The sequence below is a fragment of the Sphingomonas adhaesiva genome, assembly GCF_036946305.1.
GTDB classification, from domain to species: domain Bacteria; phylum Pseudomonadota; class Alphaproteobacteria; order Sphingomonadales; family Sphingomonadaceae; genus Sphingomonas; species Sphingomonas adhaesiva_B.
Map to the genome: position 1 here is coordinate 396872 of NZ_JAQIJJ010000003.1, position 55392 is coordinate 452263.

The 55392-nt window shown below is 68.8% G+C and carries 55 protein-coding genes and 2 tRNA genes (1 of these 57 running past the window's edge); 29 read left to right on the forward strand and 28 right to left on the reverse strand.

What is annotated here, in order from left to right; all coding sequences use genetic code 11:
- From PGN14_RS05390 to PGN14_RS05410, 5 genes are all read left to right on the forward strand, one after another.
- On the forward strand, positions 1-38 hold the 3' end of the coding sequence (locus tag PGN14_RS05390) for a hypothetical protein (protein WP_335298401.1). Its footprint begins 409 nt before the window's first position; the window shows 38 of its 447 coding nt (coding positions 410-447); the start codon falls outside the window, past its left edge; it ends in the stop codon at positions 36-38.
- A 90-nt stretch (positions 39-128) separates the two neighbouring features.
- The gene (locus PGN14_RS05395) at positions 129-326 is read left to right on the forward strand and encodes a hypothetical protein (protein WP_335298402.1); all 198 of its coding nucleotides are present in this window, start codon (positions 129-131) and stop codon (positions 324-326) included.
- 142 nt (positions 327-468) lie between these two features.
- Entirely contained in the window at positions 469-2700 is a 2232-nt protein-coding gene (locus PGN14_RS05400) for a hypothetical protein (RefSeq protein ID WP_335298403.1), read from the forward strand.
- 5 nt (positions 2701-2705) lie between these two features.
- Positions 2706-3590 carry a hypothetical protein gene (locus tag PGN14_RS05405; RefSeq protein WP_335298404.1) on the forward strand — a complete coding sequence of 295 codons (885 nt, stop codon included), beginning with the start codon at positions 2706-2708 and terminating at the stop codon, positions 3588-3590.
- A 12-nt stretch (positions 3591-3602) separates the two neighbouring features.
- Positions 3603-4814, forward strand: a complete 1212-nt coding sequence (locus tag PGN14_RS05410; protein ID WP_335298405.1) for a family 16 glycosylhydrolase — start codon at positions 3603-3605, stop codon at positions 4812-4814.
- Here PGN14_RS05410 and PGN14_RS05415 read toward each other — a convergent pair.
- A complete protein-coding gene (locus PGN14_RS05415; RefSeq protein ID WP_335298406.1) occupies positions 4793-5032 on the reverse strand; it encodes a hypothetical protein in 240 nt (79 codons plus the stop codon). The genes PGN14_RS05410 and PGN14_RS05415 overlap by 22 nt on opposite strands.
- 2 nt (positions 5033-5034) lie before the next feature.
- Positions 5035-5256, reverse strand: coding sequence for a hypothetical protein (locus tag PGN14_RS05420; RefSeq protein ID WP_335298407.1), 222 nt, complete (start codon positions 5254-5256; stop codon positions 5035-5037).
- A gap of 73 nt (positions 5257-5329) precedes the next feature.
- Here PGN14_RS05420 and PGN14_RS05425 point away from each other — a divergent pair, with 73 nt between their 5' ends.
- The 5 genes from PGN14_RS05425 (at position 5330) to dapF (ending at position 7829) form a co-directional block, all read left to right on the forward strand.
- Positions 5330-5848: a hypothetical protein gene (locus PGN14_RS05425; RefSeq protein WP_335298408.1), complete on the forward strand. Its 519-nt coding sequence runs from the start codon at positions 5330-5332 to the stop codon at positions 5846-5848.
- Between the two features lie 7 nt (positions 5849-5855).
- Entirely contained in the window at positions 5856-6089 is a 234-nt protein-coding gene (locus PGN14_RS05430; RefSeq protein WP_335298409.1) for a DUF1488 family protein, read from the forward strand.
- Positions 6090-6208: 119 nt separating this feature from the next.
- Positions 6209-6284 (forward strand) — tRNA-Val (locus PGN14_RS05435).
- Between the two features lie 94 nt (positions 6285-6378).
- Positions 6379-6840, forward strand: coding sequence for a DUF6456 domain-containing protein (locus PGN14_RS05440; protein ID WP_335298585.1), 462 nt, complete (start codon positions 6379-6381; stop codon positions 6838-6840).
- Between the two features lie 41 nt (positions 6841-6881).
- On the forward strand, positions 6882-7829 hold the full coding sequence (gene dapF / locus PGN14_RS05445) for a diaminopimelate epimerase (RefSeq protein WP_335298410.1): 948 nt from the start codon (positions 6882-6884) through the stop codon (positions 7827-7829).
- A gap of 6 nt (positions 7830-7835) precedes the next feature.
- On the opposite strand, the gene PGN14_RS05450 is transcribed toward dapF, so the two are convergent.
- The 3 genes from PGN14_RS05450 to PGN14_RS05460 form a co-directional block, all read right to left on the reverse strand.
- A complete protein-coding gene (locus PGN14_RS05450) occupies positions 7836-8942 on the reverse strand; it encodes a GGDEF domain-containing protein (protein ID WP_335298411.1) in 1107 nt (368 codons plus the stop codon).
- A 3-nt stretch (positions 8943-8945) separates the two neighbouring features.
- The gene (locus PGN14_RS05455; protein WP_335298412.1) at positions 8946-10241 is read right to left on the reverse strand and encodes an HD-GYP domain-containing protein; all 1296 of its coding nucleotides are present in this window, start codon (positions 10239-10241) and stop codon (positions 8946-8948) included.
- Positions 10242-10451: 210 nt separating this feature from the next.
- A tRNA-Tyr gene (locus PGN14_RS05460) sits at positions 10452-10537 on the reverse strand.
- A 159-nt stretch (positions 10538-10696) separates the two neighbouring features.
- On the opposite strand from PGN14_RS05460, the gene PGN14_RS05465 reads away from it, so the two are divergent.
- Complete coding sequence (locus PGN14_RS05465) at positions 10697-12313, forward strand: M20/M25/M40 family metallo-hydrolase (protein ID WP_335298413.1); 1617 nt, start codon at positions 10697-10699, stop codon at positions 12311-12313.
- Positions 12313-13059: a 23S rRNA (guanosine(2251)-2'-O)-methyltransferase RlmB gene (rlmB, locus tag PGN14_RS05470; protein WP_335298414.1), complete on the forward strand. Its 747-nt coding sequence runs from the start codon at positions 12313-12315 to the stop codon at positions 13057-13059. Before PGN14_RS05465 ends, rlmB begins: the two co-directional genes overlap by 1 nt.
- A gap of 240 nt (positions 13060-13299) precedes the next feature.
- Here the strand turns inward: rlmB and PGN14_RS05475 are convergent, their stop codons facing one another.
- Entirely contained in the window at positions 13300-13617 is a 318-nt protein-coding gene (locus PGN14_RS05475) for a 2Fe-2S iron-sulfur cluster-binding protein (protein WP_335298415.1), read from the reverse strand.
- Positions 13618-13671: 54 nt separating this feature from the next.
- On the opposite strand from PGN14_RS05475, the gene PGN14_RS05480 reads away from it, so the two are divergent.
- From PGN14_RS05480 to PGN14_RS05490, 3 genes are all read left to right on the forward strand, one after another.
- The gene (locus PGN14_RS05480) at positions 13672-14298 is read left to right on the forward strand and encodes a DNA-3-methyladenine glycosylase family protein (protein ID WP_335298416.1); all 627 of its coding nucleotides are present in this window, start codon (positions 13672-13674) and stop codon (positions 14296-14298) included.
- 248 nt (positions 14299-14546) lie between these two features.
- Entirely contained in the window at positions 14547-14912 is a 366-nt protein-coding gene (locus PGN14_RS05485; RefSeq protein WP_335298417.1) for a hypothetical protein, read from the forward strand.
- A gap of 81 nt (positions 14913-14993) precedes the next feature.
- Positions 14994-15260 (forward strand): DUF3297 family protein, encoded by a 267-nt coding sequence (locus tag PGN14_RS05490; protein WP_335298418.1) that lies wholly within the window; start codon positions 14994-14996, stop codon positions 15258-15260.
- A 234-nt stretch (positions 15261-15494) separates the two neighbouring features.
- Here PGN14_RS05490 and PGN14_RS05495 read toward each other — a convergent pair whose 3' ends face one another.
- Entirely contained in the window at positions 15495-17375 is a 1881-nt protein-coding gene (locus PGN14_RS05495; protein ID WP_335298586.1) for an ABC-F family ATP-binding cassette domain-containing protein, read from the reverse strand.
- A gap of 170 nt (positions 17376-17545) precedes the next feature.
- On the opposite strand from PGN14_RS05495, the gene PGN14_RS05500 reads away from it, so the two are divergent.
- Positions 17546-19894: a TonB-dependent receptor gene (locus tag PGN14_RS05500; RefSeq protein ID WP_335298419.1), complete on the forward strand. Its 2349-nt coding sequence runs from the start codon at positions 17546-17548 to the stop codon at positions 19892-19894.
- A gap of 135 nt (positions 19895-20029) precedes the next feature.
- Here the strand turns inward: PGN14_RS05500 and trhO are convergent, their stop codons facing one another.
- The 9 genes from trhO to PGN14_RS05545 all read right to left on the reverse strand — a co-directional run bounded on the left by trhO (position 20030) and on the right by PGN14_RS05545 (position 31433).
- The gene (gene trhO, locus PGN14_RS05505) at positions 20030-20968 is read right to left on the reverse strand and encodes an oxygen-dependent tRNA uridine(34) hydroxylase TrhO (protein ID WP_335298420.1); all 939 of its coding nucleotides are present in this window, start codon (positions 20966-20968) and stop codon (positions 20030-20032) included.
- A complete protein-coding gene (locus tag PGN14_RS05510; protein ID WP_335298421.1) occupies positions 20965-21771 on the reverse strand; it encodes a LytR/AlgR family response regulator transcription factor in 807 nt (268 codons plus the stop codon). The genes trhO and PGN14_RS05510 overlap by 4 nt, the downstream gene beginning before the upstream one ends.
- Positions 21771-22916, reverse strand: a complete 1146-nt coding sequence (locus PGN14_RS05515; protein ID WP_335298422.1) for a sensor histidine kinase — start codon at positions 22914-22916, stop codon at positions 21771-21773. Before PGN14_RS05515 ends, PGN14_RS05510 begins: the two co-directional genes overlap by 1 nt.
- A 100-nt stretch (positions 22917-23016) precedes the next feature.
- Positions 23017-26361 carry a TonB-dependent receptor gene (locus tag PGN14_RS05520; protein WP_335298423.1) on the reverse strand — a complete coding sequence of 1115 codons (3345 nt, stop codon included), beginning with the start codon at positions 26359-26361 and terminating at the stop codon, positions 23017-23019.
- A 199-nt stretch (positions 26362-26560) separates the two neighbouring features.
- Positions 26561-27805 carry a cytochrome P450 gene (locus PGN14_RS05525; protein ID WP_335298587.1) on the reverse strand — a complete coding sequence of 415 codons (1245 nt, stop codon included), beginning with the start codon at positions 27803-27805 and terminating at the stop codon, positions 26561-26563.
- A gap of 35 nt (positions 27806-27840) precedes the next feature.
- Positions 27841-29106 (reverse strand): ABC transporter permease, encoded by a 1266-nt coding sequence (locus PGN14_RS05530; RefSeq protein ID WP_335298424.1) that lies wholly within the window; start codon positions 29104-29106, stop codon positions 27841-27843.
- 289 nt (positions 29107-29395) lie between these two features.
- Entirely contained in the window at positions 29396-30406 is a 1011-nt protein-coding gene (locus PGN14_RS05535) for an ABC transporter ATP-binding protein (RefSeq protein WP_335298425.1), read from the reverse strand.
- Positions 30403-30768, reverse strand: a complete 366-nt coding sequence (locus PGN14_RS05540) for a hypothetical protein (protein WP_335298426.1) — start codon at positions 30766-30768, stop codon at positions 30403-30405. Before PGN14_RS05540 ends, PGN14_RS05535 begins: the two co-directional genes overlap by 4 nt.
- Positions 30765-31433: an EI24 domain-containing protein gene (locus PGN14_RS05545; RefSeq protein ID WP_335298589.1), complete on the reverse strand. Its 669-nt coding sequence runs from the start codon at positions 31431-31433 to the stop codon at positions 30765-30767. The genes PGN14_RS05540 and PGN14_RS05545 overlap by 4 nt, the downstream gene beginning before the upstream one ends.
- Positions 31434-31651: 218 nt before the next feature.
- Here PGN14_RS05545 and PGN14_RS05550 point away from each other — a divergent pair, with 218 nt between their 5' ends.
- The 5 genes from PGN14_RS05550 to PGN14_RS05570 all read left to right on the forward strand — a co-directional run bounded on the left by PGN14_RS05550 (position 31652) and on the right by PGN14_RS05570 (position 36848).
- On the forward strand, positions 31652-32644 hold the full coding sequence (locus PGN14_RS05550; protein WP_335298427.1) for an adenosine kinase: 993 nt from the start codon (positions 31652-31654) through the stop codon (positions 32642-32644).
- 292 nt (positions 32645-32936) lie between these two features.
- Positions 32937-35357 (forward strand): ATP-dependent helicase HrpB, encoded by a 2421-nt coding sequence (gene hrpB, locus PGN14_RS05555; RefSeq protein WP_335298428.1) that lies wholly within the window; start codon positions 32937-32939, stop codon positions 35355-35357.
- Positions 35358-35506: 149 nt separating this feature from the next.
- On the forward strand, positions 35507-35944 hold the full coding sequence (locus tag PGN14_RS05560) for a copper chaperone PCu(A)C (protein ID WP_335298429.1): 438 nt from the start codon (positions 35507-35509) through the stop codon (positions 35942-35944).
- Positions 35941-36402, forward strand: a complete 462-nt coding sequence (locus tag PGN14_RS05565; RefSeq protein WP_335298430.1) for a vgr related protein — start codon at positions 35941-35943, stop codon at positions 36400-36402. Before PGN14_RS05560 ends, PGN14_RS05565 begins: the two co-directional genes overlap by 4 nt.
- The gene (locus PGN14_RS05570) at positions 36399-36848 is read left to right on the forward strand and encodes a hotdog fold thioesterase (RefSeq protein WP_335298431.1); all 450 of its coding nucleotides are present in this window, start codon (positions 36399-36401) and stop codon (positions 36846-36848) included. Before PGN14_RS05565 ends, PGN14_RS05570 begins: the two co-directional genes overlap by 4 nt.
- Before the next feature lie 217 nt (positions 36849-37065).
- Here the strand turns inward: PGN14_RS05570 and gorA are convergent, their stop codons facing one another.
- From gorA to pgi, 4 genes are read right to left on the reverse strand one after another with little or no spacing between them, the layout of a single operon-like run.
- Positions 37066-38415, reverse strand: a complete 1350-nt coding sequence (gorA, locus tag PGN14_RS05575; RefSeq protein ID WP_335298432.1) for a glutathione-disulfide reductase — start codon at positions 38413-38415, stop codon at positions 37066-37068.
- Positions 38416-38829: a type II toxin-antitoxin system VapC family toxin gene (vapC, locus tag PGN14_RS05580; RefSeq protein ID WP_335298433.1), complete on the reverse strand. Its 414-nt coding sequence runs from the start codon at positions 38827-38829 to the stop codon at positions 38416-38418. It abuts the gene before it with no gap.
- The gene (locus PGN14_RS05585; protein ID WP_335298434.1) at positions 38826-39026 is read right to left on the reverse strand and encodes a type II toxin-antitoxin system VapB family antitoxin; all 201 of its coding nucleotides are present in this window, start codon (positions 39024-39026) and stop codon (positions 38826-38828) included. Before PGN14_RS05585 ends, vapC begins: the two co-directional genes overlap by 4 nt.
- Positions 39027-39076: 50 nt before the next feature.
- Positions 39077-40567, reverse strand: a complete 1491-nt coding sequence (gene pgi, locus PGN14_RS05590) for a glucose-6-phosphate isomerase (RefSeq protein ID WP_335298435.1) — start codon at positions 40565-40567, stop codon at positions 39077-39079.
- A 78-nt stretch (positions 40568-40645) separates the two neighbouring features.
- Between pgi and lepB the strand changes: the two genes are divergently transcribed.
- Positions 40646-41461 (forward strand): signal peptidase I, encoded by an 816-nt coding sequence (lepB, locus tag PGN14_RS05595; RefSeq protein ID WP_335298436.1) that lies wholly within the window; start codon positions 40646-40648, stop codon positions 41459-41461.
- Complete coding sequence (gene rnc / locus PGN14_RS05600; RefSeq protein ID WP_335298591.1) at positions 41458-42156, forward strand: ribonuclease III; 699 nt, start codon at positions 41458-41460, stop codon at positions 42154-42156. Before lepB ends, rnc begins: the two co-directional genes overlap by 4 nt.
- Before the next feature lie 269 nt (positions 42157-42425).
- Here rnc and PGN14_RS05605 read toward each other — a convergent pair whose 3' ends face one another.
- The 5 genes from PGN14_RS05605 to PGN14_RS05625 form a co-directional block, all read right to left on the reverse strand.
- On the reverse strand, positions 42426-42824 hold the full coding sequence (locus PGN14_RS05605; RefSeq protein WP_335298437.1) for a hypothetical protein: 399 nt from the start codon (positions 42822-42824) through the stop codon (positions 42426-42428).
- A 36-nt stretch (positions 42825-42860) separates the two neighbouring features.
- The gene (locus PGN14_RS05610) at positions 42861-43637 is read right to left on the reverse strand and encodes an SDR family oxidoreductase (protein WP_335298438.1); all 777 of its coding nucleotides are present in this window, start codon (positions 43635-43637) and stop codon (positions 42861-42863) included.
- Positions 43638-43745: 108 nt separating this feature from the next.
- The gene (locus PGN14_RS05615; RefSeq protein WP_335298439.1) at positions 43746-44933 is read right to left on the reverse strand and encodes an acyl-CoA dehydrogenase family protein; all 1188 of its coding nucleotides are present in this window, start codon (positions 44931-44933) and stop codon (positions 43746-43748) included.
- The gene (locus PGN14_RS05620) at positions 44930-45979 is read right to left on the reverse strand and encodes an acyl-CoA dehydrogenase family protein (protein WP_335298440.1); all 1050 of its coding nucleotides are present in this window, start codon (positions 45977-45979) and stop codon (positions 44930-44932) included. The genes PGN14_RS05615 and PGN14_RS05620 overlap by 4 nt, the downstream gene beginning before the upstream one ends.
- A 124-nt stretch (positions 45980-46103) precedes the next feature.
- Positions 46104-47438 (reverse strand): flavin-containing monooxygenase, encoded by a 1335-nt coding sequence (locus tag PGN14_RS05625; protein WP_335298441.1) that lies wholly within the window; start codon positions 47436-47438, stop codon positions 46104-46106.
- Positions 47439-47558: 120 nt separating this feature from the next.
- On the opposite strand from PGN14_RS05625, the gene PGN14_RS05630 reads away from it, so the two are divergent.
- The gene (locus PGN14_RS05630) at positions 47559-47867 is read left to right on the forward strand and encodes an EthD family reductase (protein ID WP_335298442.1); all 309 of its coding nucleotides are present in this window, start codon (positions 47559-47561) and stop codon (positions 47865-47867) included.
- A complete protein-coding gene (locus PGN14_RS05635) occupies positions 47864-48757 on the forward strand; it encodes an alpha/beta fold hydrolase (RefSeq protein ID WP_335298443.1) in 894 nt (297 codons plus the stop codon). The genes PGN14_RS05630 and PGN14_RS05635 overlap by 4 nt, the downstream gene beginning before the upstream one ends.
- A 224-nt stretch (positions 48758-48981) precedes the next feature.
- Here the strand turns inward: PGN14_RS05635 and PGN14_RS05640 are convergent, their stop codons facing one another.
- Positions 48982-49980 (reverse strand): LLM class flavin-dependent oxidoreductase, encoded by a 999-nt coding sequence (locus PGN14_RS05640; RefSeq protein ID WP_335298444.1) that lies wholly within the window; start codon positions 49978-49980, stop codon positions 48982-48984.
- A 182-nt stretch (positions 49981-50162) separates the two neighbouring features.
- Here PGN14_RS05640 and PGN14_RS05645 point away from each other — a divergent pair, with 182 nt between their 5' ends.
- The 4 genes from PGN14_RS05645 to PGN14_RS05660 all read left to right on the forward strand — a co-directional run bounded on the left by PGN14_RS05645 (position 50163) and on the right by PGN14_RS05660 (position 53827).
- Positions 50163-50825 (forward strand): pyrimidine 5'-nucleotidase, encoded by a 663-nt coding sequence (locus PGN14_RS05645; protein ID WP_335298445.1) that lies wholly within the window; start codon positions 50163-50165, stop codon positions 50823-50825.
- Positions 50825-51643: a 2,3,4,5-tetrahydropyridine-2,6-dicarboxylate N-succinyltransferase gene (dapD, locus tag PGN14_RS05650; RefSeq protein WP_335298592.1), complete on the forward strand. Its 819-nt coding sequence runs from the start codon at positions 50825-50827 to the stop codon at positions 51641-51643. Before PGN14_RS05645 ends, dapD begins: the two co-directional genes overlap by 1 nt.
- A 100-nt stretch (positions 51644-51743) precedes the next feature.
- A complete protein-coding gene (glpX, locus tag PGN14_RS05655; protein WP_335298446.1) occupies positions 51744-52715 on the forward strand; it encodes a class II fructose-bisphosphatase in 972 nt (323 codons plus the stop codon).
- Positions 52716-53134: 419 nt separating this feature from the next.
- Positions 53135-53827, forward strand: coding sequence for a CPBP family intramembrane glutamic endopeptidase (locus tag PGN14_RS05660; RefSeq protein WP_335298447.1), 693 nt, complete (start codon positions 53135-53137; stop codon positions 53825-53827).
- Here PGN14_RS05660 and PGN14_RS05665 read toward each other — a convergent pair.
- Together PGN14_RS05665 and PGN14_RS05670 are read right to left on the reverse strand one after the other, a co-directional pair.
- A complete protein-coding gene (locus PGN14_RS05665; protein ID WP_335298448.1) occupies positions 53824-54024 on the reverse strand; it encodes a DUF1289 domain-containing protein in 201 nt (66 codons plus the stop codon). The two genes, PGN14_RS05660 and PGN14_RS05665, sit on opposite strands and share 4 nt — an antisense overlap.
- Complete coding sequence (locus PGN14_RS05670; protein WP_335298449.1) at positions 54021-55379, reverse strand: DEAD/DEAH box helicase; 1359 nt, start codon at positions 55377-55379, stop codon at positions 54021-54023. Before PGN14_RS05670 ends, PGN14_RS05665 begins: the two co-directional genes overlap by 4 nt.
- Positions 55380-55392 lie beyond the last annotated feature (13 nt).

Consider the following 55392-nt stretch of genomic DNA (forward strand, 5'->3'; position numbering starts at 1 on the left):
TGCAAGCCGACGCCCGTCCCCCGGCAGGCGGACGGTAGCGCCACGTCGGCCGACGCGGAGGACGCGATCCGCTCCGGGCGCCTCGACCTCGCCGCCTGTGATGCCAAGCGCCGCCTGCTCCTCGACGCATGGCCTCGCTGATTTTCTATCCGAAAGCACGAAAGGACGACATTCATGCCTGCGATGCCCGCCCTACCGGCGATGCCGGCGGCTCCAGCGAAGGTGTCGCCGACGCCGGCGGTGCCCTCGACACCTACGCCTTCGCCGGCTCCCACTCCGACGCCCACGCCGGTTCCCAGCCTGTCGGCTGCCCCCAGCGCGCCTAGCATCTCGGCCGGCGTCGCCTCTGGGACATTCGTCACGGCCATTTCCGGCGTGCCGGCGGGCGCCACCCCCACCGTATCTCCAGCAGACGGACGTTTCGTGATCGCGGGCGATGCGGGCAGCGGATGGAAGGTCGTCCGGGGTATGTCGGCCGCCTCGGCGGGGACCATCAATATCGCGGTCAGCGCCGCGGGCGCGACCAGCGTCGTGGTCGCCGTCACCCTGACGGCCGCGCAGATCCCACTCGCCCCGACGCTGGTGGCAGCCGGCGGGGATCGGCAGGCGATCCTGACGATCACCGACAATCCGGCGTCCACCGGGGTCCAGAAATACAATCTCTACGAGAGCGCGACGTCCGGCGGCACCTTTGCGCTGGTCGGGTGCGGCTATCGCAGCGACCAGACGCTGCGCCGCTTCCTCGCCAATGGGTCGACCGCTTTCTACAAGCTGAGCGCGGTGAATGCGGCGGGTGAAAGCCCGCTGTCTGCGGCGGCGTCGGCGACGGCTGCGGCGGGGAATATCAATCCGCCACGGCTGGCGCGCACGCTGTTTTTCAAGGACACGCTCTTCTACGCGCTCTTCGTCTCGGATTATCCTGCGGGCGCGCAGATCGTCACGACGTCGGACGACGGAGCGGCGCTGACGACACAGAAGGCGGATGGCACCGCGCCGACCAGCAGTACGGGCTGGTACGAGGTCACCGGCACCTTCACCAGCCCCGGCCGCAAGACGCTGACACACGCGGTGACGATCGGCGGCGTGACGACGAATTTCACGCAGGTGGTCGACGTCGTGGCGCGCCCCGCGCTGCGCACGGCCGCTGACATGCTGGCGACCGCGCAGGCGATGAAGGCGGCGTACAATGCGCGCTCCACCTTCATCACCGATCCCGCGATCACGCTGACGCAAAGCGCGTCGTTCCCGAGCGGGTACGACCGGAGCAAGTCGTATTTCGTCCCGACCAATTCGCCTCCCGTGGGCGCGAATTATGCGGTGTCGAAGGTCAATACCTCGCAATTCGGTAGCGGCTTCGACCCGATCGAGAAGAAGATCGTGCCAAACGGCGTCGCCGCGGCGCAGGCCACCGGGCGCAATACGCGTATCCTCTTTAGCACGACGAAGCGGACGTTCGTCGTGCCGACGTCGGGGCAGACGGTCTTCACGGTGCGCTTCACCGACGACAATTTCGCGACGGTGCGCGAGGCGCCCGACCCGAATTTCGTCATTGGCTCTACCTACACCACGGTCGACACCGGGTCCGTCCCGCCGGGACGGCGCATCGTGGTCGTGGAATATGGCGACTTCGCCGGGGTGCCGGTGTCCTTCATGGATTTCGGCTATGAACCGGGGGACACGCCGCAGGCGGTCACCGACAATAGTCTCGCGGGCGCGATCGGACCGGACAGCTTCGCCAATGGCGAGGTGTCGCTCCTGGTGCATCGGACGATGGGGGCGGAAGCCTGTCGCCTGCTGGGGCTGGGCGGCTTCTACGATTTTGGCATCAATGCCAATCGCTGGGGCGGGGTCGTCCCGGCGCTGGGTGTCGATCCTGTCGCGTCGATCGACCGCTTCGGCGGGAATGCCTCCGGCATCGGCGATTTCACCACCCCGCCGGTGCTTCCGATCTTCTGGGCGAACCACACGATCAACGACAATTCGGCAGCCAATTCCTCGCTGTCCCTCGCGCGCTATCAGGCGACCTGGGTCAATCTGATCCTGCTGGCGCGCTACCTGCGTCCGGCGACCTTCTTCGAGGTCACCTTCGGCTTCCACGCACCCGCGGATACACCGAGCGCCGCGGTCTATAATGCCTGGCTCGCGGCAATCGCCGACGCGACGGGCAGCGGAGCGGACAAGGGCGTCATCGTCAACGACTTGCGCGCGAAGGGCGCGGAGGACGCATCCGGCGCGCTGGGCCAGAATGCCTTCTATCCGAAGAGCACCGGCGGTGCTGTGACGGCATCCGTGTCGGGCCGGGTGATGACGGTGGACACCGCGCCAGCCTATGCGATCGAGAGCGGGATGTTCCTCATCAATGGGAGCACCGCGTTCGGCAACCGGCCACGCGTTTACAAGCAGCTGAGCGGGACGCCCGGAGGCGCTGGCACGTACCAGCTGACCTACGCGCCCTCGACCGGCGACTTCGCGGCGACGAGCATCAATCTGTGGCCGGAGGACTACACGCCCAATCCGACGCACCCGAACACCGCTGGACAGATCAACGCGGGCACACTGCTCGCGGCGCCGGTCCCCAGCGCAATGGACGCAATCATCGCAGCGGCAGGCGGGGGAAGCACCCCCTCCTATTCCGCCCTGACCGCCGAAGACGGCTCTCTCTTCACCACCGAGGCGGGTGACCGCCTGATCCTGGAGTAATGACGATGCGACTGATCCTCCTCGCCGCCGCGGCGCTGCTGCCTTGCGCGCCGGCCGCGGCGCAGACCACCGTGAAGGTGTCGGCGCTTCCTGTCGCATCGACGCTTACCGGCGCCGAGCAGGTGCCGCTGGTGCAGTCCGGCACCACCAAGGCGGGCACGACCGAGCAGCAGCGCGTCTATACGATGAGCGCTGCGGCGTCGCTGACCACGATCCGCAATACGGCCTGCGCGGGCATCGTCGCGGGGACCAATGTCACGAAGAGCGCCGACACCAGCGCGGCGACCTGCACCATCAATGCGACGTCGAGCGGCGGGGGCGGCAGCAGCGTGGCGATGCATCCCGGCTATCGGTCGCAGACATGGTATCGCCCCGGCCCCTATGGCGTCGGCAATGGTGCGGCCGGGAGCGGCGCGCTGGCTTGCGTCCCGATGTATATCGTCGAAGGCGTGACTTGGGACGCGGTGTCGGTCACCCCCCTTTCCTCGATCACGTCCGGGTCGCACCTGAAAGCCGCGATATATGCGAATGCGTCCGGCACGGTGGGCGCGAAAATCTGGGAAAGCCCCGAGCTGAATGTCGCCGCAGGCACTGCCAGCTTTGGCGTGACCGCGACCCTCTCGACGCCGCAGACCCACACGGCGGGGGTCTATTGGCAGTGCACGCTGACCGACACCGCCCAAGCCTATGCCAGTGCGTCCGTCGGCGACGGCTACGCCAATTGGTCGAATGGCGCGGCCTCGGGTGCCAATGCGCCCAGCAATGCATCGCAGGTGGGGCTGGCGAATAGCGCCTACGGCTATGCGAATGGCTTTCCCGCGAATGGCTCGACCGCCAGCCTGGTCCCGACGACGATCGCCGTCCCGATGGTCGCTTTCCGCAAGCAGTAAGGAGCAGCGGTGATGATGCAGATCACACTGGAACAGGCGAAAATCGCCCTCGCCACGCTGTCCACCTTCCTCGGCCAGCCCGCGGCGCCGCCCGCCCCCGATCCGGTCGCGATCGTCTCGCCGGTGTCGGTCGTGCCGAAGCTGGTGATCCCCGACACTGTGGTCACCAGCACCGACCGGGTGGCGCGGATCGCCGTCACCCTATCCGAGCCGGCGCTGCGCCCGCTGTCGTGGCGGTGTCTGACTAGCAATGGCACCGCCTATGCCCCCACCTTCTACAAGATCACGGAGGCCACGATCGTCTTCCAGCCGGGAGAGACGGTGAAGGTGGTGGAGGTGCCGCTGCTGCGCGACATGACGGGCAAGGATTTCAAGCTCCAGTGTCCGTGGACGCTCAATCAGCCGCCGGTGCCGGGCGGCGAGGGCGTGATCCGCGGCGCTGCGGCGGGTGTCGCCGCCACGGCTGCGCCGATCGCCACGCCGGCCCGCGCGGTGCCAGCCGATCCGGCCGCCGGGCGGAAGCTCGTCTTCTCCAGCACCTTCCGCGAGCCGATCACGCCGGACGCCGTGCAGGGCGCATGGCGATCGCGCCCGGAGTGGGGCGATGTGCAGACCGGCAACAAGGAGATCGCGCCGTACAGCCACCCGTCCACCCAGCCTGGGGTGACGCCCTTCCCGATCGTCGACGGATACCGCGTGCTGCGCGCGGAGAAGGTGACGACGCGGTCGCTGATGACCGGGCTGACCTACGATTATTCGGCGGCGATGCTGGACAGCGCCAATCTGTTCACCTTCCAGCACGGCTATGTCGAGCTGCGCTTCAAGAGCGGGCGGGCGCAGGGATCGTCGCTGGCATTCTGGATGCTGCCGGCGAAAGGCGGGTGGCCGCCGGAGATCGACATCTTCGAGCAGGGGCTGGCCGATCGCGACCAGCTGCAATTCAGCCGTCACTGGAAGGACGCGGCGGGGAAATTCGCGGAAGGCGTGATCCTGCCGCAGGTGGTCGCCGATGGCCAGTGGCATCGCGTGGGCTACCTGTGGACCGCGGACGAGGAGATCCTGTACATCGACGGCGCACTGGCGGCGCGGCGTCCGACGATCTTCCGCGAGCCGATGAAGATCATCCTGAATGTCGCTGTCGGCGGGCTGGGACCAGCGCCGAAGGATGCCCGCCCGGGGTGGAAGAGCGAGATGATGCTCGACTATCTCAAGGTCTGGCAATGATCCTTGAGGCTGGCGACGGCCGTCTCCGCGAGATCGCGGAACGTCCGATGCCAGTAATCGCCGGCCGCCTCCCAAGGGCGGTCATCGAGCGTGCCATAGCGCCGGCTGTTCCATAGGTCGGCAGCGACCTGCTCGATCAGATCGTCAGCCTCCCCGCCTCCGCATAGCGGGCAAGGGCGGTTGTGGCCGATCCGCGGGAAGTCGTGGCGATGTTCCATCGTCAGATCGCGGGTGACCACGGATCGCGCGCGCCCAGCCTGCGCTCGTCGATGTTGAGCACGATTGCGAGCATGCGGCGCTCTTCCTCTGGCAGGCGTCGCGGCGATCCGCGTCCGACATATTGCTGGAGATAGGCTTCATTCCGCCCGATCTTGCGGGACAGGGCGGAGAGGCTTTCGCCACGCTCGGCGGCGACTCGGATGATGGTGTCTCGCGCGGTCATGCCCGCGTGATGCCGCGCCAGACGTGCGAACGCCAGTCTTTTTGTTCTTCTATTGTTCCTGCATAATTCGGCAATGGTTGGCCCGCCGAAGACCCTGTACGACCTGCGAAAAGTGGAGGCCGCGCTGCGCGTCACCTGTCGTGCGTGCGGCGGTGTGAAGCTGGTCGACCGCGAAGCGCTGATCGCAGACCGCCGATTCTCGCGGCGGTCGCTGGAATGGCCTGCGGTCCTGTCCGATCTCCCCTGTCCCATTTGCTCCAGCGCGGACGTGAAGGTAGCGGGCGTGCCCTTCGCGGAGGATGCCAAGGAGCTTCGCGAATATAGAGCGCGCGCACTGCTGATGAATCTGGCGCTGACGGTGCTAAATGACGCCGCTCGCCGGGCGACCGAGGACGACGTCCACACCGCGGCGGTGCGCCTGGCACTGCGCGCATTACGCCCGTTCCTGGCCGATCGCGACCTGCTCATGAAATTCTGGGAGGAGAGTGGCGCGCCCAAAGGTCGCGCGTACAATCACGCTCACTTGGTCCACCGCTGGATCGTCTCGGCTCTCGTAAGCCGCGGCCACCCGGTCTGGGCAGAATTTCGATGAGGCGGCGATGACCTTCGACGACTATAGCTACCCGGCGACGATTGCCGGACGTCCCTTCACCGTGCGCGTCACGTCTACCGCACTCCACGCGCTATGGGGCGAGCATTCCGGCCCGCAGGATGCTGCTGGCCTCGTCGCCGCAAACCGCGAAATGATCGAGGACATCGTCGCGGAGAAGTATGCCCGAGGCGGGGTCGACCACGGCGAGATCGTCATCGCTGACGTCGACCTTGATATGTAGCAGTCCGGGGATAGTCCGGGACTTTAGGTTCCGCGCGTTTCCGTTTCAGTCCCTATTGATCCGCAAAATTCCGCCTGTAGAGAAGCTGCAACGACGGAAATCCGGGGTTTTCCCGCGTCGGGCGCTTAGCTCAGCTGGTAGAGCGGCTCGTTTACACCGAGTAGGTCGGCGGTTCGAACCCGTCAGCGCCCACCACCCCACGCACGACGCGCCTTCTTTTTCGCACATGGCGCTGTCCTACAGCATCCAACACCCGCCAGCCCCTTGTCCTTGGCAAGCGGAGACGATGATGCGCGATCTGGTGGAAACGACGGTGGACGGGGCGGGGCGCTCGGTGGGAACGCGCGGGAGCGGGCGCAGCGTGACGGTCAACCGCCGCGAATCGCCGCTGGCGTGGCTGGCGGCGCGCGGGCTGGTCACCCCGCGCCAGTCGGAGGCGGGCGAACGGCTGCGTGCCGATTACGAGCGCGCGCAGCTGGCGGCGTCGGTGACGATGCGCTGGGTGCCGCGCGTGGATGGCGGCGGGGGCGGCGGGCTGGACCCGATCGAGGCACAGGTCGCGGCCAAGCGACGCTTCGACGCGGCGGTGGCGGCGGCCGGCCGGGGGCTGTCCGACGTGCTGTGGCGCGTGGTGTGCGCGGGCGAGACGCTGCCCGACAGCGAGCGTGCGCTGGGCTGGCCCGCGCGCAGCGGGCGCGTGGTGCTGACGCTCGCGCTCGATCGGCTGGCCGATCATTACCGCCTGCGGTGATGCCTCTTGCCGCGGCACGGCGGCGGGCGCAGGAACGCGCGATGCGGCTGCGATTCATCAAGTGCCACGGCTCGGGCAACGACTTTCCGCTGATCGACGCGCGCGCGCTCGACCTGTCCGACGCGCAATGGGGGCAGGTGGCGCGCGCGCTGGCCGATCGCGCCGGGCCGGTCGGCGGCGACGGGCTGCTCGCGCTGACCGCGGGGGACGACACCGCCGCGTTCGGGATGCGGATGTTCAACAGCGACGGCAGCGAGGCGGAGACGTGCCTCAACGGTCTGCGCTGCGTCGCGCGCGCGGGGTTCGAGGCGCTGGGGCTGGACCGCGCGACGGTGCGGTTGAAGACCAGCCGAGCCGCGGTGGCCCGCGCGCCGGACCTGGCACCGGGCGTCTGGACGGTCACCGAAACCGCCGGTCCCGCCTCGCTCGCGGTGGCGGACTGGCCGCTGCGCGTCGCGGCGGAGCGGATCGTCGCCGCGCCGGTGCCGCCGCTCGACCCGGACCGCGCCTTCACCGCGGTGGCCATCCCCAACCCGCATCTGGTGAGCGTCGTCGATCGCATCGACGAGGCGGAGCTGGTGCGGCTGGGCACGATCTGCGAGGCGGCGCCCGATTGGCTGCCGCGCCGCGCCAACGTCTCGTTCGTCGAGGTGCGCGGGCCGGACCGGTTGTTCGTGCGCACCTTCGAGCGCGGCGTGGGCTTGACCGACAGCTGCGGCAGCGCGATGGCGGCGTCGACCTATGCCGCCTGCCTCGACGGGCATATCGCATTCGGGCGCGAGGTGACGGTGCTCAACAAGGGCGGGCTGGTCCGCGCGCGCGCCGAGCACGACGCGATGGTCACGCTGTCGGGCAACGCCACCTGGGAATGGGAGGGGGAGGCGACGGTCGACCTCGACCATGCGCGTGCCGGCGACCTGGCGGTGCTGCGCCACATGGATACGGAGATCGCCGCCTGGGCCGCGGTGGCGGATGCCGCGGCGCGATAGCCCGCGTCAGGTGCGGGCCACCACCACCGCGTCCTTGCCGTTGCGCTTGGCGGTGTAGAGCGCGGCGTCCGCGTCCTGCATCGCGGCGTGGACGTCGCCGTCGACGATCGGCGCCACCCCCGCGGAGAAGGTGACCACGCCGATCGACAGACCCGATTCCTGATTGACCAGCGATCGCGTCGCCAGCTTGTCGCGCACCGCGTTCAGCGCCGCGCGCGCACCGTGCGGTGTCTCGCCCTCGAACAGGCAGGCGAATTCTTCCCCGCCATAGCGCGCAACCATCGCCCCGCGACCAAGCTGCGTGCGCAGGAAGTCGCCGACGAAGCGCAGCACACGGTCCCCTGCGGGATGGCCGTGCCGGTCGTTGACCTGCTTGAAGTCGTCGATGTCGCACAGCGCCACGGTGACGTTGCGCGGCCCCGGCTCCGCCATCGCCGTCGCCAGCCGCGCCTCGAAGCAGCGGCGGTTGGGCAGGCCGGTCAGATGGTCCTGCTCGGCTGCGCGCCGCGCCTGTTCCAGGTCGCTGCGCAGCGCGTCCGCCTCGCGCCGGGTCTGCTGCAACTGCAGTTCGGCCAGCCGCGCCGTCTCCACCGCCTCGCGGGTCAGCGCGATGACGCGATGGAGCGTGCCCACCGGATCGCTGTTGAGGTTCGCCGCCTCCTCGTTCAGCGCGGAGCCGAACGTCGCCGCCGAATCGCGCGTGGTATCGACCGCGCTGACGCAGTCGTTCAGCCGCGCCTCCAGCTGGCTGGCGAGTTCGGCGAGGCGGTCCGGCGTCAGTTGCGACGCGCGCTGCCGCTCGACGATCTCACCCACCTCGCCGTCGGACAGCGGCTTGCCGCTATGCAGGTGGTCGGCAACCGCGCGCCCGATCTCCCAATTCTCACCCGACAGATAGCTGTGCGCGACCATGAAGTTGCGCGGCGTCGGCTCCAGCCCGTTGGAGAACAGGAACTCGCCGACGTCGCGATACAATTGCCGGCGCACCGCGGTGCGCCCATTCTCGGTCAGCGGGTTGGGGGCGGGGGCGGGGGGGCTCGGCACGGTATCGTTCTGGAGCCAGCCGAGCATCCGCTGGTGAAGCGTGGCGGCGCGGGCAGCCTGGCGCGGCATCGTTCAACCCCCCATGGCGGCGCGGCGCGGCGTCGCCGCACCGGTTGCGTCGGGCGTACCCGCCTCGACCAATGCCTGAACCTCGGTCCAGCCGTCGCCGAACCAGTGTTCGCCCCGCTCCGACCGCAGGATCGTCGCCTGCGGTGTGCCGCTCCCGGTGGCGATGTCGCGATGCGCGACGAACGCCTGTGCGGGAATGTCGTAGAAGCAGCGGACACGCGGTGCGGTGGGATCCTCGTCGTTGCCCTCGATCACCAGCGCCAGCACATTGTCCCCCATCCGCACCAGTCCGCCGACCGGATAGATGCCGATGCTCTCGATGAAGATCGCGAACAGCGCCGGGTCGAAATGCCCCTCCCACGATCGCATTCGCGCCAGCGCCTCGCTGGGCGACCATGGTCGCTTGTAGGGGCGGTTGGACGTGACCGCGTCATAGACGTCGCAGATCGCGCTCATCCGCGCATGCAGGGTCAGCTGCTCGCCCGTCAGCCGATGCGGATAACCGGTGCCGTCGATGCGCTCGTGATGGTGCAGGCACACGTCCAGCACCGCGGGCGAGACGTTGTGGCTCTCGCTCAGCAGCTGGTGCCCCTGTTCCGGGTGGCTCTGCACCACGCGGCGTTCGCCAGGTTCGAGCGCGCCGGGCTTTTCCAGCAGCGCGCTGGGCACCGACATCTTGCCGATGTCGTGCAGTAGCCCCGCCATGCCCAGGTCGCGCACCTCCTCCTCCGGCAGGTTCAGTCGGCGTGCGAAGTTGATCATCAGCGCGCATACCGCGACCGAATGGAGATAGGTATATTCGTCCTTGTTCTTCAGTCGCGTGACCTTGAGCATCGCGGTGGCGTCGCGCGCCACCGATTCCGCGATCTCGTCGACCAGCGGGGAGACGTCGGCGGCGTCGACGGCATGGCCCATGCGCACTTCGGCGAACATGCGCGACACCGCTTCCTTCGATCGCTCCACCGTCGCGCGCGCGCGGTCCAGTTCGCTGGCGACGCGCTTGCGGGTGCGTCGCTCCGGCCCGGCATAGGCGGCGTCGACCGCGACAGGGACCGGCGCTTCCTCGACCGGCGTTTCCTCGACCGCCACCGGGGCGGGTGCGACCGGTTCGGCCGGACCGACGCCCTTCGACGTATCGATCACGATCTTCATGATGCCGGCCTTGACCAGCTTGTCGATCTCCGACTGTTTCGACAGCACCAGCTGCGCCCTCCAGAAGGGACTGGCCAGCCAACCGCCGTCCACCGCGTGAACGTACATGCCCAGCCGGGCGTTCTTGGTGTCGATCTCTATAAGCACCCGAGTCCACCTTTCCTCTGTGACATGGGTTAGGATCGGCGTGATTAAGGACGCTTTACGGTCGCGGCCGAAAGCTACCAAATTGGGTATATGCGTGGCGCGCGCCGGGCCGGAAGCGCGCGCGGAAACGGCGTTCGTGCCGCAACTATCGGGCGACGCGCCAGAAATCGGAAATGTCGTGGGATGGGCACCCGGGCGCCGCCGGGAGGATGGTGGAAGGGGCTGGATTCGAACCAGCGTACACTTGCGTGGGCAGATTTACAGTCTGCTGCCTTTAACCACTCGGCCACCCTTCCACGGATGACGCTCGCCGAAAAGCGAGGGCGCCCAATGCCCGCCCCACGAAGCCGTGTCAACGCCGTCGTGCGGGGTTTCGCACATGCTTGCGCGCGCGCGCCCTGCCGCATAGCGTCCCGCCGCACGCGACGTGTCGTCGCCGGAGATACCGCACCACCATGCGCCACGCCTTCCTGACCGCGGTCGCCGCGGCCGCGCTTCTCGTTCCCGCCGCCCAGGCGCAGCGCACGCCTGCGGTGTCCGCGACCAACCGCCTGATCGATCAGGGCATGAACCACAGCGAGGTCATGCCGATCGCGCAGCACCTGACCGACGTCATCGGCCCGCGGCTGACCAATTCGCCGCAGGCCCGCGCCGCGGAAGGCTGGACGCAGGCGCGCTTCGCCGAATGGGGGCTGAAGGTCCACAAGGAACCGGTGCCGTTCGGCCGCGGCTGGTGGATCGAGCGGTCGAGCGTGCGGATGGTGACGCCGCGCCCGATCCAGCTCACCGCCATCCCCGTCGCCTGGACGCCCGCCACCAACGGCACGCTGACCGCGCCGGTCATCGTCGCGCCGATGAGCAGGGAGGCGGACTTCGCCAAATGGCGCGGCCAGCTCGCCGGCAAGATCGTGCTGGTGACGCGCCCCGACAGCGGATCGGAGCCGAAGGAGGCGCCGTTCCAGCGGCTGAGCGATGCCGATCTGGCGAAGGAGGACGGCTATCGCCAGCCGTCCTACGATCCCGACGCGCTCGGCCGGCGGATGAAGCGCGCGCTGTTCCCCGCGAAGCTCGATGCCTTCCTGAAGGCGGAGGGCGCGGTGGCGCAGGCGACCATGTCGTATCGCGACGGCAAGCTGCTCCATGGCGAGGGTTATCTGTTCGGCAAGGACGAGACGCCCGCGCTGCCCGCGGTGCAGATCGCGGCGGAGGACTATCGCCGCCTCGCCCGGCTGGCGAAGACCGGCGCGGCACCGACGCTGGAGATCGTCAGCGACGTCCGCTTCGACGACAGCGACATGAACGCCTATAACGTCATCGCCGAGATCCCCGGCACCGATGGCAAGGCCGGCTATGTCATGGCCGGCGCGCATCTCGACAGCTGGGTCGCGGGCGACGGCGCGGCGGACAATGCCGCCGGCTCCGCGATGGTGATGGAGGCGGCGCGCATCCTCGCCAAATCCGGCATTCGTCCGAAGCGGACGATCCGCTTCGCGTTGTGGACCGGCGAGGAACAGGGGCTGCTCGGCTCGCTCGCCTATGTCGAGCGCCACCTCGCCACCCGCGGCGGCGTGACCGCGACGGGCACCGGGCGCGGCGACGAGAAATATTACGGCTTCCCCACGCGCTTTCCCATCGTGCCGCAGCCGGGCTGGGGCGAACTGGCCGCCTATTTCAACATCGACAACGGCTCGGGCAAGCTGCGCGGCATCTATGCCGAGGGCAATCCCGCGGTCGTGCCCATCTTTCAGGAATGGATGGCGCCGTTCCGCGCAATGGGGATGACGGAGGTGTCGATGATGCCGACCGGCGGCACCGACCATGTCTTCATGCAGTCGGTCGGCGTGCCCGCGTTTCAATTCATCCAGGATCCGCTCGACTATTTCACGCGCATCCACCACAGCGGGATCGACACGTTCGATCACCTGAAGGCGGACGACATGCGGCAGGGGGCGACCATCCTCGCCGCGTTCCTGCTCAACGCCGCCAATGCCGATCAGCCGCTGCCGCGCGGGGTGCTGCCGACGCAGCCGGTGGTCGGCGATCCCTATGCCTATCCGAAGGACGACGATTGATGGCACGCCGTGGACACCGCCCCAGCCAGACGCAGGGCAACCGACCGCGCCTGTGGGGGCGCCATGCGGTGACCGCCGCCTTGGCCAACCCGGAGCGTGTCGTGCGCAAGATCTGGGGCACGCGCGAGGCGCTGGCCGCGCTCGACCTGCCGTCGGTGCTGCCGATCGTGTTCGCCGAGGCGCCCGATCTGGGGCGGCTGGTGCCGTCCGACGCGCCGCATCAGGGGCTGGTGGCGGAGGTCGATCCGCTGGAGGACGTGTGGCTGGGCGACCTGCTGGATCAGGGCGCCGGGGACCAGCGCCCGCTGGTGGTGCTGGATCAGGTCACCGATCCGCACAATGTCGGCGCGATCCTGCGCTCGGCGGCGGCGTTCGACGCGCTGGGCATCGTGACGCAGGACCGCCACTCGCCCCCCGAATCGGGATCGCTGGCGCGCGCGGCGTCGGGCGCACTGGAGACGGTGCCGTGGGTGCGCGTCGTCAATCTGGCGCGCGCGCTGGACGAGATCGGCGAGGCCGGCTTCTGGCGCATCGGGCTGACCGGCCATGCGACGCAGACGCTGGCGCAGGCGATGGGCACGCAGCGCATCGCGATCGTGCTGGGCGCGGAAGGCGAGGGGATGCGCCAGAATACCGAGGCGCATTGCGACGAACTGGCGAAGCTGCCGATCTCCGGCAAGGTGGAGAGCCTGAACGTCTCCAACGCCGCCGCGATCGCGCTCTACGCGGTGGCGGCGCGGGGGTGAGCGTGTTCCGGCGAACGCCGGAACCCAGGGTCAGGCAGAACCGCGCTTGTTGGTGCGCGTGATCCCGGGCCCGATCGACATTCAAGCCATGATCCGTTCGTGCTGAGGAGAGGCTGAGCTTGTCGAAGCCTCGTCTCGAAGCATCCCCTTCGAGACGCCGTTTCGACAAGCTCAACGGCTCCTCAGGGCGAACGGAAGTGAGTGTGGATCCGGCCCGGGGCTCCTGCGGGCGCAGGAGCCTCAATCCTCCGCGGCGATGCGCACCTTCATGCCGTCCAGCGCGTCGCTGAACTCGACCTGGCACGACAGCCGCGAGGTCGCGTCACGGTCGCTCGACGAATCGAGCAGGTCGTTCTCGTCCTCGCTGATCGGCGGCAGCTTGTCGACGAAGGCGGGGTCGACATGGATATGGCAGGTGGCGCAGCTGCAGCAGCCGCCGCACAGCGCCAGGATCTCGTCGATCCCCGCGTCGCGGATCACTTCCATCACCGACAGGCCGGCGTCCCCGTCGATCTCGCGTTCTTCCCCCTCACGCGTGACGACGATAAGCTTGGGCATGATTGTCTCCCCGAATAGTCCGCTTCCCCATGCCGCCTGCCGGGGCTCCGTGCAATGGGGCTGAACGCCGGGGAGCTCAACGCCGGGCTGGATGCGCTGGCCGCGCGCGAGCCCGCCTTTGCCGCCGCGCTGGCGCGGGTCGGCTACCCGGCGCCGCGCATCCGCGCGCGCGGCTATGCCACGCTGCTGCGTACCATCCTGGGGCAGCAGGTGAGCGTAAAGGCGGCGGATGCGGTGTGGCGCAAGCTGGAGGCGCTGGGCGACGCCACCGATCCGGTGCTGGTCCAGCGGCTGGACGACGACATGCTGCGCGCCTGCGGCTTCTCGCGCCAGAAGACCGGCTATGCGCGGAGCCTGGCGGACGAGGTGACGAGCGGGCGGCTGAACCTCGATGCGCTGCCACAGGATGACGAAGAAGCGATCGCACAGCTGGTCCGCGTCAAGGGCATCGGCCGCTGGTCGGCGGAGGTATATCTGCTGTTCGCCGAGGGGCGCCCCGACATCTGGCCCGCGGGCGATCTGGCGGTGCAGATCGAGGTCGGCCGCATCCTGGGCCACGACGCGCGCCCCAGCGAGAAGCTGACGCGCGAACTGGCGGAGGCATGGCGCCCCTATCGCGGCGCGGCGGCGATCTTCACCTGGCACCATTATGGCGCCGGGGCGGATGCGGCGCCGGTGTGATCCACGTCGTCCTCACCCTTCCGGCGCTTCGGGGCACCCATGAAAGTAATACTTTCATGGGACCCCTGCGCTCCTCCCTCCCTTTCCCAGCGGGAGAGGGAAGGGTGAGGGTGGCGGATCGAATAAACCGCCCATGAACGCCCCATTCCGCACCCGTTCAGCGCGACTCGCGTAGGTCCGGAAACAGGATCGCAGCGGTTGCGTTCAACCCGTGTGCGAACCCTGCGTAACGGAAGGAGTATTCCGACATGATGGGTATGGGCAAGAAGGCGGTGCTGGGGGCGACGCTGGCCGCCAGCGTGCTCGCCACCGCCGCACCGGCGGAGGCGCAGCGCTACTGGCGGCGCGACCGCGGCGGCGATGCGGCGACGGGCGCGATCATCGGTGGCGTGATCGGGCTGGGTCTGGGCGCGGCGATCGCGTCGAGCAACCGCGACCGCTATTACGACAACGGCTATTATTACGATCGCGGCTATTATCCGCCGCCGCGCGTGGTGTACCGTGATCGCTATTATGCGCCGCCGCCCCCGCCGCCGGTGTACCGCGAATATTATCGCGACCCGTACCGCGGCTATTACAACCAGCCGCGCGGCTATTACGGTTACGGCTGGTAAGCGGATCGAGGCGGCGCGGGGAGCCATCCCCGCGCCGTTTTTTGTGGCCTGATGCGGCCGATTGCGGCATGGCCGCGCGCCATGAGCGATACCCCTCCCGACCATCTCTCGATCGACCCGTCGAGCCCGTACTTCGACCAGCCCGCGCTGGAGCGCGGCGTCGGCATCCGCTTCAAGGGTGTCGAGCGCAAGGACGTCGAGGAATACAGCATCTCCGAAGGCTGGATCCGCGTCGCGCTGGGCAAGAAGGTCGACCGCCGCGGCCGCCCGCTGACGATCAAGCTGACCGGCGAGGTCGAGGCCTGGTTCGAGCGTGGCGCCGAAGGCGGGGGCGAGGCGGAGGCCTGAGCCACCCCGTCATGCCGGGCTCGTCCCGGCATCCAGGGTCCCGCGCCTAACGACCGTTGGGTGAGCGGAACCCTGGACCCCGGGACAAGTCCGGGGTGACGATGCGGTTGAGATTCCCGTCACCCCGGACGTGATCCGGGGTGACGCTTCTTCCTCACGCCCCGCCGCGGCGAAGCCGCGTCGTCGGTCCTCGCCTTGGCGAGGCCGGCCGGCCGGGACGGTCGCTCAGGGCGGCTATGCCGCCGAAGCGATCGTCCCGGCTTCCAGCGCCTCGCTCGCCTCCAGCCACGTCGCTTCCGCCCCGTCGATCCGCTCCGACAGCTCCGCGCGCCGCTTCATCAGCTCGGTCATCGACAGCTTCGCCAGCGTCTTGTCCGCGGTCGACGGATCGAACATCGCGCGGTCCACCGCCGCGCGCTGCTGGTTCAGCTTCGCCAGCGCGTCCTCCGCCTCCTTCGCCCGCTTGCGCATCGCGGTCTCTGCCGCACGGCGATCCGCGGCGGCGGCGCGATCCTTCTTGCTGCCCTTCGCCGCAGGCCTGGCGTCGGCCTTGCCCGCACCCGACAGCACCAAGGCGATATAATCGTCGAGCGTTCCGTCGAATTCCACCGCGGTGCCGTCATCCACCAGCACCAGCCGGTCGGCGGTCATCTCCAGCATGTGGCGGTCGTGGCTGACCAGCACGACGGCGCCCGTGTAGGAGTTGAGCGCCTGCACCAGCGCCTCGCGCGCGTCGACGTCGAGGTGGTTAGTCGGCTCGTCGAGGATCAGCATATGCGGCGCGTCGCGGGTGATGAGCGCGAGCGCGAGGCGCGCCTTCTCGCCGCCCGACATCTTGCCCACCTTGCCGGTCGCCTTGTCGCCGGAGAAGCCGAACCGCCCCAGCTGCGCGCGCACCGCGGCGGGGCTGGCGCCCTTCATGGTGCGCGTCATATGCTCCAGCGGGGTGTCGTCGGCGTCCAGCTCCTCCACCTGATATTGCGTGAAATAGCCGACCTTCATCTTGCCCGACGATGCCATTTCGCCGTCCATCGGCGTCAGCTGCGCAGCGAGCAGGCGGGCGAGCGTCGTCTTGCCGTTGCCGTTGCGCCCCAGCAGCGCGACGCGATCGTCCGGGTCGAGCCGCATGTTGAGCCGCTTGAGGATCGGCGTCTCGCCATAGCCGACGCTCGCCATGTCGAGCGTGATGAGCGGCGGGCGCAGTTCGGTGGGATCGGGGAAGTCGAACGACAGCGACGGATCGTTGGCCAGCTCGGCGATCGGCTGCATCTTGGCCAGCATCTTCTGCCGGCTTTGCGCCTGCTTCGCGGTGGAGGCGCGGGCGGAATTGCGCGCGACATAATCCTGCAGCTTGGCACGCTGCGCGTCCTGGTTCGCCTTGGCGGCGGCCAGCTGCGCCATCCGCTCGGCACGCTGGCGCTCGAAACTGTCGTAGCCGCCGGGATAGAGCGTGATCTTCCCGCCCTGCAGATGGAGGATGTGGTCGACGACGTTGTTGAGGAAGTCGCGCTCGTGGCTGACGACGACGATGGTCGCCTTGTAATTGACCAGGAAGTCTTCCAGCCACATCACCGCCTCCAGATCGAGGTGGTTCGACGGCTCGTCGAGCAGCAGCAGGTCGGGCTGCGAGAACAGCAAGGCGGCCAGCGCGACGCGCATCTTCCACCCGCCCGAGAAGCTGTCGAGCGGACGCTGCTGCATCTCCTCGTCGAAGCCGAGCCCGAGCAGGATCTGCGCGGCGCGGGCGGGCGCGGTATAGGCGTCGATCGCGATCAGCCGCTCATAGACGTCGCCCAGCCGGTCGGGATCCTCGGTCGTCTCCGATTCGTGCATCAGCGCGGCGCGCTCGGTATCGGCGGCGAGCACCGTGTCGAACGGGGTCGCGGTGCCCGAGGGCGCCTCCTGCGCGATATAGCCCAGCCGCGCGCCCTTGGGCATGTCGGCGGAGCCGTCGTCCGGCTCCAGCATGCCGGCGATGACGCGGACCAGCGTCGACTTGCCCGCGCCGTTGCGCCCGATCAGACCGACGCGGCTGCCCGGCGGCAGTGCCGCACTCGCGCCGTCGAGGATCGTGCGCCCGCCGAGGCGCACGGTGATGCCGTTGAGGTTGAGCATGATGCGCGCGCCCGTAGCAGATATTGCGCCGCACACGAAGAGGCTCTTGCTGCGGCTTTTCGGCAACACTTTGTCACAGGATAGTCGCAATTGGCACCTAGCGGCCTGCGCAGGGAAGGTGCGGATCGGCCGTAAATGCCGCGACGCGCATCATTTGTGGGGAAGATTACGTGTCTCATCGCTTCATTCGTCGCGCGTTGTTCGTCACCGCGGCCGGCGCCGCCCTGACCGCGACCGCCGCCTTCGCGCAGGACGGCAGCGTGCCGCAGACCCCGGCGCAGGCGTCGCAGGGCGTCGGCAGCGCCGCGGCGGGCACCGACGGGCTGGACGACATCGTGGTGACCGCGGAACGCCGCGAGGAGAACCTCCAGCGCGTTCCGCTGTCGGTGACCGCGGTGAAGGGCGAGGAGCTGCGCACGTTCCAGACCGGGGGCGAGGATATCCTGGCGCTCGCGGGCCGCGTTCCCGGCCTGTATGCCGAGACGACGACGGGCCGCATCTTCCCGCGCTTCTATATCCGTGGCCTCGGCAACATCGACTTCTATCTCGGCGCGTCGCAGCCGGTGTCGATCATCCAGGACGATGTCGTGCTGGAGCATGTCGTGCTGAAGTCGAACCCGGTGTTCGACGTCGCACAGGTGGAGGTGCTGCGCGGGCCGCAGGGGTCGCTGTTCGGGCGCAACACGCCCGCAGGCATCATCAAGTTCGACACGATCCGCCCGTCGCAGGAAACGCAGGGCCGGATGAACCTGTCGGTCGGCAGCTTCGATACCGTGTCGCTGGACGCGGGCGTCGGCGGGCCGCTCATCAAGGACGTGCTGTCGTTCCGCGTCTCCGGGTTGATGCAGCGTCGCAGCGACTGGATCGACAATACCTACACCGGCCCGTCCGACGACGGGACGATCACCCCGCGCAAGGATGCGCTGGGCGGTTTCCTGGAGCGTGACGCACGGCTTCAGCTGCTCTTCACGCCGGGCGACGTCGTGTCGCTGCTGTTGTCGGGGCATGTGCGCGATTACGAGGGCACGTCGACCGTGTTCCACCGCAACGCGCTGGTGAAGGGATCCAGCACGCCACGCGGGCCGCGCGATCAGGTCGCGCTCGACGAGGGCGGCGACAACCCGCAGGCCTATAAGATGCAGGGCGCCTCGGCGCATCTGGGGATCGACCTGGGCGTGGCGACGCTGACCTCGATCACCGCCTACGAACATGCGTCGGGCTACAGCCGTGGCGATACCGACGGCGGTGCGGGCAGCGATTACCCCTTCAATGGCGTGCGCAACGGCTTCGGCCAGAGCCAGGGCCGGATCCGCGACCTCGACCAGTGGACGCAGGAGGTGCGGGTCGCGTCCAACGGCGACGGCGCGTTCAAGTGGCAGTTCGGCGGCATCTATTTCGATAGCCGCGACCTGACCGAGTTCGACCAGCGCGGCGTCTTCCTCACCACCGCGTCGCGTAACCCGAACAATTTCGTCGTGCTGCGCAACACCAACACCTCCTGGGCCGGGTTCGGGCAGGCGAGCTATGCCTTCACCGATCGCCTGACGCTGACCGCGGGTGCGCGCTACACCAACGACACCAAGCGTACCCAGTTGCTGCGTGCCAACGCCAATGCCGCGGGGGTCAGCAGCTACACCGGGCGTCGCGACGTGCGGTTGAGCGACGAGCAACCCAGCTGGGACGTGTCGCTGGCCTATCAGGCGACGCCCGACCTGAACCTGTATGCCCGCGCCGCGCGCGGGTTCCGCGGGCCGACGATCCAGGGCCGGTCGGCGGTGTTCAACGCCGATTTCACGACCGCGAATTCGGAGACGAACACCTCGTTCGAGGGCGGGTTCAAGTCCAGCCTGCTCGGCAACACGCTGCGCATCAACGGCGCGCTGTTCTTCTACACGGTCGAGGACATCCAGCTCAACGGCAACGATTCGAACGGCAGCGGCGTGCTGTTCAACGCCGACAAGGCGCAGGCCTATGGCGGCGAGCTGGAGATCGACTGGCGCCCGGTGCGCAACCTGGCGATCGGCCTCGGCGCCAGCGCGCTGCACAGCGAGATCAAGGACAAGCGCGTCTTCGCGCAGACGTGCAGCCTGAACGGCGTACAGGTGTGCACCGTACTCGAATCGAACACCTTCACGCGCGGCACCGGCACGGGCACGACCTATTTCGCGAACATCGACGGCAACCGGTTGCCCAATGCGCCGGAATACAACCTCGACCTGACCGCGCAATATGACGTGCCGCTGGCGAACGGCGGGGCACTGTTCGCGGCGACCGATTGGAACCTTCAGGGGCTGACGAACCTGGTGCTGTACGACACCGCCGAATTCCGCGCGAACGGCAATGTCGAGGGCGGGCTGAAGATCGGCTATCGCACCCCCGACGACCGTTTCGAGATCGCCGCCTTTGCGCGCAACATCACCAACGAGGAGAACCTGAAGGGCGTGATCGAGAATTACATGGCGGCGGTGTACAACGAGCCGCGGGTGATCGGCATCTCGCTCAGCGCACGGTCGCGGTAACATCCATCGCGGGGCGGGAGACTGCCTCCCGCGGCTGCGCCGCTCGCTCCCTCTCCCAGCGGGAGAGGGAAAAGACGCCGAAGGCGGCGAAGGGTGAGGGCGACCACTTCTGGATGCCCATGCGACAACCCGAGATTATCCGACGCCATCCTGCCCAGGAACAGGCGCGGACCAGCCGACGTGGCTGGTCCCGCGATCCTCGGCCAGCCGCTGCTGGCGGTGGCGCTCGGCATAGCCCGCGCGCTGCGTGTCGTCGCGCGACGCGTGGCAGGCGGGGCAGCTGACGCCCTCGACATAGAGCGGCGAGGCACGGTCAGTCTCGCCGACCGGCATCCGGCACGCATGGCATAGCGCATGGGTGCCCGGCGCCAGCCGGTGCCCCACCGCGACGCGCTGGTCGAAGACGAAGCATTCGCCCTGCCACCGGCTCTGGTCCTCCGGCACCTCCTCCAGATAGCGCAGAATGCCGCCGTCGAGATGGTGGACCGCCTCCACTCCCTCCGCCTTCAGGAAGGCGGTCGACTTCTCGCAGCGGATGCCGCCGGTGCAGAACATCGCCACCCGCGTCTTGCCCGCCATCAGCGTCTCGCGATGGTCGCGGAACCAGGCCGGGAAGTCCGCGAAGCTCGCCGTCCCCGGATCGACCGCGCCCGCGAACGTGCCCACCGCCACCTCATAGGCGTTGCGGGTATCGATCACGAGCGTCTGCGGATCGGCGATCAGATCGTTCCACGCGGCGGGTGCGACATAGGTACCGGCGTCGGTCAGCGGATCGACCGCGACCCCCATCGTCACGATCTCGCGCTTTACCTTCACCTTCAGCCGGTGGAACGGGTTCGTCGCCGCCCAGCCGTGCTTCAGCGACAGATCGGCACAGCCCGGCAGTTCGCGGATCCGCGCGATCACGCGATCCAGCGCCTCGGGCGCGCCCGCGATGGTGCCGTTGATGCCCTCTCCCGCGAGCAGCAGCGTGCCCTTCACCCCCGCGGCACGCGCGACCGCCAGCAGCGCGTCGCGCGCGGCATGGGGATCGGCGATCGGGGCGAAGCGATAGAGCGCGGAAACCCGTATCAATGGACGAAGCGCGCCACCACGTCGCGATAGCTGCGGCTCACCTTCACGCTCGCCCCCGAATCGAGCACCAGGAAGCATTCGCCGTTGGTGTGCGGCTTCACCTGCTTGACCAGGTCCAGGTTGACGATCGTCGAGCGATGGATGCGCTGGAACCGGCGCGGGTCGAGGCGCTTCTCCAGATCCTTCATCGTCTCGCGCAGGATCAGCGTGTTGTCGCCGGTGTAGATGCACATGTAATCGCCCGCGGCGTCGATCCGCTCGATCGTGTCGACATCGACGCGGAAGATCTGCCCGCGATCCTTGATGTTGATCATCTTCTCGAACCGGCTGGCGTTGGGCTGGTCGCCGCTTCCGGCGTCGCTCATCTCCGCCGCCGCCTCGGGCGCATGTTCGGCCAGCACTTCCTTCAGCCGGTCGGCCTCCCCCGCGCTTTGCCGCTCCGACAAGCGCTGGCGCACGCGGTCCAGCGTATCGGCCAGCCGCGCCTCCTCAACCGGCTTCATGAGGTAATCGGTCGCCTGCGCCTCGAACGCGCGAATGGCGTGATCGGAATAGGCGGTCACGAACACGAACAGCGGCGGCTCCACCTCCATCAGCCCCTGTACCACCGAAAAGCCGTCGAACCCGGGCATCTGGATGTCGAGGAAGACGAGGTCGGGCTTGTGGGTCTTGATCGCGCTGATCGCCTCGCGCCCGTTCTGGCACTTGGCGATGATCTCGACGTCGTCGTGCGCCTGAAGCCGCAGTTCGAGCCCCTGGATCGCAAGCGGCTCGTCGTCGACGAGGATGGTACGAATGGTCATCACACCTCTCTATTCGGTACTTCGAGCTGGAACGGGATCTCGATCTCGACCCCGAACCCGCCCGTCGGCATGGCGCGCACATCGAAGCGATGGTCCGGCCCATAGGCCTGCGCCAGCCGCTCCCTGATATTGGCGATGCCAACGCCGGTTGAAAGGCTTGGACGCGATTTGGTCGGCATCAAACCCGGTCCGGTGTCGGATACGCCCAGCAGCACCCGCTCCCCGACGAGCCGCACGGAAACCCGGATTTCGGCGCCGTCCTCCTGCGGGGTGACCGCATATTTGATCGCATTCTCCACCAAAGGCTGGAGCAGCAGCGACGGCAGCCGCGCCTTCTCCACCGCCGGGTCGACGTCGAAGATCGGGCGGAGGCGATCCTCGAACCGCATCTTCTCGATCTCCAGATACAGTTTCAGCGTCTCCATCTCCTGCGCTACCGTCACATGGGCGGTGGGTTCGTTGGCCAAGGTATAGCGCAGGAACGACGACAGCCGGCTCAGCATCGCATTGGCGCGCTCGGTCTGCTTCAGCAGCACCAGCGTCGAAATCGAGTTGAGCGTGTTGAACAGGAAATGCGGGTTCAGCTGGTAGCGCAGCATCGCCAGCTGCGCCGAGGAGGCCTGATTCTCCAGATGCTCCATCCGGTCGATCTGGTCCTCGACGATCAGGTAGAAGTTGATCCCGAAGTACAGCGCCGACCACCCTGCCAGCACGGTGAAGTTGAGGAACAAGGCTGCCAGCAGCAGCGACAGGTCCACTCCGGGTGCGGCCAGCTTGATGAAGCTGAACGAAAAGGCGTTGAGTGTGGCATACAGGAACGTCGCGAACGCCAGCGTGAAGATCGACAGCAGGATCCCCGTGACGCGCGGCAGCTGGCGGTAATGGCCGTACAGCACGCTCAGCAGCAGCGTGATGCAATAGCCGACGATCGCCTCGATGATGTTGGGCACGATCGCCTGGAGCGAGAAATTGCCCGACAGCGTCGAGACCGAGCGCAGCACCAGATAGCCGGTCCACCCCGCCGCCTGGAGCTTCCAGAAGGCCGCCGCCTTGTCCTCGAAGAAGGGGCGCACGAACAGCGGGCGTTCGGGGTTCGGCCCCTGGGGCAGCGGAGCGGGGGAGGGGGAAGCGGGAAGGGACGCCATCGCCGGCGTTCTACACCGTGGCGCTGGGGGGTGCAAAAAGAAGGGCCGCCGTCCCGAGGGGGACGGCGGCCCGATGTGGCCCGACCGGGGCGCGCTCGGCTTAGAAGCTGAAGCGCGCGCCGATGCGGATCGTGTAGAGCGACGGCAACGCGTAAACCGTGTCGGTCGGCGTCGCATTCGGCAACGAGTAACGATATTGCGCACACGGCTGGGCCGTGCTGGTCGGCGACGTCCCGGTCGTGCCCGTCGGCGTGGCCGCGGTCAGGCAGGTCACGCGTGCCGCCACCGCGGTGTACGGAAACGCATATTCACGCACCTGGCCCCAGTTCTTGTTCAAAAAATTGGTGAAATTCTCGACATCCGCGAAGATCTGGATGCGGGAATTGCCAACGAAGGTCGGGATTTCCTGGGCAAGGTGCAGGTCGATGCGGGTGAACCACTTCGAATTGAAGGCATTCCGCGGCGCGATCGAGCCCCGGTACTTCGCAAGGCCCGAAGACTGGAAGAATGCATCCAGCGTCTGCGCGGTCGCGGCGCTGTCATACGACACGCGCGGATCGTCGATGCCGGTCGGCACGTAGATCAGGTAGCGCGACGAGGATCCAGTGGTGCCGAAGATGGTGCTGCGGCCGCTGGACGTATCCTGCATCGTGTAGCTGTACGGACGCCCGATCCGGGTTTCGCCGAACAGCGACAGCGTCGTCTTGTAGTCGCCGACGAAGGCGTGGTCGAACGTCAGGTCATACTTGAAGTTGTGGCGGACCTGATCGTTCGAGATGCCATACGCTGCGCCATTTGCATCCTCGAAGGCGCCGTTGGCATAGTTCGAGCCAGCGGTCGACGAGGTAGCCGGCGCCTGATCCTTGATGTTCTGGTAGGTGTAGCTGAAGCCGGCGAACAGCCCGAAATCGAATGACTTGTTCACGCGAGCCACCGCGACATAGCTGCGACCACGCGAGGTGTTGGTCAGCAGGATGTCGTTGAGCGAGTCGTTGAACGTCGTCAGCGAACTGTAGCGGATGCGACCATCGGGCGTGCGCGATGCCGTCGGCACCGAACGGATGTCGGTGAAGAACACTTGGTCGCGCACCTTGGACCAGAAGAAATCGCCGCCGAAGGTCCAGCCCCCACCCAGCACTTCGGGCGTGAAGTCAACCGACAACGTGCCGCGCCACTGCGACGGCAGCTTGAAGTTCGAGGCGACCGCGTTGGTCGCCGCCGCCTGCACGCCGCCGGCAAGATAGGCGTTCGCCGACGCCGGAATGGTCGCACCGTTGACGTTGGTGAGCACCGTGCGCGGATCGAAGTTCGTCGGGAAGGTCTGATTGCCGACATAGCTGCCGTCGTTCAGCTGACGGATGTCAACGGTGTTCGACAGGATGCCGGTGTTGGAGAAGCTGTTCGACGTGTACACGTCGGGCGCACCACCGCCGAAGATGCCGATGCCGCCGCGCACGCTCACTTCGCGCGCCGCCTTCCAGTCGAAGCCGAAGCGCGGCTGGAACAGTCCGCGGCCCGACAGGAACTCGGCGTTCGTGAAGCCGTAGCGACCGATGAACGCCGGGTTCAACGACGGACGGCTCTTGCTGCCATACAGGTCGTACCGCATCCCGTAAGCGAAGTTCAGGGTCGGGGTAATGGCCCAGACGTCCTGCACGCCGAAGGCGTACTGCCAGTATTTGAACGCCGCCGACGCCAGATCGGGGTTCGGGACGGGGGTCGCGTTGGTGTAGCCGAAGCGCTGCGCGTTGCCCGCCGCGAAGTCGGCGATCGAGTCGAAATAATAGGTGCCGGACGTGCCGCCACGCGGGTTCGAGTTGCTCAGGAAGGCGTTGAAGACGTCGACATGCTGCACGTCGGTGAAGATGCGCAGATCGTGGCCCTCACGCGTCAGACGCGCTTGGAACGCGCCACCCCAGGTTTCGGTGCGCAGCGCGTTCGTCTGACGCGACACGTCCGGGCCGAAGGCGACAGTGGCGTAATTGGGGTTGCAGGTGACCGATGCGCTGGCCCCCGCCGCGCCCGGCGCGCCGCGGTCCGACGTCGGCGCGGTGCAGACGCGGAACTCGGCGAAACCGCGACCCTCAAGCGGATCCTGAATTCGGGTGTACTTCTTGTAGAAACCGCGCGCTTCCGTCGAGAAATCGTCCGACCATTGCGAGTTCAACTGCACCACGCCGACGTGCAGCTTGTTGCCCGACACGTAGGCGTTGGACGCGAGACCCAGGCTCTGCGAGCCCGGCGTCGTCACCGTGTTGTTGGTGAAGATGATCGAGTCGGACGAATAGGAATAGGTCGCCGCCAGCCGCTGCGTATCGGACAGATTGGCATCCAGGCGTGCGACCAGGCGATCGTCCTTGTCCTGGTTGCTGTTGACCACGCCGCCGGTGCTGTAGCCATAGCGCGACTGCGCGATCTGACTGACCTGATTGACCTGTGCCTGCGTCAGGCTGGAAATGCTGTTGCCGGCATTGTTGTCGACCGGACCTTCCGCGATCGGGCGCGGCGCGCGGACGCGTTCGCCGGCGACCATGAAGAACAGCTTGTCCTTGATGAGCGGCCCCGACAGTTCGGCGCCGTAATTCTCATACTTGTACTTCGGCGTCGCGATATAGTCGGTGGCGCGGCCCGGCCCTGCCTTGGTGGTATCGCCGCTGAGTCCGTCCGACGAGCGCGAGTAGAAGCCGGTACCGTGAAAGTCGTTGGTGCCCGACTTCAGGATGACGTTGATCACGCCGCCCTGGAAGTTGCCTTCGCGCACGTCATAGGGCGCGACCTTGGTCTGGAACTGGCCGATCGCGTCGAGCGGGATCGGGGAACGACGGCTCGGCAACCCGTCCGGGTTGAGGCCGAAATTGTCGGTGATCGGCACGCCGTCGACGGTGAAGCGGTTGAAGCGGGCGTTCTGGCCCGCGAAGCTGACCGCGCGGCCGTTGCCGGTCTGCTCGTCGAGGCGCGCGAACGGATCGCGGCGCATAAGGTCGCGAATGTCGCGGTTCACCGATGCGATCGTCGCGATCTTGGCGGCGCCCAGCACGTTGGCCGGACCCTGGCTGACCGTGCGCGCGCTGGAGATCGAGGAAGCGGTGACGACGATGTCGGTGTCGCCACCCTCGGCAGCCAGCTCGACCGGCAGGTCGAACGCCTGCGACACGATCGTGTTGATGTCGGTGACCGTCGTATCGGCATAGCCAGCGGCACGGACCGTCACCGAATAGGGGCCACCCGGCCGCAGACCGGTGGCGACGAAGCTGCCGCTCGCGTCGGTCGTCAGCGTCGAGCGCGTGCCCGACGGAACGTTCAGGACTTCCACCGTCGCCCCCGCGACCGGCGCGCCGGCGCTCGTCACGGTGCCGCGGATCGTCGACGTCGTCTCCTGCGCCATGGCGCTCACCGGTGCGATGAGCGCGATCGCGGCCGCGCCCATGAAGAGGTTGTTTCGCATGAATTTTGTCCCTTTGAGCCCTGGCCCGTGGCGTGCGGCTTTGCGCCGTCACCTGCGCCACTGCCTCGCGATTATGTCACTCCGGTGACATGCGCGAGTCGATTCGTTCGGGACTGCAATGCAACGCTGCTGCGTTGCAAAAATGCGACAGGGCGGGTGTCCTTCCCGCCCTGTCGAACCTCATGACGTCAACCGGTTATCAGTAGCGTTCGATCTCGACCGGCAGATGCTTGTAGCCATGGACGAAACACGCCGGCACCCGCTCCGGCGCGCCGGTCACGTTCACGCGCATCCGCCGCTTCGCCATTTCCTCCAGCAGGATCGACACCTGCAGCTCCGCCAGCCGCGCGCCGACGCAGCGGTGGATGCCGTGGCCGAACGCCAGGTGGCGGCGCGCATTGGGGCGGTCGACCTGATAATCGTCGGCATTGGGGCCGAACACGCTCTCGTCGCGATTGGCGGAAATGTACCACATCACCAGTTTGTCGCCCTCGGCGATGTGCTGCCCGGCCAGCTCGGTATCGCGCAGCGCGGTGCGGGCCATATGCGCCAGCGGCGTCTGCCAGCGGATGATCTCGCTCACCGCATTGGGGATCAGCGCGGTGTCCGCCTCCAGCTTCGCACGCTCCTGCGGGAATTTGTCGAGCGCATAGACCAGTCCCGACATCGTGTTGCGCGTCGTGTCGTTGCCGCCGACGATCAGCAGGATGAGGTTCCCCATGAACTCGTTATGGTCCATGTGGCTCATCGCGTCGGAATGGATCATCATCGAGATGAGGTCGGGGGTCGGTGCCGACTGCGCCTTGGCGGCCCAGATCTTCTGGAAATAGGCGCCGCATTCGTAGATCTTCTCCAGCCGCTGCTGGCGCAGATCCTCGTTCTTCGCGATCTCGATATCGCCCATCCAGTCGGACCACATGGTCAGCTTCGCGCGGTCGTGCCACGGGAAGTCGAACAGGATCGCCAGCATCTGCGTCGTCAGCTCGATCGACACCCGCTCGACCCAGTCGAAGCCGTTGTTCCACGGCAGCCCGTCGAGGATCTCGCCGGAGCGCTGGCGGATGTCCTGCGACAGCCGCACCATCTCGCTGGGCGTGAAGGCGGGGGCGACGGTGCGGCGCTGCGCGGTGTGGATCGGGCGGTCGCGGCCGATGAACATCGGCATCCTGACCTCGTCATTCGCGATCCGCGAGATGGTGAAGCCGTTCGCCTCAGACGAATAGAGGTCGGGCAGCGATTCGACCTCGACGATCGGCTTGTAGGTGCTGAGCGACCAATAGGGGCCGAAATCGGAATGCTCCACCTTGTGGACCGGCGCCTCGGCGCGCAGCTGGCGGAACGGTTCGTGCCAGGTGTCGTCGCGGTACAGCTCCGCCCGGCTCATGTCGAACGGATCGACCGGAGCGGCTACGTCCCCCGACACATCTTTCGCCAGAGTCGCCATCATTCCTCTCCCACTTATCGGTTGCGAGAGAAAACCTAACTGACATCCGTGTCAATGGTCTTGCGGCGAATGGTAAAGAACCGTCGCCCGATCCTGCTTCGCCACGCCGGGCGCGCGCTGCCCGACTGGAGCACCCCGCGGCGAAAGGCGCGCGCGCCGGTGACGATGAACAGCGACACCCACAGCAGCTGCCACGCCAGCGCCGCGACATGCGGCCACACCTCCGGCGAGGAAGCGGCGCGCCCCGCCATCGCGAACGGCGAGGAGAGCGGGAACAGTTCCGCCGCCAGCGCCAGCGGGGTGCCGGGGTTCGCCACCGCGGCGGAGGCGAGCGCGAACATCGCCACCTGCAACACGGTGATCGGCAGCGACAGCATCTGGATCTCGCGCATCGTCGATGCCTGCGCGCCGACGCCTAGGAAGACCGAGCCGAGCAGCAGATAGGCGGTGGTGAAATAGGCGCCGAACAGCATCACGAACCCCGCCTTGCCGACCGCAGGCGCCAGCGCCGCGAGGTCCGCGCCCATGTCGCCGGGCAGCAGCGCGCCGACCTGCGTCACCACCACGCCCCAGAAGGCGACGAACAGCAAGGCGACCCCGAACATGCCCAGCAGCTTGCCCAGGAACACGCTCTCCAGCGGCACCGCGGCGGCCAGCACCTCGATCACCTTGTTGTTGCGCTCCTCCGCCATCGTGCCGACGACCTGGCCGGACAGGAACAGGGTCAGGAAGAAGATGCCGAACACCGCGAAGAACCCCGATGCGCCGCGTGCCTGTGGCGAGGGCGCGGCGCGGGCGACGCGTTCCAGCACCGCCTCGCCGGGGACGGGCGCGCGCAGCGCCAGCGCCGCATCGCGCGCGGCGGCGGCGAGGTAGCGCGCCGCATCGCCATCGCCCGCATCGTGGAGGATGACGGGGCGGTCGAGCGATCCGCGCAGCACCGCCGCGACATCGACATGCGGGTTGGTCAGCGCGCGCCGCGCCTGCGCCTCCGGGTCTCCCTCGGGCGGGCGCAGCTGAAGCGACGGTGGCCGGTGGTCGCCGCCCAGCAGCGGGCGCAGCCGCGCATCGGCGGCGGCGAGCGCGCGCGCCTCGCCCGGCGGCAGGATCGCGACGATCCGCTCGGCCTGCGCATTCCCCTTGGTGGCATTGATCGCGCCGAGCGCACCGAGCGAGCTGAACGACACCATGATCAGCGGCGCGAACAGGAACAGCAGGAAGACGGGGGTGAACACCGTCGCGATGAAGTCGCGACGCGCGATCGTCAGCGTCTGGCGGATCTGGCGGTGCAGCCGGGTCATGCGCGCATCGCCGCCGTGTTCCGGCGAACGCCGGAACCCAGGGTCAAGCAGGACGACGCGGAGTATGCGCGGAACCTAGGATCATGCAGAACCGCGTTTGATGGGACCCGCAACCCTGGGCTCCTGCCTGCGCAGGAGCACGGTGGAGACATACGCGACGATCTTGCCCCCGGCCGCGCCTCGCCCGTCACCCCGGGCTTGACCCGGGGTCCAGGGTGCCGCGGATGCTGCGGTCTCAGCGTTTGCGGCGCGCTGGATGCCGGATCAAGTCCGGCATGACGATGGAGCGTCATCTCCCCTCTCCCGTCACCCCGGGCCCGACCCGGGGTCCCGCTTCTTCTCCGGCCGCCGGCACCAGGCGGGACCCTTCACGTCCGGGGTGGCGGTCATCGGAGGCCGCCTCGCCCACGATCCGCACGAACGCTTCGTGCAACCCGGGCCGCTCGATCGACAGCCCCGAAATCCCGTGCCCCGCATCGATCAGCCGCGTCAGCAACCCCTCGACCCCTTCCGCCGGCAGCTGGAAGCGCCAGCCGTCGCCCTCCGCCTGCGCATCCGGCGGCAGCAGCGCGGCGATCGCCGCGTCGGGGTGGTGCGGCACGTAATGCACCTGCTGCGGCAGGTGGCCGCGCGCCTCGTCCACCGTGCCCTCGAACCGCCGCCGCCCGCCGGCGATGATCGCCAGCCGGTCGCACAAGCGCTGCGCATGCGCCATGACATGGGTGGAGAACAGGATCGTCGCCCCGCGGTCGCGCTCGGCCAGAATCAGCGCCTCCAGCCGCTCCTGATTGACCGGATCCAGCCCGGAAAACGGCTCGTCCAGCACCAGCAGGTCGGGGCGATGCACCACCGATCCCAGCAGCTGGACCAGCTGCGCCATCCCCTTGGACAGCTTGCGGATCTTCTGGTCGGCGGCATGCGCCAGCCCGGCCGCTTCCAGCAGCTCGCCCGCCCGCGCCCGCCCGGTGCGCCAGTCCAGCCCGCGCAGCGCGGCCATGAAGGCGATCGCCTCGCGCGCCTTCATCGCCGGATACAGCCCGCGCTCCTCGGGCAGATAGCCGACGCGGTCGCTGGCGTCGCGCGGATGGTCCGCGCCCAGCAGCGTGCGCGTGCCTTCGTCCGGCTCGATGATCCCCAGCATCATGCGCAGCGTCGTCGTCTTCCCCGCGCCATTGGGGCCGAGCACGCCATAGATCGCGCCCGTCGGCACGCTGAGGTCGACGCCGTCGACGACGCGCCGCGTGCCGTAGCGCTTGACCAGCCCGGCGGCCTCGACCGCCAGGGTTTGGGGGTGTGTCACTTGCCCCCGGTCCGCCGCGACAGCGCCGCGACGCAGCTCGCGCGATCGATCGCGCTGCCGTCGCGCTGGCGCGTGTCGACCCAGGTCACGCGCGGCTCCGCGCCCGTCTTCGCGGGATAGAGATAGGCGTCCATGATGCAGATCGCGCTGGAGAATTGCAGCTTCCTCGCGGTCCCCTCGCGCACATCGGCGTCGGGCGTGCCGAAGCCGCGGACCAGCGCGGCGGCATCCTGCCCCATCACCGTCTGCAACCCCGCCTGCGGGATCGGCGCCAGCACCGGGCGCGCCGTCTGCGTGCCCGCGGTGTCGGTGGCGCACGCCGCCAGCGGGGCGAGCAGCAGGAAAGCGGCAACAGGCTTCATCGGCGGGTCCCGTGGAAAAGGTGCGTCGCCATCGCCGCGCCCAATATGGGGGCGAGGATGTTGACCAGCGGAACCACGAACAGCGCGGTCCCCGCAAGCCCCAGCGCGAAGCGCCGCCCCGCGGTCGCCGCACGCCAGCCCCGCATCGCCGCGGCATCCATGTGCCGCGCCGCCACCATATCCCCCAGGTCGCGCCCCAGCAGCCAGGCGTTGGCGGTGGAAAAGGCGATCGGCGTCCCCACGCTGGTCGGCAGCAGCAGCAGGTAGAGCGGCGCCAGCGCGACGTTGACCGCCACGAACCGTCCCGCCGACGCCAGCCCCATCGCGACGCCGCGGTGGAACGGGACCGCGCGCGCGGTCGCAAGCGCATCGGGATAATGCCGCCGCTCCACCGCGGCGACGATCGTGTCGGCGAACAGCCCCACCACCAGCATCGCGACCGCGCGGAACAGCAGCCATCCGGCCAGCACCGTCGCCAGCGTCGCGGCGATCCCCGCCAGCGTCCCGTGCCACGTCCACCCGGCGAGCGCCGCGTCGATCCCCCACCACAGCGCGGTGCCCAGCGCGACGAACAGCGCGAGCGTGATCGCCAGCGACGCCGCCAGCACGCGCAGCACCGGCGGATCGCCAAGCTGGCCGAGCGACAGGAGAAAGGCGCGGATCATGCCCGCACAGCGATGCGGCCGCCACGACGGTTGCGCAAGCCTCACGCGCACTTTACCCGCTGCCCGATCATCCCCAGCCGTTCGTGCTGAGGAGGCATTGAGCCTGTCGAAATGCCGTCTCGAAGCACATGCGTGGCGCGTGCCCTTCGAGACGAGGCTTCGACAGGCTCAGCCTCTCCTCAGGGCGAACGGATGTTGTTCTTTCGAAAGGCCTACCGTTGACCGAACCCCGTTACGACGTCGTCGCCATCGGCAATGCCATCGTCGACATCCTGTCCCCCGCCGAGGACGCCTTCGTCGCCGACAACGGCATGACCAAGGGCGCGATGGCGCTGGTCTTCTCGCCGGAGGAGGCCGACGCGCTCTATGCAAAGATGGGGCCGGGGCAGGAGGTGTCGGGCGGCTCCGCGGCGAACACGATCGCGGGGATGGCGGTGCTGGGCAGCCCGTGCGCCTTCATCGGCCAGGTCGCCGACGACCAGCTGGGCGAGGTCTTCGCGCACGACATCCGCGCCGCGGGCATCCGCTTCGACACGCCCGCGCGCGCCGGGGCGCCGACGACCGGGCGTTGCCTGATCTTCGTGACGCCGGACGGCCAGCGCACGATGAACACCTTCCTGGGCGCGTCGCACTACCTCCCCGCCGAGGCGCTCGACGCCACGCTGATCGAGGACGCGCGCTATCTCTATCTGGAGGGCTATCTGTGGGATCCGGAGGAGCCGCGCGCCGCGATGCGCGCCGCGATCGACATCGCGCGCGCCGCGGGGCGCAAGGTCGCCTTCACGCTGTCCGCCGAATTCGTGATCGACCGCCACCGCGCCGCCTTCCACGAACTGATCGATGGCGGATTGATCGACGTGCTGTTCGCCAACGAGGCGGAGATCGTCTCGCTGACCGAGGCGGCGGACGTCGAGGCGGCGATCGCCGCGGTCAAGGACAAGGTGCCGCTGGTGGTGGTGACGCTCAGCGAGCGCGGCGCCTGCGCGATCGCGGGCGGGGAGCGCGTGACGGTGCCCGCGCAGCCGATCGACAAGGTGGTCGACACCACGGGCGCGGGCGACCTGTTCGCCGCCGGCTTCCTCCACGGTCAGGCGCGCGGCAAGTCGCTGGAGGCATCGCTGACGCTGGGCGCGATCTGCGCCGCGGAGGTGATCCAGCATTTCGGCGCGCGCCCGATCGTGGATCTGAAGGCCATCACCGCGCACGTCTGATCCCTGTTCCCCGGCCTTCGCCGGGGAACGACCTACCTCCCGTCATGCCGGGCTCGTCCCGGCATCCAGGGTTCTACGCGTCTCACCGCCGTTGGACGCGCGGAACCCTGGACCCCGGAACGAGTCCGGGGTGACGGGTCGGATAGCGCCGCCGTGCTCCTGCGAACGCAGGAGCCCAGGGTTATCCGCGCCAACAGGCGTCATTCTGCTCGATCCTGGGTTCCGGCGTTCGCCGGAACACGGCGGCGGTTGCCGATTTCGTCTTCCCCACCGACCGCGCTAGGGCCGCTCCATGACCCTCCCGATCCACGCCGTCCTCCCCGACCTGCTCGCCGCCCTGCGCGCGCGGTCGGCGGCGGTGCTGGTGGCGCCGCCGGGCGCGGGCAAGACCACCGCGGTCGCGCCCGCGCTGCTCGCCGAACCATGGTGCACCGGCGAGATCCTCGTCACCTCGCCCCGCCGCCTCGCCGCGCGCGCTGCCGCCGAGCGGATGGCCGCGCTCGCCGACGAAGCCGTCGGTCGCGCCTTCGGCTATGCCACCCGGCTCGATACGAAACGCTCCGCCGCCACCCGCGTCACGGTGGTGACGGAGGGCATCCTGACCGCGCGGTTGCAGGACGATCCCGAACTGGCCGGCGTGTCCGCGATCCTGTTCGACGAGGTCCACGAACGCAGCCTCGACGGCGATTTCGGCCTCGCGCTCGCGCTCGATGCGCAGGCCGCGCTGCGCCCCGACCTGCGCGTCGTCGCCATGTCCGCGACACTCGACGGCGCGCGTTTCGCCGCGCTGATGGGGGACGCCCCGGTGGTCGAGAGCGAAGGCCGCAGCCATCCGCTCGACCTGCGTCACATCGGCCGCGCCGCCGAGGCGCGCATCGAGGACAGCATGGCCGCCGCGATCCGCCGCGCGCTGGCGGAGGCGGAGGGCGGATTGCTCGCCTTCCTGCCCGGCGTCGCCGAGATCGAGCGCACCGCGGAGCGCGTCGGCGACCTCGCCGGCGTCCGCCTCCACCGCCTCCACGGCAGCCTCGACCCCGCCGCGCAGCGCGCCGCGATCCGCCCCGAGCCGGACGGCGCGCGCAAATTGGTGCTCGCCACCTCGATCGCGGAGACCAGCCTGACGCTCGACGGCATCCGCATCGTCGTGGACAGCGGCCTTGCGCGCCGCCCGCGCTACGACCGCGCCGCGGGCATGACGCGGCTGGTGACCGAACGCGAGAGCCAGGCCGCCGCGACCCAGCGTGCCGGTCGCGCCGCGCGGCAGGGGCCGGGGGTGGCCTATCGTCTGTGGGAGGAGGCGGCGACCGCGGGGATGCCGCGCTTCGACCCGCCCGAGATGCTGGAGGCGGACCTCTCCGCTTTGCTGCTCGCCACCGCGATCTGGGGCGTGGCCGATCCGCGCGACCTGGCGTGGCTCGACCCGCCGCCGGAGGCCGCGGTGGCGGAGGCGCGCGCGCGGCTCGCCACGCTCGGCGCGCTCGACGCCGATGGCCGCCCCACCGCGCACGGCCGCGCGATGGCGGCGCTGCCGATGGCGCCGCACCTCGCGCACATGCTGTTGCTCGCCCCCGACAAGCGGCTCGCCGCCGAGGTGGCGGTGCTGTTGCAGGAACGCGGGCTGGGCGGCAGCGATGCCGATCTCGACCTGCGCTGGCGGCGCTGGCGCGGCGATCGTTCGCCGAAGGCGGAGAGCGCGCGCGGCCTCGCGCGCCGCTGGGCCGGCATGGTGCGCGGTGGGGGCGGGGAGGGCAGCATTGCCGCGTGCATTGCGCTCGCCTTCCCCGATCGTGTCGCGAAGCGCCGCGACGCGAGCGGCGAGCGCTGGGCCTCGGCGGGCGGGCGCGGCTTCCGCCTCGACGCCACCTCGCCGCTGGCACGCGCCGACTGGCTCGCGGTCGCTGAGACGCAGGGGATGGCCGCGGGTGCGCGCATCCTCTCCGCCGCCGCGATCGACGCGGCGGAGGTGGAGGCGATGGTCGCCGACCGCCTCGAAACCCGCCGCACCGCCGCGTTCGACGCCGCGACCGGCGCGGTCCAACCGCTGCGCGAACGCCGCCTCGGCGCGATCCGCCTGTCGAGCGGCCCCGACACCGCCGCCGACCCCGCGACGATCGCCACCGCGCTGGTGGAGGGAGTGCGCACGCATGGCATCGCGCTGCTGCCCTGGTCCGACGCCGCGACCGCGCTGCGCGCCCGCGCGGCTTATGCCGGCGTCGCGCTCGACGATGCGACGCTGCTCGACCGGCTCGACGACTGGCTGCCTGCGCTGGTCGAGGGGCGCCGCCGGCTCGATGCGATCGCGCCCGGCGCACTGGTCGATGCGCTGCGGAATCTCGCCGGCTGGGACGCGATGCGGCAGGTCGACCGGCTTGCCCCCGCCTCCTTCACCAGCCCGGCCGGCTCGACCCATGCGATCGATTATGGCGCGGAGGCCGGGCCGACCGTGGAGCTGCGTGTGCAGGCGCTGTTCGGCCTCGACACGCATCCGGTGGTGGGGGAGGGGCGCGTGCCGCTGGTCCTGTCGCTCACCAGCCCCGCGGGCCGCCCGATCCAGACCACGCGCGACCTGCCCGGCTTCTGGCGCGGCAGCTGGGTCGCGGTGGCAAAGGAAATGCGCGGCCGCTACCCGCGACACCCGTGGCCCGACGACCCCGCCAGCGCGGCGGCAACGCTGCGCACGAAGAATGCGGATGCGCGGCGGCGGTCCGACTGATCCTCGTCACCCCGGCCTTGAGCCGGGGTCCCGCTGCTTCCTTCATGCGGTGGCGAAGAAAGCGGGATCCCGGATCACGTCCGGGATGACGAGTGGTTGCAGGCAGCCGTGGCGCTCCCTAATCGGAGCGGAAACGAAGGGGAGAGACGATGCACCGCTCGATCATCATCGCCGCCATGCTGATCGCGGGGTGTTCGCAGGCACCCGCGCGCCCCACCGTCACCGACGCCTGGGTCCGCCTCGCCGCCGTCCCCGGCCGCCCGGCCGCGGCCTATGCCACGCTCCACGGCGGCGCGGCCGCGGCGCAGCTGGTGCAGATCGGCGCGCCCGGCGTCGCGCGTGTCGAGCTGCACGAAAGCCGCATGACGGGCAATGGCATGATGGCGATGGACGCGGTCGCCGCGCTCCCGGTCCCCGCGGGCGGTACCGCGACGCTGGCGCCGGGCGGCTATCACGCGATGATGTTCGGCGTTCCCGCCACGGTAACGCCCGGCGCCACGCTGCCGCTCACCTTCCGCTTCGCCGACGGCCATGCGGTGGAGGCGCCCGCGCGGGTGATCGGCGCGGGCGAGGCCGCGCCGCATTGACCGCGCGCCCGCTCACCGATGGCGAGGTCGCGCTGGCGCGATCGATCTACGGCGATGCGATCGATTATGCGCCGGTCACGATCGTGCGGCGCAAATGGGCCTTCTTCCAGCCCGCGAACGTGGTCATGGCGCCGCGCGGGCACATCCATTTCCATCCCAAAGGCACGCTGTGGCGCGACGATTTCGCCGCCGCCCCGCTCGATGCGCAGGGGCTGTTCATCCACGAGATGTGCCACATTTGGCAGCATCAGCGCGGCATCTGCCTGCCGCTCGCGCGCCATCCCTTCTGCCGCTACCATTATGGCGTCCGGCCCGGTTGGCCGCTGAAACGCTACGGGATCGAGCAGCAGGCGGAGATCGTCCGCCACGCCTTCCTGCTGCGCCGTGGCGCAACGGTGCCCGGCGCGCCGCCGCTGTCGAGCTACGACACCATCCTGCCCTTCGGAGGAACATCATGACGATCTGGCACGCCGGCACGGCGGATCTCGCGGCGATGACCCGCACCGGCGAGGGTTCGATGGCGGGCTTCCTCGGCATCGAGTTCGTCGCGGCCGGCGACGACTGGGTCACTGCGCGGATGCCGGTGAACGAGCGGACGAAGCAGCCCTATGGCCGGCTCCACGGCGGCGCCTCGGTCGCGCTGGCGGAGACGGTGGCCTCGGTCGCCGCCGCGATGACGGTCGACCCGGCCGTGTCGGCGGCGGTGGGGATGGAGATCAACGCCAACCACATCCGCCCCGCCGGCGACGGCTTCGTCTATGCCACCGCGCGATCGGAGGCGCGCGGGCGGACCAGCCAGGTGTGGTCGATCCGGATCGAGGACGAGGAGGGGCGGCTGGTCTGCCTCGCCCGGATGACCGCCGCGGTGATCCCGACCGGGCGGGGCGGGGTGGCGGCGGGTTGAAAGCAACGTCACCCCGGGCTTGACCCGGGGTCCATGTCACCGCGACCGCACCGGTGTCAGCGTTCGCGGAACCATGGATGCCGGATCAAGTCCGGCATGACGTAATAGGTCGGGCAGCCCAGCAAGCACGTCACCCCGGCCTTGAGCCGGGGTCCCGCTTCTTCTGCGGCGTCGGAGAGAAAGCGGGACCCCGGGTCAAGCCCGGGGTGACGGCGCCTTATTTCAGCAACACCAGCTCCTCCGCCATCGTCGGGTGCAGCGCCACCGTCGCGTCGAACTGCGCCTTGGTCAGCCCCGCCTTCACCGCCACCGCGGCGGTCTGGATGATCTCCGGCACGTCCGGGCCGATCATGTGGATGCCGACGACGCGGTCGGTCTCCCCGTCGCACACCATCTTGTACAGCGCACGCTCGTCGCGGCCCGCCAGCACGTTCTTCATCGGGCGGAAATCGCTGGAATAGACCTTGACCGACCCCAGCTTCTGCCGCGCCTCCGCCTCGGTCATGCCGACGCCCGCGAGCGGCGGGTGGCTGAACACCGCGGAGGGCACGCAGTCGTAATCGACCGTCGCGCCGCCCTTGCCGAACAGATTGTCCGCGAACGCCTGACCCTCGCGGATCGCCACCGGGGTCAGCTGGATGCGGTTGGTCACGTCGCCCACGGCGTAGATCGAGGGGCAGGTGGTGCGGTTGTCGCCGTCCACCTTCACCGCGCCCACGTCGTCCAGCTCGACGCCGGCCGTCTCCAGCCCCAGCCCGCGCGTGTTCGGCTTACGGCCGGTGGCGAACATCACCATGTCGACGATCGCGGGTTCGTGATTGGCCATGTTCACCTTCAGGCAGCCGTCCTCCAGCTTCTCGATGCCCTCGAACGTCGCATCGAAGCGGAATTCCAGCCCCTTCATCATGCTGATCTGGAGCAGCCGGTCGCGGATCTGCAGGTCGTAGCCGCGCAGGATCTCCTTGGTCCGGTTCATCAGGATGACGTGCGCGCCCAATTGGTGGAACACGCCCGCGAACTCGTTGGCGATATAGCCCGCACCCGCGATCAGGATGCGCTTCGGGATCGCCTCCAGATGGAACGCCTCGTTGGAGGTGATGCCATGTTCATGCCCCGGGCATTCCGGCACCGCGGGGTGTGCGCCGACCGCGAGCAGGATCGTCTTCGCGGTCTTCTTGCTGCCGTCCGCCAGCGTCACCTCGTTCGGGCCGGAGACGGTGGCGCGCTGGTGGATGATCTCCGCGCCGTTCGACTCCAGCGTGGTGGTGTACGCCTGGTTGATCCGGTCCACCTCCTTCAGCACATTGTCGCGCAGCCGCGGCCAGTGGAAGTTGCAATCGTCGGGCACGTCCCAGCCGAAGTGGCGCGCATCGCGCAGGTCCTCGGCGAAATGCGCGCCATAGACCAGCAGCTTCTTGGGCACGCACCCGCGAATGACGCAGGTGCCCCCGACGCGATATTCCTCCGCCACCGCGACGCGCGCGCCATGCGCCGCCGACACGCGCGCCGCGCGCGTGCCGCCGGAACCGGCGCCGATGACGAACAGGTCGTAGTCGAACTCGGGCATTCAGGTCACTCCGGGCAGGTCCATCGCCGACCGGAGGCCGAGATGCTGGACGAACGGGTCGAAATCGCGGTCGCTGTACAACAGCGGGATGCGATCGAGGATGCAGCGCGTGGCGATCAGCGTGTCGATCGTCTTGCGAATGGTGATGCCGAGGGCACGCAACGTGCGGTAGTTGATGGCGGCTTGAAGCGCGACCGCATCGTCGACGATCGTCAATGGTGCCGCCAGCGACAGGATTTGGCGTGCCCGATCGAAAGCCGCGTCGCTCGTAAAGCCTTGCAGCACTTCCGTCAGGATCAAGTCACCGATCGCGACACGCCGTTTTCTAAGCAGATACTCCAAGGCCGTAGTACTCGGCGAGGAACGGCTGCGAAATAGATCGATCCATACACTCGAGTCGACGAGAACGATCATTCCGCGGGAATGTACTTGCTCGTCCGCATGTCGTCCAAGTCGCCTTCCCAGCCTATGCCACGCAACGACAGGATCGCTTCCTGCTGGTTGATTGCGATCATCCGGCGCAACGCTTCCTCGATTGCCTCGCTACGGGTCCGCTTTCCGCTGGACCGGACCGCAAGGGCGAGAAGCTGGTCGTCGAGGTTGAGGGTCATCCGCATGTGTATGGCTCCGCAGAGCCATACACATAAGCGTCCCGCGCCTCCTACGCCAGACCGGCGCGCGCGATCAGGTCGGTGGTGGAGGGGTCGAAGTCGCCGCCGCCCTTGGCCGCGGCCTTCGCCATTTCCTTGCCCAGCTCGACGCCGAACTGGTCGAACGAATTGATCCCCAGCAGTACGCCGTTCACGAACGTCCGATGCTCGTAGAAAGCGATCAGCGCGCCCAATGTGCGCGCATCCAGCCGGTCGAGCAGCAGCGTCGACGACGGGCGGTCGCCGGGATAGCTGCGCGCGGGATCGTCGACCTGCTTGCCCTTCATCAGCGCCGCACCCTGCGCGAACGCGTTCAGCAGCAACTGGCGGTGATGCTCCGCGGGCAGCGTGTCGCCCGGCTCGATCACCGCCAGGAACTCGACCGGGATCAGGTGCGTGCCCTGGTGGAGCAACTGGAACACCGCATGCTGCGCATCGGTGCCGACCCCGCCCCAGGTGATCGGCGCGGTCGGGCGCCCGACCGGCTGGCCGTCCGCGGTCACCCCCTTGCCGTTCGATTCCATCTCCAGCTGCTGGAGATAGCTCGGCAGCAGCCGCAGCCGCTCGTCATAGGCGAACGGCGCGCGCGTCTCGCATCCGCGGACCTGCGTATAATAGAGGTCCGCGAACGCCGCGAGCGCGGGCGCATTCTCGTGCAGCGCGGACAGGCGGAAGTGGCGGTCCATCTCGGCCGCGCCCTCCAGCAGCTCCTGGAACTGCTCCCACCCCAGCTTGATCGCGGCGGGGAAGCCGATCGACGACCACAGCGAATAGCGCCCGCCGACGCCTTCGGAGAAGGGCAGCACGCGCGTCTCGTCGACGCCCCATTCGATCGCCTTGTCCGGCGCGGCGGTGATCGCGATCACGCGGCCATAGGGATCCTCGACGCCCGCACCGCTCATCCACGCGATGACGCTCTCGGCGTTCATCATCGTCTCGGTGGTGGTGAAGGTCTTGGACGCGACCGCCAGCAGCGTGGTCGCGGGGTCGAACCGCTCGAACACATCCTCCAGCGCCATGCCGTCGACGTTGGAGACGATCGCCACGTCATAACGGTCGCTGTCGCGCCCCAGCGCATCGACCAGCAGGTGCGGCCCCAGCGCGGAGCCGCCGATGCCGACGTGCAGGACGTGGCGCACCGGGCCGAACGCATCCGCCTCGATCGCGTCGATCACCGCACGCATGCGGGCATGATAGGAGGCGGCGCGCGATACGCTCTCCGCCTTGCCCTCACCGCGCTCGGCGGTGTGCTCGACCGGGCGATCCTCGGTCACGTTGACATGTTGCCCGCCGAACATCGCCTCGCGCTTGCCGGCAAGGTCGACCTGCTTCGCCAGCGCCTCGAACGCGGTCACCGCGTCGGGGGTCAGGTGCGTCTTCGACCAGTCGAAATGGATACCGGCGACATCCAGCGACAGCCGGCGCAACCGCTCCGGGTCGCTCGCGAACAGCGCCTCCAGACGCTCGGTGGGAAGTGCCTCGATCTCAGACCAGTCCGCCATGTCCGACTTCCTTTTCGCTTCGTGCGCGGGCGCCCAAGGCGCTTGACGCGCTCGCGCCGTTAGGCGACGCGGGGCGACATGGCCACCCCTGCTGCGACCGGCAAGCCCGCGCGTTCGGAAACGAGCGAATCGATCCGCTTCCTCCTGAAGCTGGCGCTGTTCGTCTTCATCCTGCGCAGCTTCATCTTCGCGCCCTTCTCGATCCCGTCGGAATCGATGCTGCCGCGTCTCCTGATCGGCGACTATCTGTTCGTGTCGAAATGGAATTACGGCTATTCGCGCTGGTCGCTGCCGTGGGGGCTGCCGCTGATCCCAGGGCGCCTCTTCGGGCGCGATCCGACGCGCGGCGACACCGTCGTGTTCCGCTCGATGGGGCCGGACGATCACGACGTCATCAAGCGCGTGATCGGCCTGCCCGGCGACACGGTGCAGATGCGCAATGGCCAGTTGTTCCTGAACGACCGCGCGATCCCCAAGGACCGCGTCGCCGATTTCATCGTGCCGATCACCCCCAATTTCCCGGCGGAGAAGTGCGGTACCGCGTTCCAGGACGTCGACGCCACCGGCGCCGCGATCTGCCGCTATCCGCGCTTCCGCGAGACGCTGCCCAATGGCCGCAGCTACGAGGTGCTGGACCAGGAGAATATTCCGCGCGCCGACGATACCGACGTCTATCGCGTCCCCGCCGGCACCGTCTTCCTGATGGGCGACAATCGCGACGACAGCGCCGACAGCCGCTTCGCCCCGCCGGAGGGGATGGGCTATATCCCGATGGAGCGGATCGAGGGCAAGGCGCTGCTCACCTTCTGGTCGACCGATGGGTCGGCCGAGTGGCTGAAGCCGTGGACCTGGGTGTCCGCCGCGCGCTTCCACCGCATCGGGCAAGGCTTCTGACCGCCGCGCTGGAGGACTGGATCGAACAGTCGTTCGGGACACGCCCGGACGACACGACGCTGTTCGTCCGCGCGCTGACCCATTCCAGCCATGATGACGACAGCTACGAGCGGCTGGAATTCCTGGGCGACCGCGTGCTGGGCCTCGTCATGGCCGAATGGCTGTCGGAAACCTTTCCCGACGATCCCGAGGGCGCGCTGTCGAAGCGGTTCAACGCGCTGGTGACCGGCGCCGTGTGCGCCGCCGTCGCGCGCTCGATCGGTGCGGAGGCGCGGGTGCGGCTGGGCAAGCAGGCGCAGAACGACGGCGCGCAGCACGGCGACAATGTGCTGGGCGACGTGATGGAGGCGCTGCTCGGCGCGCTCTATCGCACCGCGGGCCTCGACGCCGCGCGCGCCGCGGTGCGCCGGCTGTGGGCCGACCGCATCCATGCCGGCGACCGCGCGCCGCAGCATCCCAAGTCCGCGTTGCAGGAATGGGCCGCCGCCAACCGCCGCGCCGTCCCCGCCTATGCGTTGGTCGAACGCTCCGGCCCCGGCCACGCCCCGCGCTTCACGGTAAAGGTCAGCGTCGGCAAGGACGAGGTCGCCGCGGAGGGCGCCAGCAAGCAGGAAGCGGAAACCGCCGCCGCGACGGCCTTGCTCGCGACGCTGGAGGCGCAGGCGAGGCCGAGGAAGAAACGGAGACGGGGGTAGGGGCGACCCGCCCTCGCATGGGACGCAACCGGCGCGCCGCGTGTCACCGTGCTCCTGCGCAGGCAGGAGCCCAGGGTTATGATCCGCAACGCCCGTCGTCCTGCGCTACCCTGGGTTCCGGCGTTCGCCGGAACACGGCGTGGCCGCGACGGTGTCACGCTCGTTCGCCGAGGTGTCTGCAAGCCCGGTATGTCGCCACGCCTCCAGCCGAAGGTACGGATCCATAGCTGCCTCGACGCATCCCCCGCCACGGGGATGGCGACCGCGGATCAGGCGTCCGCCACCGCGTCCTTCCCCCATGATGCGGACTGTTCCGCCAGCCATGCTTCCGCCTCGGCCCTGTCGAGGAACACGCGGTTGTGCTTCGTCTTCAGCAGGCGTTCGGCCTGGAATTTGCTCAATTGCGAGGCGACGACGATCGCGGTCGGGCCGGACTTCGCCTCCAGCCCGCGCGCACGGATGCGTTCGAACCGCTCCGACACCTCGGCCGACTGGATCGGAAAGTCGCGCGAGTCGCTCAGCGTCGCAAAGGTGCCATACCGTTCCGAGATCATGGTCGACGTCGTGTGCAGCTCCTTGGCAAAGCGCGCCATGGTCTCCATCGTCCAGAAGCCGGTCAGCTTCAGGTGCAGCACGCGTTGCGCGGGGTCGAAGACGATCTCGAACATCCCGCGCGATCTAGCACATGCGTCTTAACAACCACCTCACGCGGTCGCGAACGCCGCCTTCAGACGCCTGCGCATCTGCCCGGGCATGAAGCGGCTGGCGAAGCGCACCTTCTTTCCCGCCTTGCCGACGATATAGTCGCGCTCGCGCCCGTGCACCGCCTGCCAGATGACGTCGGCCGCTTCCTCGACGGTATAGACCTCCTGCCCGGACGTGGCGTCGCGCAGGGTGCGGTTGGTCCCCGCCGACCCCGAATCGAGGATCGGCGTCTCGACGAACCACGGCATCACACAGGCGACGCCGACGCCGTGGCGCGTGAACTCCGCGTCCAGCGCCTCCGACAGCCCGCGCACCGCGAACTTGGTCGCGGAATAGACCGCCAGCCCCGGCGATCCGAACAGCCCGGCGCAGGATGCCACGTTGACCAGCCGCGCACCGCCGATCGCCTTCAGGTGCGGCAGCGCGGCATAGGCGCCGTTGATCACGCCCTTCACGTTGATGTCGACCTGAAGGTCGGATTCCTCCGGCGACACTTCCTCGAACATGCCGAACCGCGCGATCCCGGCATTGTTGAGCAGCACGTCGAGCCGCCCCGCCGCCGCCACGAACCCGCCCAGCGCGTCGGCCCATTGCGCGCGATCGCGCACGTCGAGTGGCGCGGTGAACACCCCCAGCTCATCCGCGACGCGCGCCATCCCGGCGCGGTCGATGTCGCCGATGCCGATCCGCCACCCCTCGCGATGGAACCGTCGCACCGCGGCCAGCCCGATCCCGGACGCGCCCCCGGTGATGAAGATGCTGCGCTGCTGTGCCACAAATCCTCTCCTCCGTCGTCACCCGGGCCTTGAGCCGGGGTCCCGCTTTTCACCCACGTCGCCAAGGAAGCGGGACCCCGGATCACGTCCGGGGTGACGCGTCCCGGTCTATCCCGCCCGCACCTCGCGGAACGGCACGGTGCGATCCACCTCCGGCTCGCGCGGCAGGCCCAGCACGCGTTCGCCGATGATGTTGCGCTGGATCTGATCGGTGCCGCCCCCGATCGAGGTGAAATAGGCGTTGAGCGTCAGGAAATTGGCGTCCTCCGCCCGCGGATGGTCCGCGCCCTCCAGCAGGCTCTCCGCGCCCAGCAGGAGCGTGCGCACGCGCGCCTCCTCGTGCAGGATGCGGCTCATCGCCAGCTTGCCCAGCGACATGATCGACGACGACGTGCCCTGCGCCAGCTCCGCCTTGGCGCGCCGGGTGTTCAGCTTGTTGAGCACGCGCCACGCGATCGCCTGCGCCACCTCCTGCCGCACGAGCGGGTCGTCCAGCTTTCCCGCCTCGCGTGCCAGCCCCAGCAGCGACAAATCGCCCTTCGGCCCGCCGGCGCCGGATCGCGGCCCGCGCGCATTGTCCCCCATCACCGACCGTTCATAGGCCAGCGCGGTCTGGAGCACGCCCCAGCCGCCGTTGAGCGGCCCCAGCAGATTGGCCTCCGGCACGAAGGCCTCGGTAATGAACACCTCGTTGAAATGCGCCTCGTCGGTGATCTGGCGCAGCGGGCGCACCTCGACCCCGTCCTGCTTCATCGGCAGGAAGAAGAAGCTGATCCCGCGATGCTTGGGCACGTCCCAGTCGGTGCGCGCGATCAGCATGCCGTAATCGGCCACCGCCGCGCCCGAGGTCCACACCTTCTGCCCGGTGACGCGCCAGCCGCCCTCGACGCGGTCGGCACGCGTGCGGATCGCGGCAAGGTCTGACCCCGCGCCCGGCTCCGAATAGAGCAGGCACATGCCGACCTCGCCCGCCAGCAGCTGGGGCACGATCTCCCGCTTGAACGCCTCGGTCGCGTGCGCCAGCGCGGTGTTCGCCCACAGGTTGCTGCGGTCCTGCCCCGCGCCCGGCGCCCCGGCCGCGGCGAAGGCGCGCTCGACGATCTTGGCCTGTTCGTTCGACAGGTCGCGCCCGTACCAGTCGCGCGACCAGCGCGGCACCGCCCAGCCCGCATCGCGCACCTGCGCCAGCCACGCGGATCGCGGATCGCGGCCGAAGCTCTCGTGATGCGCGGGCAGCCCCTGCCAGTGCGCGGCGAGCCACGCCTCGACCTCGCTGCGTACCCCCTCGTCGGTCATGCCACAGCCTCCAGCGCGGTCAGGTAGCGGTCGCGCCACAGCGGAGGCGCGCCGAACAGCTGCGCCGCCGAACGCGCGCGCCGCAGGTACAGATGCGCCGGATGCGCCCAGGTGAAGGCGATCCCGCCGTGCATCTGGATCGCATCCTTGGTGCAGCGCACCGCCGCATCGGCGCAGGCGAAGGCGGCCAGCGCCACCGCCGCGTCCTTCTCCGCGCTGCCCGCCGCGAGTTGCTCGGCCGCATCGCGTGCCGCGCTGGTCGCGCTCTCGCTTTCCAGCAGCAGGTCAGCCGCCATATGCTTCACCGCCTGGAAACTACCGATCGCGCGCCCGAACTGGTGGCGCTCGGCGGCGTACCCGACCGTCATCTCCAGCACGCGCCGCGCGATGCCCGCCTGTTCCCCGGCCAGCGCCACGATGGCGAGATCGCGCATGGCGCGCACCGCCGCCGCATCGCCGACGCGCCGCACCGCGCCGTCGAAGGTCACGTCCGCCATCCGTCGCGTGCGGTCGAACACCGGCAGCACCGTCACCTGCGGCGTGTGCAGCGGCAGGAACACCCCCTCGTCGGTCGCGATCAGGATCGTGTCGGCGATCGCGGCATCGGTGACGAACCGCGCCGTACCGCTCGCCCGATCGCCGGAGACGGTGACATCGCCACGCCCGGTCCAATCGTCCGAGCCTGAGAACGCGACCGTCGCGATGCGCGACCCGTCCGCGATCCCCGCCAGCAGGTCCGTCGCGTCGCTGTCGGCCAGCGCTGCCGCCGCGATCACGCACGACAGCAGCGGGGCGGGGAGCAGCGCCGCGCCGACCTCCTCCATCACCAGCCCCAGCTCGACCGCGCCCAACCCCGCGCCGCCCTGCGCCGTGGCGATCATGAGGCCCGGCACTCCCATCTCCGCCAGCGCACGCCACAGGTCGGGGTCGTGCCCCGTCTCGCCGTCCATGATCCGCCGCACGTCACCTTCGGTGCAGCGATCCGCGAGCAGACGGCGGACGGAGTCGACCAACGCGCCGCGATCCTCGTGGGTCAGCCCCGTCATCGCCGCACTCACTTCGTCACCCCGGACTTGTTCCGGGGTCCAGGGTTCCACGCACCAAAGGCCCACGATGTGCGCGTAACCCTGGATGCCGGAACAAGTCCGGCATGACGAAGGGGCACACCCCTCACGCCGCCACCTTCTGACCGATGCCGGCCCGCTTCTCGCCCGCCGCGATCTCCTTGTGCAGATCCGCGACATAGCGCCCGAAATCGACCTGGATCGTGTGCCGCGCGGATTGGTAGTAATCGCCCAGCTCCACCTCCTCGTCGCGTGCGGTGATGCGTCGCATCTCCTCCACCTCCGGCAGCACGTAGCGCCCGGCCAGGAACCCCGCCGCCAGCTTCGACTGCTGCTCGGCGAAGTTCACCAGCGTCGGCAGCGGCTGCGCCAGCCCCATGAAGAACAGGTCGTGGATGCCCGGGATCACCATCCGCTTGAACAGCGGAAAGCGATTGTCCTTGTCGGGCAGCAGCGCCGGATCGTCGAAGAAGGGGAAGCTGATCTTGTACCCGGTGGCATAGACGATCGCGTCCACCGGCTCGACGCTGTCGTCCTCGAACCGGACGTAGCGGCCCTCCAGCGCCTTGATATTGGGCTTGAACTTGATGTCGCCACAGCTTGCGCGCGTCAGGAATTCGCCCGAAACGGACGGATGCGCGTCGAGCGGCTCGTGGTCCGGCGTCGGCAGGCCGTAATCCTCCATCCGCCCGACCAGCTGCTTGATCTTGCGCCGTGCCAGCGCCTTGCCCAGCTTGCGCGGAAACCACGGCGGGATCGCCGATTTGTCCATCGGCTTGCCGCCCGCCATCTTGGGCAGCACCCACACGCCGCGCCGTGCCGCGACCCACAGATTGCCCGCGACATGCCGCTGCGACAGCTCGCTGGCGATATCCATCGCCGAATTGCCCATGCCGACGACGACCACGTTGCGCCCGCGCAAGTCGACCGGATCATAGGGTGTGCGATAGTCGTGCGCGTGGAAATGCGGATTGTCGAACGTCCCCGGATAGGCGGGGATGCGCGGGTCCCAATGATGCCCGTTGCACACGAACAGCACGTCATACTCGCGCGTCTCGCCGGTCGACAGCGTCACGCGCCAGCCGCCGCCTGGCTGCCGCGTCGCGTTCGTCACCGCGGTGTTGAAGGTGATCGCCTCGCGCAGCCCGAAATGGTCGACGTAATCCTTGAAATACTGCCACAATTGCGCGTGGCTGGGGAAATCGGGCCAGTCCGCGGGGACGGGATAATCCTCGAACGCCAGCCGCCATTTCGACGTGTCGATGTGCAGGCTCTGGTAGCAGGCGGAGCGATTGTTGGGGTTCTGATAATACCAATTGCCGCCGACATCGTCCGACATCTCGAAACAGTCGAAGGAAATGCCCTCGTCCTTCAGCCGCTTGGCCGTGGTGAACCCCGAACAGCCCGCGCCGATGATACAGGCGCGCTTGCGTTCCGTCATAACCGCTCCTCTCGCCCGGCCTTTTCAATCCGCCGTAACGAAAGTTATGATGCCTGCGGTCGGGCAGCGAATCAACCGGGTAGCGGGATCGTGCGGCGGCCGAGAGGAAGGAAGCCGATCATGGTCACGCTCACCGTCGCCTATCCCTTTGACGCGGCCAAGCCGTTCGACGAAACCTATTATCTGGAGCGTCACATCCCGCTGGCGCGCGAGGTGTGGGGCGATGCGGTGACCGGCGTGTCGGTCCATTATGCGCTCGCCGGCCTCGCGGGCGATCCCGCCTTCGCCGCGATCGCGCAGCTCGAATTCGCGTCGATGGAGGCGTTCCAGCAGGCGATGGCCAACCCGCGCAGCGCCGAGGTGCAGGCCGACGTCCCCAATTTCTCCGGCGTGATCCCGCACACCCAGATCAGCCGGTCCGCGGCGTGACGCCCGGCTGGCAGCCGGACCCCGCCAGCGGCATCCGGCTGCGCGAGGTCGCCGCCAACGGCCTGACGTTCGAGGTGGCGGAGGCTGGGGAGGGCGATCACCTCGCGCTCTGCCTCCACGGCTTCCCCGAGCTGAACTATTCGTGGCGCTACCAGATGCCGCTGCTGGCGGCGAAGGGCTATCGCGTCTGGGCGCCCAACCAGCGCGGCTATGGCGGATCGTCACGGCCCGACGGCGTCGCCGCCTATCGCGCCGACCGCATCGTGGAGGATGCCGCCGCGCTGTTCGACGCCAGCGGGGCGAAGAAGCTGACGCTGGTGGCGCACGACTGGGGCGGCGCGATCGCGTGGCTGTTCGCGATCAACCGCGCCCGCCCGATCGAGCGGCTGGTGGTGATGAACCTGCCGCACCCGCGCTGCTTCGCGGAGGCGCTGAAGCACAAGGCGCAGCGCAAGCGCAGCTGGTACATGGCCTTCTTCCAGCTGCCGTGGCTGCCGGAGCGGTTCATGCTGGCGCGCGACGCCGCGGCGATCCGCCGTGCCTTCCACGGCATGGCGGTCGACAAGTCGCGCTTCCCGCCCGAGGTGACCGACGTCTATGCCAAGGCGGCGCAGCGCCCCGGCGCGATGACCGCGATGATCAACTGGTACCGCGCCGCCGCGCGCCACCGCGAGGGGCTGGCGCTGGCCAATGGCGGCCGGGTCGAGGTGCCGACGCTGATCGTCTGGGGCGAGCAGGACACCGCCTTGGGGCTGGAGACGCTCGACGGCACCGACCGCTTCGTCCCCGACCTGACGATCCGCCGCCTGCCGGGCGTCTCGCACTGGGTGCAGCAGGAAGCGCCCGAGAAGGTGAATGCGATCCTGGAGGAATGGCTGCCGAACGCCTGACCGCCGTCACCCCGGCCTTGAGCTGGGGTCCCGCTTCTTCTGCAACGTTGGAAACAAAGCGGGACCCCGGATCAAGTCCGGGGTGACGATCGTGTGGCGGGCAACCCTTGCCCCGCTGTTGTCGTCATGCCGGGCCTGACCCGGCATCCATGGTTCCGCGCAAGCTGCCACCGCGGCGCTCGCGGCACGATGGACCCCGGGACAAGCCCGGGGTGACGACCCACTCACGCCGCCGCCCGCACCTCCGCCATCGCCTCCGCCGCGATCGCCACCGATCGCTTGCGCGCCTGATGGTCGTAGATCGCACTCGTCACCATCACCTCGTCCACGCCGGTCCGTTCCACGAACGCCGCAATGCCGCGCGCCACTGCGTCGCGGGTGCCGATCGCGCTCGCCGACAGCACATGGTCCAGGATCGCCGCATGCGACGGCGGCAGCGATTGCCGATACCCCTCCACCGGCGGGCGCATCTTGCCCGGATTGCCGGTGCGCAGCGCCACGAACGACTGTTGCTGCGACGACGCCAGCAGCTCCGCCTCGTCATGCGTTTCCGCCGCGAACACGTTGAACCCGGCCATCGCATAGGGCCGCTCCAGCACCGCCGACGGCCGGAAGTCGCGGCGATAGATCGCCAGCGCCTGATCCAGCGCATCGGGCGCGAAATGCGACGCGAACGCATAGGGCAGCCCCAGGACCGCGGCCAGCTGCGCCCCGAACAGGCTGGAGCCGAGGATCCACATCTGCGGGCTCGCGCCGGCGCCCGGCGTCGCGCGGATGCCGGTGCGCCCGTCATCGGCGAAATAGCTCTGCAACTCGACGACATCGTTGGGAAATTGGTTGGCGTCGCTGTTCAGGTTGCGTCGCAGCGCCTGCGCCACGCGCTGGTCGGACCCGGGCGCACGGCCGAGGCCAAGGTCGATGCGCCCCGGGAACAGCGCGTCGAGCGTGCCGAACTGCTCCGCGATCTGCAACGGCGCCGAATTGGGCAGCATGATCCCGCCCGCGCCGATGCGGATCGACGACGTTGCCTGCCCGACATGCGCCAGCACCACCGCGGTGGCGGCGGACGCGATCCCCTCCATCCCGTGATGCTCCGCCACCCAATAGCGCGAATAGCCGCACGCCTCGGCATGGCGCGCGAGGTCCGCGGCGTTGGCGAGCGCCGTCGCCACCGTGCCGGTGTCGGTGACGGGGACGAGGTCGAGCAGCGAATATCGGGTCATGCGAGGAACATGGGGTCGGTTGCGTTTCGATACCAGTCTCTTATTCTACCGTCATCCCGGGCTTGACCCGGGATCCCGCTTCTTCTGTCCACCAGCGGAAAAGCGGGACCCCGGATCAAGTCCGGGGTGACGGGACCAGGTGGCTTCCGCGTAGCCGCAAAACCCACTACACGCCCGCCGCGATGCCGCCCGCGTTCGCCCATATCGACACCTGGATCTTCGATCTGGACAACACGCTCTATCCGGCGCGCGCCAATCTCTTCGCGCTGATCGATGCGAAGATGACCGACTATGTCGCCCGCCTGCTCGACCTCGACCCGATCGAGGCGCGCCGCGTCCAGAAGCAGCATTTCCTGAACCACGGCACCACGCTCGCCGGGCTGATGGCGGAGCATGAGATCGACCCGGCCGATTTCCTCACCTACGTCCACGATATCGAGATGGACGTGCTGGAGGAGAACGCCCCGCTCGCCGCCGCGCTCGCGAAGCTGCCCGGGCGCAAGCTGGTCTTCACCAACGGCGACAAGCCCTATGCCTTGAAGGTGCTCGACCGCCTCGGCCTGGGCGCCAGCTTCGAGGCGGTGCACGACATCCATGCGATGGACCTGATGCCCAAGCCCGCGGCGTCCGCCTATGCCGGGCTGTGCGCCGCCTTCGGCATCGATCCCACCCGCGCCCTGTTCGTCGAGGACATGGCGCGCAACCTGAAACCCGCCAAGGCGATCGGCATGACGACGGTCTGGGTCGACAACGGGTCCGAGCAGGACCACGACCGCGACCGCGCCTATGTCGACGTGCGCGTCACCGACGTCACCGCCTGGCTCGAATCCCTGCTGGAGGAATGATGACCACCGACCTCGCCGCCACGATCGACGCCGCCTGGGAAGACCGCGCGGCGCTCGACCTCAACACCCAGGGCGAGGTGCGCCAGGCGGTCGACCGCGCGCTGGCGCTGCTCGATTCGGGCGAGGCCCGCGTCGCGGCGCCGGACGGCAACGGCGGCTGGCAGGTCAACCAGTGGCTCAAGAAGGCGGTGCTGCTCAGCTTCCGCCTCAACGACAACACGCTGATCGATAACGGCCCCGGTGCCGGCCACTGGTTCGACAAGGTGCCGAGCAAATTCTCCGGCTGGGGCGAGGCGGAGTTCCGCGCCGCCGGCTTCCGCGCGGTCCCGGGAAGCGTCGTGCGCCGCGGCGCGCATGTCGCCAGGGGTGCGGTGCTGATGCCCAGCTTCGTCAACATCGGCGCCTATGTCGGCGAGGGGACGATGGTCGATACCTGGGCCACCGTCGGCAGCTGCGCGCAGATCGGGCGGAACGTCCACATCTCCGGCGGCGCCGGGATCGGCGGCGTGCTGGAGCCGCTACAGGCCGATCCCGTCATCATCGGTGACGGCGCCTTCATCGGCGCGCGATCGGAAGTGGCGGAGGGCGTCCGCGTCGGCGAGGGAGCGGTGCTGTCGATGGGCGTCTATCTCGGCGCCTCGACCAAGATCATCGACCGCGCCACCGGCGAGGTGTTCCGCGGCGAGGTGCCGCCCTATGCGGTCGTCGTGCCCGGCTCGACCGGCGGCAACCTCGGCCTCTATTGCGCGGTCATCGTCAAGCGCGTCGACGCGCAGACCCGCAGCAAGACCAGCATCAACGAATTGTTGCGGGATTGATCGATACGTCCGTGCGATCAACGGGCTTGTCCGTCACGCTTGTGTCTTCTAAGCCCGTTAAACGCGTTTAACGATCAATGATGTAGGGGCAGGCACGAGCATGACGACGACGACCGCCAGCAAGGTACTCGACCGCGTTCTCGTGCTCGAAATGGTGCGCGTGACGGAAGCCGCGGCGATCGCCGCCTCGACGCTGACCGGTCGCGGCGACGAAAAGGCCGCGGACGCCGCCGCGGTCGAGGCGATGCGCGCCGCGCTCAACGAACTCGACATGGACGGCACCGTCGTCATCGGCGAGGGCGAGCGCGACGAGGCGCCGATGCTCTACATCGGCGAGAAGGTCGGCACCGGCACCGGCCCCGCCATCGACATCGCGCTCGATCCGCTGGAGGGCACCACGATCTGCGCCAAGTCGGGGCCGAACAGCCTCGCCGTGCTGGCGATCGCGGAGGCCGGCGGGCTGCTGAATGCGCCCGACGTCTATATGGACAAATTGGCGGTCGGCCCGGGCCTGCCCGCGGGCGTCATCGACCTCGACCGCTCGCCGACCGAGAACGTGAAGGCGATCGCGGCGGCCAAGGGCGTCCAGCCCAAGGACATCATCGCCTGCGTCCTCGACCGTCCCCGGCACGAGGCGCTGATCGCCGAGCTGCGCGCGCTCGGCTGCGGCGTGGTGCTGATCGGCGACGGCGACGTCGCGGGCGTGATCGCCACCACCGATCCGGACACGACGATCGACGTCTATATGGGGTCGGGCGGCGCCCCGGAGGGCGTGCTGGCGTGCGCCGCGCTGCGCTGCGTCGGCGGCCAGTTCAAGGGCCGCCTGCTGTTCCGCAACGACGACGAGCGTGCCCGCGCGCGCAAATGGGGGATCGAGGACCTCGACCGCCAGTACGACCTCAAGGATCTGGCGAAGGGCGACTGCATCTTCGCCGCGACCGGCGTGACCGACGGCTCGCTGCTCGCCGGCGTCAAGCGCAAGGGCAAGGTGATGACCACCGAGAGCGTCGTGATGCGCGCGTCGTCGGGCACCGTCCGCTGGGTCAAGGGCGAACACCGCCTCGACCGCTGAGGGGAGGGGCATCCTTCGTCACCCCGGGCTTGACCCGGGGTCCAGGGTTCCGCGCCTCCAACGACAGTGAGGCGCGCAGCGCCCTGGATGCCGGGACAAGCCCGGCATGACGGCGTCCGTCTGGTGAGGCTCGGACGACCACCACACCCATCCCGTCACCCCGGGCTTGACCCGGGGTCCAAGGTTCCGCGAACGCCTTGATCAGCGTGTGCCGACGAATGGATGCCGGGTCGAGCCCGGCGTGACGGCGCGCTATGTGAGGCTCGAACGACCACCACACCCGCTCCGTCACCCCGGGGCTTGACCCCGGGGTCCAGGGTTCCGCGCACCCAGCGGCCGTGCAGCACACGACATTCCGGCTGCCACGCCCGCTCCCACACACCCCACCACAAGCCCGTCGCCACGGCTATACCCGCGCCATGACCGCCGCCATCCTCCTCGCGATCGCGCTCGCGTGCCTCCATGCCTTCCTTCGCGGCCATGGTGCGGTGCGCGTCCGTCATCGCTTCGCGCGTCGCGCGGCGCGTCAGATGCTGTGGTTCGCGCTCCCCGCCATTGCCGGGCTGGCGCTGCTCGGGCGCCTCGACGCGCTCATCGCCCTGCCGCGCGAGTTCGTCCCCGCGCGCGTCGCGCTCGCCACGCTCCTCGGGGGCACGCTCGCCCCGGCCGATCTCGCGCGCGTCACCGGCATCGGCATCCTCCTCGGAGGGCTGGCCGTCGCATGGGTGGAGCGGCGGTGGCGGCGGCCGTTCGGGCTGGGCGATGTCGAGACCATCCTGCCGCGCACCCGTGCCGAGCTGCCCTGGGGCGTCGTCCTGTCGCTCAGCGCAGGCATCGGCGAGGAGCTGTTCTTCCGCCTGCTCGTCCCGCTGCTGGTCGCGATCCCGACCGGCTCCGCCATCGCGGGCTTCGCGATCGCCACCGCGCTGTTCGGCGGGGCGCATCGCTATCAGGGGCCGGTCGGCATTGCCGCGACGATGCTGTCGGGGGCGCTGCTGACGGGCGCCTATCTGCTGACCGGGGCGCTATGGGTGGCGATCGCGCTCCATGTCGCGATCGACCTCAACGCGCTGGTGCTCCGCCCGGTCCTGTCGGGGCGGATCCGGAACTAGCGCTCCGCTTCCTCCCGCCGCCGCGCCACGCGCGACAGGATCGCGTTCTTCTCCTCGTGGTCCGCACTGCTCCAGCCCGCGATCTCGCCGATCGTGCGATAGCAGCCCAGACAATATCCGGTCACCGCGTCCATCGTGCAGACGAGATCGCACGGCGACGGTGGCCCGTCGTCGCGCCCCTCCCCGCGTATCGTCACGACGTCAGCGTGACGCTCAGGAAGTCGGGGATCGGGCCGTTCCAGCCGCCGTTCGTGTCCGGCGTGTCGTCGCGCTCCTCGCGATAGCGGCGTGGCGCCTCGCGCCGCGGCTCCTCGCGCGTCGGCGCCCGCTCGCGCCGCGGTTCCTCCGCCACGGGCGCGGGGCGTGCCGCGCGCTCGGGGCGGGTCCGCTCGCGCCGCCGCGGAGCGCGCTCCTCGCGTGCCGGTTCCTCGGGCAGCGTGTCGAGCCGCGCGATCGTCTGCCCGGTCAGCTTCTCGATATTCTCGATATTCTCGACGTCGTCCGGCCCCATCAGCGTATAGGCGACGCCGGTCGCGCCGCCGCGCCCGGTGCGCCCGATGCGGTGGACGTAATCGTCCGGGTGCCACGGCGCGTCGAAGTTGAAGACGTGGCTCACGCCCTTGATGTCCAGCCCGCGCGCGGCGACGTCGCTGGCGACCAGGATGTTGATGTCGCCTTTCTTGAACCGGTCCAGTTCGGCGAGGCGTGCCGGCTGCTCCATGTCGCCATGGATCTCGCCGCTGGCCAGCCCATGGCCCTTCAGGCTCTTGTTCAGCTCGCGCACCGTCGTCTTGCGGTTGCAGAAGACGATCGCGGTGCGCACCTCCTCCTGTGACAGCAGCCGGCGCAGCGTCGCGCGCTTCTCGAACGCCGGGCCTTTCGTCGGCACCAGCCATTGCGTGATATTGGTGTTGGTCGTCGCCGGGCGGGCGACCTCGATCGTCTTGGGATTGCTCAGGAAGCGATCGGCCAGCTTCTTGATCGGCGGCGGCATCGTCGCGCTGAACAGCAACGTCTGGCGCTGCGCCGGCAGCTTGGTGCAGATCTCCTCGATATCGGGGATGAACCCCATGTCGAGCATCCGGTCCGCCTCGTCGATCACCAGCATGGAGCAACCGGTCAGCAGGATCTTGCCGCGCTGGAACAGGTCCATCAGCCGCCCGGGGGTGGCGATCAGCACGTCGACGCCCTTTTCCAGCGCCTTCACCTGATCGCCCATCTGCACGCCGCCGATCAGCAGCGCCATGGAGAGCTTGTGATATTTCCCGTATTTCTCGAAATTCTCGGCCACCTGCGCGGCCAGTTCGCGCGTCGGCTCCAGGATCAGGCTGCGCGGCATCCGCGCGCGGCTGCGCCCGTGTGCCAGGATGTCGATCATCGGCAGCACGAAGCTGGCGGTCTTGCCCGTCCCCGTCTGCGCGATGCCGATGATGTCGCGCATCATCAGCACCGGCGGGATCGCGCTCGCCTGGATCGGCGTCGGCTCGGTATAGCCGGTGTCTCCGACGGCGCGGAGAAGTTCGTCGGAAAGGCCGAGGTCGGCGAAGCTCATGCAGATGTCCGGT

What these genes read in the sequence shown, in the direction of transcription:
- PGN14_RS05640 (WP_335298444.1), bottom strand. Translation starts at nt 49,980, where the DNA reads ATGACCCGATATTCGCTGCTCGACCTCGTCCCCGTCACCGACACCGGC.
- PGN14_RS05490 (WP_335298418.1), top strand. Translation starts at nt 14,994, where the DNA reads ATGAGCGATACCCCTCCCGACCATCTCTCGATCGACCCGTCGAGCCCG.
- PGN14_RS05570 (WP_335298431.1), top strand. Translation starts at nt 36,399, where the DNA reads ATGACGATCTGGCACGCCGGCACGGCGGATCTCGCGGCGATGACCCGC.
- gorA (WP_335298432.1), bottom strand. Translation starts at nt 38,415, where the DNA reads ATGCCCGAGTTCGACTACGACCTGTTCGTCATCGGCGCCGGTTCCGGC.
- PGN14_RS05660 (WP_335298447.1), top strand. Translation starts at nt 53,135, where the DNA reads ATGACCGCCGCCATCCTCCTCGCGATCGCGCTCGCGTGCCTCCATGCC.
- dapD (WP_335298592.1), top strand. Translation starts at nt 50,825, where the DNA reads ATGACCACCGACCTCGCCGCCACGATCGACGCCGCCTGGGAAGACCGC.
- PGN14_RS05440 (WP_335298585.1), top strand. Translation starts at nt 6,379, where the DNA reads ATGCGCGATCTGGTGGAAACGACGGTGGACGGGGCGGGGCGCTCGGTG.
- PGN14_RS05495 (WP_335298586.1), bottom strand. Translation starts at nt 17,375, where the DNA reads ATGCTCAACCTCAACGGCATCACCGTGCGCCTCGGCGGGCGCACGATC.
- PGN14_RS05670 (WP_335298449.1), bottom strand. Translation starts at nt 55,379, where the DNA reads ATGAGCTTCGCCGACCTCGGCCTTTCCGACGAACTTCTCCGCGCCGTC.
- PGN14_RS05405 (WP_335298404.1), top strand. Translation starts at nt 2,706, where the DNA reads ATGCGACTGATCCTCCTCGCCGCCGCGGCGCTGCTGCCTTGCGCGCCG.
- vapC (WP_335298433.1), bottom strand. Translation starts at nt 38,829, where the DNA reads ATGATCGTTCTCGTCGACTCGAGTGTATGGATCGATCTATTTCGCAGC.
- PGN14_RS05620 (WP_335298440.1), bottom strand. Translation starts at nt 45,979, where the DNA reads ATGACGGGGCTGACCCACGAGGATCGCGGCGCGTTGGTCGACTCCGTC.
- pgi (WP_335298435.1), bottom strand. Translation starts at nt 40,567, where the DNA reads ATGGCGGACTGGTCTGAGATCGAGGCACTTCCCACCGAGCGTCTGGAG.
- PGN14_RS05410 (WP_335298405.1), top strand. Translation starts at nt 3,603, where the DNA reads ATGATGCAGATCACACTGGAACAGGCGAAAATCGCCCTCGCCACGCTG.
- glpX (WP_335298446.1), top strand. Translation starts at nt 51,744, where the DNA reads ATGACGACGACGACCGCCAGCAAGGTACTCGACCGCGTTCTCGTGCTC.
- PGN14_RS05545 (WP_335298589.1), bottom strand. Translation starts at nt 31,433, where the DNA reads ATGATCCGCGCCTTTCTCCTGTCGCTCGGCCAGCTTGGCGATCCGCCG.
- PGN14_RS05430 (WP_335298409.1), top strand. Translation starts at nt 5,856, where the DNA reads ATGACCTTCGACGACTATAGCTACCCGGCGACGATTGCCGGACGTCCC.
- PGN14_RS05630 (WP_335298442.1), top strand. Translation starts at nt 47,559, where the DNA reads ATGGTCACGCTCACCGTCGCCTATCCCTTTGACGCGGCCAAGCCGTTC.
- PGN14_RS05625 (WP_335298441.1), bottom strand. Translation starts at nt 47,438, where the DNA reads ATGACGGAACGCAAGCGCGCCTGTATCATCGGCGCGGGCTGTTCGGGG.
- PGN14_RS05420 (WP_335298407.1), bottom strand. Translation starts at nt 5,256, where the DNA reads ATGACCGCGCGAGACACCATCATCCGAGTCGCCGCCGAGCGTGGCGAA.
- PGN14_RS05450 (WP_335298411.1), bottom strand. Translation starts at nt 8,942, where the DNA reads ATGCCGCGCCAGGCTGCCCGCGCCGCCACGCTTCACCAGCGGATGCTC.
- PGN14_RS05480 (WP_335298416.1), top strand. Translation starts at nt 13,672, where the DNA reads ATGGGGCTGAACGCCGGGGAGCTCAACGCCGGGCTGGATGCGCTGGCC.
- PGN14_RS05510 (WP_335298421.1), bottom strand. Translation starts at nt 21,771, where the DNA reads ATGACCATTCGTACCATCCTCGTCGACGACGAGCCGCTTGCGATCCAG.
- lepB (WP_335298436.1), top strand. Translation starts at nt 40,646, where the DNA reads ATGGCCACCCCTGCTGCGACCGGCAAGCCCGCGCGTTCGGAAACGAGC.
- PGN14_RS05485 (WP_335298417.1), top strand. Translation starts at nt 14,547, where the DNA reads ATGATGGGTATGGGCAAGAAGGCGGTGCTGGGGGCGACGCTGGCCGCC.
- PGN14_RS05645 (WP_335298445.1), top strand. Translation starts at nt 50,163, where the DNA reads ATGCCGCCCGCGTTCGCCCATATCGACACCTGGATCTTCGATCTGGAC.
- PGN14_RS05540 (WP_335298426.1), bottom strand. Translation starts at nt 30,768, where the DNA reads ATGAAGCCTGTTGCCGCTTTCCTGCTGCTCGCCCCGCTGGCGGCGTGC.
- PGN14_RS05400 (WP_335298403.1), top strand. Translation starts at nt 469, where the DNA reads ATGTCGGCCGCCTCGGCGGGGACCATCAATATCGCGGTCAGCGCCGCG.
- PGN14_RS05465 (WP_335298413.1), top strand. Translation starts at nt 10,697, where the DNA reads ATGCGCCACGCCTTCCTGACCGCGGTCGCCGCGGCCGCGCTTCTCGTT.
- PGN14_RS05615 (WP_335298439.1), bottom strand. Translation starts at nt 44,933, where the DNA reads ATGACCGACGAGGGGGTACGCAGCGAGGTCGAGGCGTGGCTCGCCGCG.
- hrpB (WP_335298428.1), top strand. Translation starts at nt 32,937, where the DNA reads ATGACCCTCCCGATCCACGCCGTCCTCCCCGACCTGCTCGCCGCCCTG.
- PGN14_RS05525 (WP_335298587.1), bottom strand. Translation starts at nt 27,805, where the DNA reads ATGGCGACTCTGGCGAAAGATGTGTCGGGGGACGTAGCCGCTCCGGTC.
- PGN14_RS05585 (WP_335298434.1), bottom strand. Translation starts at nt 39,026, where the DNA reads ATGACCCTCAACCTCGACGACCAGCTTCTCGCCCTTGCGGTCCGGTCC.
- PGN14_RS05515 (WP_335298422.1), bottom strand. Translation starts at nt 22,916, where the DNA reads ATGGCGTCCCTTCCCGCTTCCCCCTCCCCCGCTCCGCTGCCCCAGGGG.
- PGN14_RS05395 (WP_335298402.1), top strand. Translation starts at nt 129, where the DNA reads ATGGCCTCGCTGATTTTCTATCCGAAAGCACGAAAGGACGACATTCAT.
- PGN14_RS05605 (WP_335298437.1), bottom strand. Translation starts at nt 42,824, where the DNA reads ATGTTCGAGATCGTCTTCGACCCCGCGCAACGCGTGCTGCACCTGAAG.
- dapF (WP_335298410.1), top strand. Translation starts at nt 6,882, where the DNA reads ATGCGGCTGCGATTCATCAAGTGCCACGGCTCGGGCAACGACTTTCCG.
- PGN14_RS05475 (WP_335298415.1), bottom strand. Translation starts at nt 13,617, where the DNA reads ATGCCCAAGCTTATCGTCGTCACGCGTGAGGGGGAAGAACGCGAGATC.
- PGN14_RS05560 (WP_335298429.1), top strand. Translation starts at nt 35,507, where the DNA reads ATGCACCGCTCGATCATCATCGCCGCCATGCTGATCGCGGGGTGTTCG.
- PGN14_RS05520 (WP_335298423.1), bottom strand. Translation starts at nt 26,361, where the DNA reads ATGCGAAACAACCTCTTCATGGGCGCGGCCGCGATCGCGCTCATCGCA.
- rlmB (WP_335298414.1), top strand. Translation starts at nt 12,313, where the DNA reads ATGGCACGCCGTGGACACCGCCCCAGCCAGACGCAGGGCAACCGACCG.
- PGN14_RS05530 (WP_335298424.1), bottom strand. Translation starts at nt 29,106, where the DNA reads ATGACCCGGCTGCACCGCCAGATCCGCCAGACGCTGACGATCGCGCGT.
- PGN14_RS05425 (WP_335298408.1), top strand. Translation starts at nt 5,330, where the DNA reads ATGGTTGGCCCGCCGAAGACCCTGTACGACCTGCGAAAAGTGGAGGCC.
- PGN14_RS05415 (WP_335298406.1), bottom strand. Translation starts at nt 5,032, where the DNA reads ATGGAACATCGCCACGACTTCCCGCGGATCGGCCACAACCGCCCTTGC.